At 59.5% G+C, this 54,504-nt stretch carries 67 protein-coding genes and 1 pseudogene (1 of these 68 running past the window's edge); 43 read left to right on the forward strand and 25 right to left on the reverse strand.

Going from position 1 to position 54,504, the window contains the following annotated elements:
* From HQL44_09550 to HQL44_09615, 14 genes are all read left to right on the forward strand, one after another.
* A protein-coding gene (locus HQL44_09550; GenBank protein ID MBF0268826.1) for a trypsin-like peptidase domain-containing protein crosses the window boundary here: on the forward strand, positions 1-30 show its end. Its footprint begins 2,229 nt before the window's first position; 30 of the gene's 2,259 nt are visible here — the last part of the coding sequence; the start codon falls outside the window, past its left edge; its stop codon occupies positions 28-30.
* Between the two features lie 33 nt (positions 31-63).
* Positions 64-915, forward strand: coding sequence for a hypothetical protein (locus HQL44_09555; protein ID MBF0268827.1), 852 nt, complete (start codon positions 64-66; stop codon positions 913-915).
* Between the two features lie 60 nt (positions 916-975).
* Positions 976-1,998 carry a rod shape-determining protein gene (locus tag HQL44_09560; GenBank protein MBF0268828.1) on the forward strand — a complete coding sequence of 341 codons (1,023 nt, stop codon included), beginning with the start codon at positions 976-978 and terminating at the stop codon, positions 1,996-1,998.
* Between the two features lie 66 nt (positions 1,999-2,064).
* A complete protein-coding gene (locus HQL44_09565; protein ID MBF0268829.1) occupies positions 2,065-2,334 on the forward strand; it encodes a hypothetical protein in 270 nt (89 codons plus the stop codon).
* A gap of 71 nt (positions 2,335-2,405) precedes the next feature.
* Entirely contained in the window at positions 2,406-3,353 is a 948-nt protein-coding gene (mamM, locus tag HQL44_09570; protein MBF0268830.1) for a magnetosome biogenesis CDF transporter MamM, read from the forward strand.
* Between the two features lie 6 nt (positions 3,354-3,359).
* Entirely contained in the window at positions 3,360-4,676 is a 1,317-nt protein-coding gene (locus tag HQL44_09575) for a sodium:proton antiporter (protein MBF0268831.1), read from the forward strand.
* Positions 4,677-4,746: 70 nt separating this feature from the next.
* Positions 4,747-6,690: a TSUP family transporter gene (locus tag HQL44_09580; GenBank protein MBF0268832.1), complete on the forward strand. Its 1,944-nt coding sequence runs from the start codon at positions 4,747-4,749 to the stop codon at positions 6,688-6,690.
* 49 nt (positions 6,691-6,739) lie between these two features.
* Entirely contained in the window at positions 6,740-7,621 is an 882-nt protein-coding gene (locus tag HQL44_09585; GenBank protein MBF0268833.1) for a magnetochrome domain-containing protein, read from the forward strand.
* 43 nt (positions 7,622-7,664) lie between these two features.
* Positions 7,665-8,291, forward strand: a complete 627-nt coding sequence (locus HQL44_09590) for a tetratricopeptide repeat protein (GenBank protein MBF0268834.1) — start codon at positions 7,665-7,667, stop codon at positions 8,289-8,291.
* Between the two features lie 17 nt (positions 8,292-8,308).
* Complete coding sequence (locus HQL44_09595; protein ID MBF0268835.1) at positions 8,309-9,079, forward strand: LemA family protein; 771 nt, start codon at positions 8,309-8,311, stop codon at positions 9,077-9,079.
* Entirely contained in the window at positions 9,076-9,330 is a 255-nt protein-coding gene (locus HQL44_09600; protein MBF0268836.1) for a helix-turn-helix domain-containing protein, read from the forward strand. The genes HQL44_09595 and HQL44_09600 overlap by 4 nt, the downstream gene beginning before the upstream one ends.
* Entirely contained in the window at positions 9,327-10,220 is an 894-nt protein-coding gene (gene mamB, locus HQL44_09605; GenBank protein ID MBF0268837.1) for a magnetosome biogenesis CDF transporter MamB, read from the forward strand. Before HQL44_09600 ends, mamB begins: the two co-directional genes overlap by 4 nt.
* A gap of 65 nt (positions 10,221-10,285) precedes the next feature.
* A complete protein-coding gene (locus HQL44_09610) occupies positions 10,286-10,813 on the forward strand; it encodes a hypothetical protein (GenBank protein MBF0268838.1) in 528 nt (175 codons plus the stop codon).
* A gap of 177 nt (positions 10,814-10,990) precedes the next feature.
* Complete coding sequence (locus tag HQL44_09615; GenBank protein MBF0268839.1) at positions 10,991-11,368, forward strand: magnetochrome domain-containing protein; 378 nt, start codon at positions 10,991-10,993, stop codon at positions 11,366-11,368.
* Here HQL44_09615 and HQL44_09620 read toward each other — a convergent pair whose 3' ends face one another.
* Positions 11,369-11,800 carry a transcriptional repressor gene (locus HQL44_09620; GenBank protein ID MBF0268840.1) on the reverse strand — a complete coding sequence of 144 codons (432 nt, stop codon included), beginning with the start codon at positions 11,798-11,800 and terminating at the stop codon, positions 11,369-11,371. It lies immediately after the preceding gene.
* Between the two features lie 359 nt (positions 11,801-12,159).
* On the opposite strand from HQL44_09620, the gene HQL44_09625 reads away from it, so the two are divergent.
* From HQL44_09625 to HQL44_09645, 5 genes are all read left to right on the forward strand, one after another.
* Positions 12,160-12,624, forward strand: a complete 465-nt coding sequence (locus HQL44_09625) for a cell wall protein TIR3 precursor (protein ID MBF0268841.1) — start codon at positions 12,160-12,162, stop codon at positions 12,622-12,624.
* Between the two features lie 15 nt (positions 12,625-12,639).
* On the forward strand, positions 12,640-12,975 hold the full coding sequence (locus tag HQL44_09630) for a hypothetical protein (GenBank protein MBF0268842.1): 336 nt from the start codon (positions 12,640-12,642) through the stop codon (positions 12,973-12,975).
* Between the two features lie 64 nt (positions 12,976-13,039).
* Positions 13,040-13,363, forward strand: a complete 324-nt coding sequence (locus HQL44_09635) for a hypothetical protein (GenBank protein ID MBF0268843.1) — start codon at positions 13,040-13,042, stop codon at positions 13,361-13,363.
* 84 nt (positions 13,364-13,447) lie between these two features.
* Positions 13,448-14,431, forward strand: a complete 984-nt coding sequence (locus tag HQL44_09640; GenBank protein MBF0268844.1) for a hypothetical protein — start codon at positions 13,448-13,450, stop codon at positions 14,429-14,431.
* A 31-nt stretch (positions 14,432-14,462) separates the two neighbouring features.
* The gene (locus tag HQL44_09645) at positions 14,463-14,789 is read left to right on the forward strand and encodes a hypothetical protein (GenBank protein ID MBF0268845.1); all 327 of its coding nucleotides are present in this window, start codon (positions 14,463-14,465) and stop codon (positions 14,787-14,789) included.
* Positions 14,790-14,811: 22 nt separating this feature from the next.
* On the opposite strand, the gene HQL44_09650 is transcribed toward HQL44_09645, so the two are convergent.
* Complete coding sequence (locus tag HQL44_09650) at positions 14,812-15,888, reverse strand: hemerythrin family protein (protein MBF0268846.1); 1,077 nt, start codon at positions 15,886-15,888, stop codon at positions 14,812-14,814.
* Positions 15,889-16,038: 150 nt separating this feature from the next.
* Here HQL44_09650 and HQL44_09655 point away from each other — a divergent pair, with 150 nt between their 5' ends.
* From HQL44_09655 to HQL44_09680, 6 genes are all read left to right on the forward strand, one after another.
* The gene (locus HQL44_09655) at positions 16,039-16,548 is read left to right on the forward strand and encodes a hemerythrin family protein (protein ID MBF0268847.1); all 510 of its coding nucleotides are present in this window, start codon (positions 16,039-16,041) and stop codon (positions 16,546-16,548) included.
* Between the two features lie 24 nt (positions 16,549-16,572).
* The gene (locus HQL44_09660) at positions 16,573-17,730 is read left to right on the forward strand and encodes a hypothetical protein (GenBank protein ID MBF0268848.1); all 1,158 of its coding nucleotides are present in this window, start codon (positions 16,573-16,575) and stop codon (positions 17,728-17,730) included.
* Between the two features lie 60 nt (positions 17,731-17,790).
* Positions 17,791-18,159: a hypothetical protein gene (locus HQL44_09665; protein ID MBF0268849.1), complete on the forward strand. Its 369-nt coding sequence runs from the start codon at positions 17,791-17,793 to the stop codon at positions 18,157-18,159.
* Between the two features lie 54 nt (positions 18,160-18,213).
* Positions 18,214-18,642 carry a hypothetical protein gene (locus HQL44_09670; protein MBF0268850.1) on the forward strand — a complete coding sequence of 143 codons (429 nt, stop codon included), beginning with the start codon at positions 18,214-18,216 and terminating at the stop codon, positions 18,640-18,642.
* Complete coding sequence (locus tag HQL44_09675) at positions 18,590-19,171, forward strand: hemerythrin family protein (GenBank protein ID MBF0268851.1); 582 nt, start codon at positions 18,590-18,592, stop codon at positions 19,169-19,171. Before HQL44_09670 ends, HQL44_09675 begins: the two co-directional genes overlap by 53 nt.
* A 90-nt stretch (positions 19,172-19,261) precedes the next feature.
* Positions 19,262-20,035 carry a hypothetical protein gene (locus HQL44_09680; protein MBF0268852.1) on the forward strand — a complete coding sequence of 258 codons (774 nt, stop codon included), beginning with the start codon at positions 19,262-19,264 and terminating at the stop codon, positions 20,033-20,035.
* 9 nt (positions 20,036-20,044) lie between these two features.
* On the opposite strand, the gene HQL44_09685 is transcribed toward HQL44_09680, so the two are convergent.
* Positions 20,045-20,392 (reverse strand): hypothetical protein, encoded by a 348-nt coding sequence (locus HQL44_09685; GenBank protein MBF0268853.1) that lies wholly within the window; start codon positions 20,390-20,392, stop codon positions 20,045-20,047.
* Positions 20,393-20,657: 265 nt separating this feature from the next.
* Between HQL44_09685 and HQL44_09690 the strand changes: the two genes are divergently transcribed.
* The 3 genes and pseudogenes from HQL44_09690 (at position 20,658) to HQL44_09700 (ending at position 23,725) form a co-directional block, all read left to right on the forward strand.
* On the forward strand, positions 20,658-21,284 hold the full coding sequence (locus tag HQL44_09690) for a cation transporter (GenBank protein MBF0268854.1): 627 nt from the start codon (positions 20,658-20,660) through the stop codon (positions 21,282-21,284).
* Positions 21,285-21,355: 71 nt separating this feature from the next.
* Entirely contained in the window at positions 21,356-22,459 is a 1,104-nt protein-coding gene (locus HQL44_09695) for a cytochrome b/b6 domain-containing protein (protein ID MBF0268855.1), read from the forward strand.
* 211 nt (positions 22,460-22,670) lie between these two features.
* Positions 22,671-23,725: pseudogene (locus HQL44_09700) on the forward strand (IS5 family transposase).
* Between the two features lie 197 nt (positions 23,726-23,922).
* On the opposite strand, the gene HQL44_09705 reads toward HQL44_09700, so the two are convergent.
* The gene (locus HQL44_09705; protein ID MBF0268856.1) at positions 23,923-25,722 is read right to left on the reverse strand and encodes a pentapeptide repeat-containing protein; all 1,800 of its coding nucleotides are present in this window, start codon (positions 25,720-25,722) and stop codon (positions 23,923-23,925) included.
* Between the two features lie 400 nt (positions 25,723-26,122).
* Here HQL44_09705 and HQL44_09710 point away from each other — a divergent pair, with 400 nt between their 5' ends.
* Complete coding sequence (locus tag HQL44_09710; protein ID MBF0268857.1) at positions 26,123-26,395, forward strand: hypothetical protein; 273 nt, start codon at positions 26,123-26,125, stop codon at positions 26,393-26,395.
* A 269-nt stretch (positions 26,396-26,664) separates the two neighbouring features.
* Here HQL44_09710 and HQL44_09715 read toward each other — a convergent pair whose 3' ends face one another.
* Entirely contained in the window at positions 26,665-27,363 is a 699-nt protein-coding gene (locus HQL44_09715) for an adenylate/guanylate cyclase domain-containing protein (protein ID MBF0268858.1), read from the reverse strand.
* Positions 27,364-27,404: 41 nt separating this feature from the next.
* Between HQL44_09715 and HQL44_09720 the strand changes: the two genes are divergently transcribed.
* Positions 27,405-28,573, forward strand: a protein-coding gene (locus HQL44_09720; GenBank protein ID MBF0268859.1) for an IS3 family transposase whose coding sequence is annotated in 2 segments (ribosomal slippage) — positions 27,405-27,669 and positions 27,669-28,573 — 1,170 coding nt in all. Because the reading frame shifts where the segments join, the coding sequence is not laid out codon by codon here.
* A 17-nt stretch (positions 28,574-28,590) separates the two neighbouring features.
* On the opposite strand, the gene HQL44_09725 is transcribed toward HQL44_09720, so the two are convergent.
* On the reverse strand, positions 28,591-29,046 hold the full coding sequence (locus HQL44_09725; protein ID MBF0268860.1) for a ParB N-terminal domain-containing protein: 456 nt from the start codon (positions 29,044-29,046) through the stop codon (positions 28,591-28,593).
* Positions 29,047-29,394: 348 nt separating this feature from the next.
* On the opposite strand from HQL44_09725, the gene HQL44_09730 reads away from it, so the two are divergent.
* Together HQL44_09730 and HQL44_09735 are read left to right on the forward strand one after the other, a co-directional pair.
* Complete coding sequence (locus HQL44_09730; protein MBF0268861.1) at positions 29,395-29,679, forward strand: hypothetical protein; 285 nt, start codon at positions 29,395-29,397, stop codon at positions 29,677-29,679.
* Positions 29,676-30,104, forward strand: a complete 429-nt coding sequence (locus HQL44_09735; protein ID MBF0268862.1) for a type II toxin-antitoxin system VapC family toxin — start codon at positions 29,676-29,678, stop codon at positions 30,102-30,104. The genes HQL44_09730 and HQL44_09735 overlap by 4 nt, the downstream gene beginning before the upstream one ends.
* 96 nt (positions 30,105-30,200) lie before the next feature.
* Here the strand turns inward: HQL44_09735 and HQL44_09740 are convergent, their stop codons facing one another.
* From HQL44_09740 to HQL44_09795, 12 genes are all read right to left on the reverse strand, one after another.
* Complete coding sequence (locus tag HQL44_09740) at positions 30,201-30,647, reverse strand: hypothetical protein (GenBank protein ID MBF0268863.1); 447 nt, start codon at positions 30,645-30,647, stop codon at positions 30,201-30,203.
* A complete protein-coding gene (locus tag HQL44_09745) occupies positions 30,640-30,837 on the reverse strand; it encodes a hypothetical protein (protein MBF0268864.1) in 198 nt (65 codons plus the stop codon). The genes HQL44_09740 and HQL44_09745 overlap by 8 nt, the downstream gene beginning before the upstream one ends.
* Positions 30,834-31,013, reverse strand: coding sequence for a hypothetical protein (locus HQL44_09750; protein MBF0268865.1), 180 nt, complete (start codon positions 31,011-31,013; stop codon positions 30,834-30,836). Before HQL44_09750 ends, HQL44_09745 begins: the two co-directional genes overlap by 4 nt.
* Positions 31,014-31,029: 16 nt before the next feature.
* The gene (locus HQL44_09755; protein ID MBF0268866.1) at positions 31,030-33,234 is read right to left on the reverse strand and encodes a hypothetical protein; all 2,205 of its coding nucleotides are present in this window, start codon (positions 33,232-33,234) and stop codon (positions 31,030-31,032) included.
* A gap of 152 nt (positions 33,235-33,386) precedes the next feature.
* A complete protein-coding gene (locus HQL44_09760; protein MBF0268867.1) occupies positions 33,387-34,145 on the reverse strand; it encodes a hypothetical protein in 759 nt (252 codons plus the stop codon).
* Positions 34,145-34,351, reverse strand: coding sequence for a hypothetical protein (locus tag HQL44_09765; GenBank protein ID MBF0268868.1), 207 nt, complete (start codon positions 34,349-34,351; stop codon positions 34,145-34,147). Before HQL44_09765 ends, HQL44_09760 begins: the two co-directional genes overlap by 1 nt.
* Positions 34,344-34,550 (reverse strand): hypothetical protein, encoded by a 207-nt coding sequence (locus tag HQL44_09770; protein MBF0268869.1) that lies wholly within the window; start codon positions 34,548-34,550, stop codon positions 34,344-34,346. Before HQL44_09770 ends, HQL44_09765 begins: the two co-directional genes overlap by 8 nt.
* A complete protein-coding gene (locus HQL44_09775; protein ID MBF0268870.1) occupies positions 34,550-36,229 on the reverse strand; it encodes a DEAD/DEAH box helicase in 1,680 nt (559 codons plus the stop codon). Before HQL44_09775 ends, HQL44_09770 begins: the two co-directional genes overlap by 1 nt.
* Before the next feature lie 12 nt (positions 36,230-36,241).
* Positions 36,242-36,817: a hypothetical protein gene (locus tag HQL44_09780; protein MBF0268871.1), complete on the reverse strand. Its 576-nt coding sequence runs from the start codon at positions 36,815-36,817 to the stop codon at positions 36,242-36,244.
* Between the two features lie 17 nt (positions 36,818-36,834).
* Positions 36,835-37,752 carry an ATP-binding protein gene (locus HQL44_09785; GenBank protein MBF0268872.1) on the reverse strand — a complete coding sequence of 306 codons (918 nt, stop codon included), beginning with the start codon at positions 37,750-37,752 and terminating at the stop codon, positions 36,835-36,837.
* Positions 37,749-38,075, reverse strand: a complete 327-nt coding sequence (locus HQL44_09790) for a hypothetical protein (protein ID MBF0268873.1) — start codon at positions 38,073-38,075, stop codon at positions 37,749-37,751. Before HQL44_09790 ends, HQL44_09785 begins: the two co-directional genes overlap by 4 nt.
* Before the next feature lie 313 nt (positions 38,076-38,388).
* Positions 38,389-38,601, reverse strand: a complete 213-nt coding sequence (locus HQL44_09795; protein ID MBF0268874.1) for a hypothetical protein — start codon at positions 38,599-38,601, stop codon at positions 38,389-38,391.
* A gap of 100 nt (positions 38,602-38,701) precedes the next feature.
* Here HQL44_09795 and HQL44_09800 point away from each other — a divergent pair, with 100 nt between their 5' ends.
* The 6 genes from HQL44_09800 (at position 38,702) to HQL44_09825 (ending at position 42,601) form a co-directional block, all read left to right on the forward strand.
* On the forward strand, positions 38,702-39,415 hold the full coding sequence (locus HQL44_09800) for a S24 family peptidase (GenBank protein ID MBF0268875.1): 714 nt from the start codon (positions 38,702-38,704) through the stop codon (positions 39,413-39,415).
* Positions 39,415-39,663 (forward strand): hypothetical protein, encoded by a 249-nt coding sequence (locus HQL44_09805; protein MBF0268876.1) that lies wholly within the window; start codon positions 39,415-39,417, stop codon positions 39,661-39,663. The genes HQL44_09800 and HQL44_09805 overlap by 1 nt, the downstream gene beginning before the upstream one ends.
* A gap of 105 nt (positions 39,664-39,768) precedes the next feature.
* Positions 39,769-40,026: a DUF3572 domain-containing protein gene (locus HQL44_09810; protein ID MBF0268877.1), complete on the forward strand. Its 258-nt coding sequence runs from the start codon at positions 39,769-39,771 to the stop codon at positions 40,024-40,026.
* Between the two features lie 390 nt (positions 40,027-40,416).
* Positions 40,417-40,869: a DUF2924 domain-containing protein gene (locus HQL44_09815; protein ID MBF0268878.1), complete on the forward strand. Its 453-nt coding sequence runs from the start codon at positions 40,417-40,419 to the stop codon at positions 40,867-40,869.
* Positions 40,866-42,200 (forward strand): recombinase family protein, encoded by a 1,335-nt coding sequence (locus tag HQL44_09820; protein MBF0268879.1) that lies wholly within the window; start codon positions 40,866-40,868, stop codon positions 42,198-42,200. The genes HQL44_09815 and HQL44_09820 overlap by 4 nt, the downstream gene beginning before the upstream one ends.
* The gene (locus HQL44_09825; GenBank protein ID MBF0268880.1) at positions 42,197-42,601 is read left to right on the forward strand and encodes a hypothetical protein; all 405 of its coding nucleotides are present in this window, start codon (positions 42,197-42,199) and stop codon (positions 42,599-42,601) included. The genes HQL44_09820 and HQL44_09825 overlap by 4 nt, the downstream gene beginning before the upstream one ends.
* Here the strand turns inward: HQL44_09825 and HQL44_09830 are convergent.
* Complete coding sequence (locus HQL44_09830) at positions 42,598-42,882, reverse strand: hypothetical protein (GenBank protein MBF0268881.1); 285 nt, start codon at positions 42,880-42,882, stop codon at positions 42,598-42,600. The two genes, HQL44_09825 and HQL44_09830, sit on opposite strands and share 4 nt — an antisense overlap.
* Positions 42,883-42,899: 17 nt before the next feature.
* On the opposite strand from HQL44_09830, the gene HQL44_09835 reads away from it, so the two are divergent.
* From HQL44_09835 to HQL44_09855, 5 genes are all read left to right on the forward strand, one after another.
* Positions 42,900-43,484, forward strand: coding sequence for a hypothetical protein (locus tag HQL44_09835; GenBank protein MBF0268882.1), 585 nt, complete (start codon positions 42,900-42,902; stop codon positions 43,482-43,484).
* 121 nt (positions 43,485-43,605) lie between these two features.
* Positions 43,606-46,014 (forward strand): DEAD/DEAH box helicase family protein, encoded by a 2,409-nt coding sequence (locus HQL44_09840; GenBank protein ID MBF0268883.1) that lies wholly within the window; start codon positions 43,606-43,608, stop codon positions 46,012-46,014.
* A gap of 842 nt (positions 46,015-46,856) precedes the next feature.
* Positions 46,857-47,399, forward strand: a complete 543-nt coding sequence (locus tag HQL44_09845) for a recombinase zinc beta ribbon domain-containing protein (protein ID MBF0268884.1) — start codon at positions 46,857-46,859, stop codon at positions 47,397-47,399.
* On the forward strand, positions 47,396-47,785 hold the full coding sequence (locus HQL44_09850; protein MBF0268885.1) for a hypothetical protein: 390 nt from the start codon (positions 47,396-47,398) through the stop codon (positions 47,783-47,785). Before HQL44_09845 ends, HQL44_09850 begins: the two co-directional genes overlap by 4 nt.
* The gene (locus HQL44_09855; GenBank protein MBF0268886.1) at positions 47,785-48,780 is read left to right on the forward strand and encodes a hypothetical protein; all 996 of its coding nucleotides are present in this window, start codon (positions 47,785-47,787) and stop codon (positions 48,778-48,780) included. Before HQL44_09850 ends, HQL44_09855 begins: the two co-directional genes overlap by 1 nt.
* Positions 48,781-48,823: 43 nt before the next feature.
* Here HQL44_09855 and HQL44_09860 read toward each other — a convergent pair whose 3' ends face one another.
* The 6 genes from HQL44_09860 to HQL44_09885 all read right to left on the reverse strand — a co-directional run bounded on the left by HQL44_09860 (position 48,824) and on the right by HQL44_09885 (position 54,479).
* Positions 48,824-49,177 (reverse strand): (2Fe-2S) ferredoxin domain-containing protein, encoded by a 354-nt coding sequence (locus HQL44_09860; GenBank protein MBF0268887.1) that lies wholly within the window; start codon positions 49,175-49,177, stop codon positions 48,824-48,826.
* 114 nt (positions 49,178-49,291) lie between these two features.
* The gene (locus HQL44_09865) at positions 49,292-50,323 is read right to left on the reverse strand and encodes a Fe(3+) ABC transporter substrate-binding protein (protein ID MBF0268888.1); all 1,032 of its coding nucleotides are present in this window, start codon (positions 50,321-50,323) and stop codon (positions 49,292-49,294) included.
* A gap of 78 nt (positions 50,324-50,401) precedes the next feature.
* Positions 50,402-51,499, reverse strand: a complete 1,098-nt coding sequence (locus HQL44_09870; GenBank protein ID MBF0268889.1) for an ABC transporter ATP-binding protein — start codon at positions 51,497-51,499, stop codon at positions 50,402-50,404.
* A 131-nt stretch (positions 51,500-51,630) separates the two neighbouring features.
* Positions 51,631-53,337, reverse strand: coding sequence for an iron ABC transporter permease (locus HQL44_09875; protein ID MBF0268890.1), 1,707 nt, complete (start codon positions 53,335-53,337; stop codon positions 51,631-51,633).
* A gap of 537 nt (positions 53,338-53,874) precedes the next feature.
* The gene (locus tag HQL44_09880; protein ID MBF0268891.1) at positions 53,875-54,063 is read right to left on the reverse strand and encodes a hypothetical protein; all 189 of its coding nucleotides are present in this window, start codon (positions 54,061-54,063) and stop codon (positions 53,875-53,877) included.
* Positions 54,064-54,158: 95 nt separating this feature from the next.
* On the reverse strand, positions 54,159-54,479 hold the full coding sequence (locus tag HQL44_09885; protein ID MBF0268892.1) for a hypothetical protein: 321 nt from the start codon (positions 54,477-54,479) through the stop codon (positions 54,159-54,161).
* Positions 54,480-54,504: the final 25 nt, after the last annotated feature.

Raw genomic sequence — 54,504 nt, forward strand, 5'->3', positions numbered from 1 at the left:
AACGGGCAGGAATTTTTTGTCGTACTCTGACGCCTAAGGGCAAATGCAGCAGCAGGGATGGCGATGACCAGAGATGTGAACGATGCAGCGAATTCAAGGCCGCCTTCCGCAAGCGGGATGGGGCAGGGACGTGCTGCGTCTCATCCGACGGCCGAGGACGGCGTTCCCGTCGAAGGCGTCTGGGGTGATCTGCTGCAGGCCTCTCCCTGGTCCAACCGGCCTTTGCGAGGTCTGCGCAATGCGCCGATGCTGCCTTTTGCCGAAGCTGAGATGACGAAATCGCCCCCCATCGGGTCCGAAATATGGGATCCGGGCTGGTCAGGAGATGATACCGACAAAGAAGCCGATCAGGCCCCCGCCGAGGTGGAGATTCTGGTCGATATCGGCGCGACACCCGGCACGGTCGTTGATGTCGAGGTCGAGGTCGAGATTGAGGTCGAAGTTGAGGTCGAAGTTGAGGTTGAGGTTGCCGCTGCGGCACCGACATCCGAAGCCCTGGCCGTAACGGTCGAGGTTGAAGATGTTGTGGTTCCGACAGCCGAAGCGCACGTCGTGATGGCCGAGACCGTGGCCGAGGAGATCGTGGTGGCCAAGCCTGTCGCCCCTCCGCTTTCGCCGCCCATGGCGGCGGCGGCGGTAAAGCCGGTCGCGAGGCCCTCTGCGGCTCCGGTCGGGGCAGCGCCTGCGAAGAAGATCGAGGTCAAAAAAATGGCGCCTGCGCCTCAGGTCAGGCCTGTATCCGGCAAGACGCACGACGTTCCCGTCGAGAATCTGCTGACGGGTGTGGTGACGCTGGTCGGCAGTGGCGTCGGCAGTGTCGTGGGATTGGCCGCTTATGCGGGAGCCTCGGCGGCCAGCGCATTGGGATTTGGCGCAAAGAAGCGCAAAACGCCCACCGCCAAGGCGAAGAAATAAGCGTACGGGTTCTGGTATTCAGGCCAGGGCCGGGCAACGGAAAACAGGGAAGGACGAAAAATGAGCGGAAACAAGCTGTTGTTGGGAATCGATTTAGGCACGTCGCATACGGCAATCATGTCGAACCGCGGCTCCAAGGGCTTGGTGCGCTCGGTCGTCGGCTATCCCAAGGACGTGATCGGGCTGAAGCTTTTGGGGCGTCCCTATGTCGTGGGCAACGAGGCTTATGACCTGCGCTCCTACCTTGATCTGCGCTATCCGCTCGAAGACGGCGTGCTGGCCGAGAATGGCGAGCGCGACATCGAAGTGGCGCGACATATGCTTTCGCATGTCATCAAGATGGCCGACGCTAAGCCGGATGACGAAGTCTATGCGGTGATCGGCGTTCCTGCCCGGGCGACGGGATCGAACAAGTCGCTGCTGCTCAAGATGGCTCAGGAAGTGGTTCATACGGCCATGGTGGTTTCCGAACCCTTCATGGTTGCCTATGGCCTCAACAAGTTGCTGAACGCCATCGTCGTCGATATCGGCGCGGGCACGGTCGATCTGTGCGCACTCAAGGGAACCGTTCCGGCGCCCGAGGATCAGGTAACGCTGACCAAGGCGGGAAATTATGTCGATGAGCGTCTGCAGAATGCCATTCTCGAGCGCTATCCCGACGTTCAGATGAATGTCAACGTCGCTTGCGCCATCAAGGAGGCCCATTCCTTTGTGGGTTCGCCCTCGGGGCCCGTGGTGGTCGATCTGCGCGCTGCAGGCAAGCCCGTCAGTTGCGATGTCACGGATGCTTTGAAAGTGGCGTGCGAAGCGCCCTTGCCGGACATCATCGAAAGCGTTCAGACCCTAATTCAGACATTCCAGCCGGAATATCAGGAAATGGCGCTCAAGAACATCATCGTCGCCGGTGGTGGGTCGCGCATTAAGGGACTGGCTTCGTACATCCAAAACAGCCTGCGCGCCTATGGAAACGCCGAAGTGGTGTGCGTGACCGACCCGACCTATGACGGTTGCCGTGGCGCTTTGCGCTTGGCCGAAGAGCTTCCACCTCAATATTGGGGACAACTTGGAGAGATCGCTGGCTGATGCCGGTCTTGGCGGGCGCACAGCCTGCCTTGAGACTGGGCGCTTGCAGGCGGAGTAGGAGGTAACGTGTTTTCGCTGTTGTTCTATTTGATTGCCGGTGCGGTGATCGTTTTCTTTGCGTCGGCGAACGCGCATCTCGCCGTGGTCAATCTGGGTCTGGTCATGTTGCAGACGCCCCTGTTCGTCATCATGGGCATTTGCTTCTTCTCGGGCTTCGCGGTGGCGGTGATCACGGCGCTGGCCAAGACATCGCTGGGTCGCAGGAAACGTCCGGCGGGTAAGGGCTTCATGACCAAGGGAGCCAACGGCAAGGACATCGTGCCCAGAATTCACTGAGCGTTTGACATGACCGTCCCGATCCAGCCCTGTCCGGGCAGAGCAAGCGGGCGCGTCACCAGGAGCAGGCAATGAGATATACCAATTGCGTGACTTGTTCGAAGACCATCGGCTGGGTCGGCCTTGCCGTCAACACGGTCATGCTGTTCATGAAGGCGTTCATCGGCCTTGTCGGCGGCTCGCAAGCGATGCTGGCTGACGCGCTCTATTCGCTGAAAGACATGGTCAACTCGCTGACCGTGATCATCGGCACCTCGGTTTCCAGCAAGCCCTTGGATGCCGAGCATCCCTACGGCCATGGCAAGGTGGAATTCATCCTGTCGATGGTGGTCAGCGTGGTCTTCATCGGTCTGACCGGCTATTTGCTGGTGCATGCCGTGCAGATCCTGTTCGACGAGGAACGCCACCGCACGCCGCATCTGATCGTCTTGTGGGCGGCTATCGTGGCCGTCGGCGTCAATCTGGCCATGTACTACTATTCGCGCTGTGTTGCGATCGAGACCAACAGCCCGATCGTGCGCACCATGGCCAAGCATCATCACGGGGATGCCACGGCTTCAGGCGCCGTGGCGCTGGGCATCATCGGAGCCCACTATCTCAGCATGCCCTGGATCGATACGGGCGTCGCCATCTGGGAGGCTATTGATCTTCTGATCCTAAGCCGCGGCATTTTCATGGATTCCTATCGCGGCCTGATGGACCATTCGGTGGGCGACGTGCTTTGCAATCGCATCATCGACGCAGCACGTGCGGTCGAAGGCGTCAAGGGCGTCACTCATCTGCGCGCCCGCTATGTCGGCCAGGAAATCTGGGCCGACATGATTATCGCGGTCGATCCGGAAGAGACGATCGAGCGGGCGCACGACATCTGCGAGCGGGCCAGGGACGAAGTCTGCGGCAAGGTTCGCCTGATCGCCTCGCTACACATCAGCGCCGAGGCGCGCGGGAGCGTGGACGAAGCGCCGCACATCTCCAACAGTCCTTTGGAATACGACGAAGTCATGATGACGCGGGCCTAGAGACACATGGCCGGCGTCCTATCCGTTCTGGTGTTTATCGCCGTCTTCGCCGCCATGTTCCGGGAGGTGGTGGCCGGGCATGTCGCCGTGCTGGCCGGTGCTGCCGCATTCTTGCTGATCGGAAGCCTGAGCGGTGGCTATACGCCGCAAATGGCAGTCAATTCGATCTATTTCGAGACTTTGGCGCTGATTTTCGGCATGTCGGCGATGTCGGCGCTGATCGCCAAGTCGGGCCTGTTTGTCCATTTGGCCGAGGGCATGGCCGAGCATTCGCTGGGCAACGGGTGGTGGGTTCTGGTGATGATGTCCCTGGTGACCTATGCGATCGCGCTGGTTAGCAACAATATCGCCACCATGGTGATTATCCTGCCCATCACCTTGAACATCTGCCGCCGGGTCGAGCTCAATCCCGTTCCTCTGATCATCGTGGAAATCGTTGCGGCCAATCTGGGCGGGGCCTCGACCATGATCGGCGATTTTCCCAACATGATCATTGCCTCGGCGGGTGTGTTGCACTTCAATGATTTCATCTCGGGCATGATGGTTCCCTGTCTGGTGCTTTTGGCGCTGACGCTGGTCTTTTTCGAATACCGGCTTCCAAAATGGCGCTCCAAGCCCAAGCCTATTGCCTCGCGGGCCGACGACGCAGATCACATCTTCGGGCACCCCACCGTCGACCAAAATCTGCTGCGCAAGGGGCTTTTCATTTTCGGCCTGGCTTTGGCGGGTTTCGTGCTGGCCGGAACCATCGATGTGCGACCGGGTTGGATTGCCTTCTTGGCGGGACTGGCCGCCCTTGTCTTCGGCGGCTTCAAGGAGGACGACATCTTCCATGCCTGCGGCGGGCACGATATTCTCTTCTTTGTCGGCCTGTTCGTGATGGTGGGCGGATTGACAGCAGTGGGCGTTTTGGACTGGTGCGTCTTTGCCATCGACTGGCTGGGCGGCAGCAGCACGGTCTTTCGCACGCTTGTCTTTCTCTGGCTGGTGGCTGGCCTCACGGCCTTTATCGGGGGCAGCACCTCGGCGGCGCTGTTCGCGCCCGTCGCCGCCTCGCTGGTGACGGCGACGGACCCGCAGACGGCCTGGTGGGCCTTGTCGCTGGGGATTCTTGCCGGCTCCTCGGGCGCTCTTTCCGGCGCTACGGCGGGATCGCTGGCCGTCAGCCATTACGAGCGTTTCGTTAAGCGTCATCCGGAGCTTCTGAAAATGATTCCGGCAGGACAAGGTTTGGGGCACAGGGAATATGCCAGGTGGGGAATGCCCATCATGGTGCTTTTTCTTTGCTTCTCCACCCTGTATATTGTATCTGCTTTAAACTGACGAACGCCGCGCCCGAGACCGGGTGTGGCGCCGTCGGTATTGAGTGAACTCAAACGGCAAGTGGACGATCATGATTGAGACCGGCGAAACAACGGGCGATCTTCCCAAGAACACCATCGTCTTTTGTAAAAGACCGTGGAAGCTTCCGGTTGCCGTCATGGCTGTCTTGGTGTCGCTCACCTTCGCGTGGGGCGCCTATGTCATGAACACCTATGAAGAGGATGATCTCTTCTCGGGCGACGACATGACCGTGTCGCAGTTTCTGTTCCGCTCGGTGGCGCAGCCCGATGTCCGTCGTCTTTATTACAGCGTGCCTCCGGCTGTGGTCGGTGTCAGCGGCGGCGGTGTGAACGCTGTCGTTCAGGGCTCTGGTGCGCTGGTGGGCGCCAATGGCTACGTCCTGACGACGCTGCACACGGTGGCCAATCTGCCGCAGATCGAGATTCATGTCAGCACGGGCCGCGGTGTGCAGCGTTTCCCGGCCCAGATCGTGAAGACCGAGCCGGCCCATGATCTGGCCCTGCTCAAAATGATGAGCCCCGAGCGCTTCTTGCATTTCAGGCTTGCGCCGACCCAGGGCATGGCGGTCGGCCAACCTGTCTTCGCCTTCGGCCAGGGCATGCGGGGCAATCCCGTGATTCGCCAGGGTGGTTTGATTGCCACCGATGCGCCGCTTTCCTCGGGCGGCATGACGATCTCGCATCTTCTGCGCACCGATGCCGTCTATAGCTGGGAGCAGAATGGCGGCCCCCTGGTCAACGCCCAGGGCGAACTGGTGGGCATCAATATTGCGGTCAAGGGTCCCAGCGGCGGCATCGAGGGCTTTGCCATTCCGGCGCATATCGCCCTGGCTCATTTTCAGGATGTCCTCAAGTTTAAGATGGGCGGGCGCGCCGTGGCGCCGCAGGGAGCCAATCAACAGGCGGTGGGCATGGCCCAGCAGAATACGGCCCCCCAGGCGGTGCCTGCGGCCGCGGGTGCGGCGGGCTGGTGGTCGAAGGCCAAGGCGCAAGTGGGCGGTCAAGCCCCGGCTCCCGGCTATGGGGTTAATGTCGCCCTGCCCACGGCAGGGGGCATCGGGCTGATCAATGCGCCCAATGGCGGCCAGTTGCTGTTTGATCGCGATCACAGCGGCGGCCTGCGCATCGCGGGCTATCCGCTGTCTGACGTCTTCGGGCTGGCGCTGCTGGCCCTGGCTGCGGGAATCACCGGCGGCATGATGACGATGGGCGGCGGCGTTCTTCAGGTCGCGGGCATGATGGCCTTTTTCGGCTATGGCATGTATCTGATCCGTCCCGTGGCATTTCTGACCAATGTCGCCGTTTATGGCGCCGCGTCCTTGCGCAATTCGAAAGCCGGTCTGGTCGAGTGGGACAAGGTGAAGAAACTGGCTCCCTGGGGCGTCGCCGGTGTCGTTCTCGGCTATTTCCTGGGCAATGCGATGGGTGACGGCAGCATCGCCATCCTGCTGGGTATCTTTGCAATGGCCATGGCGATGAAGGCGGTTCACGAAATCGCCTATGCGGATCGGGCATCTGGGACGAAGGCCGATGCGCTTGACGCGTTCATTGGCGACGATGCGCCCGATCAGAAAACCGGCGAGGCCGAGGCCAAACCGGCCATCGATATTCCCGAGGGCCATCTGCGTTCGGCCGTTCTTGGTCTACCGATGGGCTTGGTCAGCGGCATTCTAGGCATCAGTGGCGGCGTCATCGAAGTGCCCCTGCAGCGCTATATCGGTCGCACCAGCCTGCAGAGTGCCATCGCCAACAGCTCGGTCCTGGTTTTCTGGGCCTCGGTTGCCGGAACGCTGGTTTCCTTCACCCATGGCATCAGCCGTGGCCTGATCGACTGGCAGGCCCCGATCGTGTTGGCGCTCTTGATGATTCCAGGTGCCTATGCGGGCGGCATTCTGGGCGCCAAGTTGATGCGCGCCTTGCCGGTGGTGACTCTGAAATCGATCTATGCCGTTATTATGACGGCGATTGCCGTGAAGATGTTGTTCGCGTCATGAGGCGGCAATCCGGCCACATGCTGAACGGGGGTGGGTAGCCATGGCGATGATCCCGCCCAAGCTGCTTTTGCCCCTGGTCATCGGCCTGACTGCGGCGACCGTGGTCTTTCTGACCCGCAAGGGAAACGAGCCCAGTCCTGCCGCCACTATGGCGCAACCGGCGCAGGCCGTTCAGATGGCCCAGCCCTTTGCGCCCCCCCCTTCGGCGGCGCTGCCGGGAGATCTGGCCCAGATGGGTGCGCCGAGCGCCGAGCCGATGCCACTCGAGCCCACGGTTCCCAATTACATCCCCCGGAATCTGCGGCTGTTCGAGGGACATTGGCAAGGCATGGACGGGCGCCTGCTGACCGACGAGCTTTCCCAGAAACTGCGCTTTCCCAAGGGGTTGCAAGGCATCCTGCTGGGCGAGGTCACCTTGAATGCGGCGCGTTCCGGCCTTCTGGGCGGCGACGTCATCGTCAAGGTCGAAGGCATTCCCGTGCCGACGATCGAGGAATGGCAGCGCGTCTCGCGCGATCTGGCCAACCGCAACGAGGTGCTTTTGACCGTTCTGCGCAAGGAGGGCGGGGTCAGCCTGGATATCACCCGCGCCAAGCGCTCGACGCAGCGCATGGGCCTGCCCTACGATGGCACCGGACAAAGCGGCAATGGCATCGTCATGCGGACGCTGAATCTGGTCTTAAGGGCCGATAATACGGTAGGTTTTGTGCAGGTCGAGGCGGCTCCCATGATCCTGGCCGGCGATCCGCGCCCGCATCCCGAGCGGGGTCCGTGCACGAGTTGCCATCCCATCGGCAAGGGGCTCGAATTGACACCTGACCCAGATTTGATAAGTTTGCCCCCCCCCGTCATCTCACAGCGGCAAGTCGCGAGAACGGGCCCTCCGCACGAAAATCGCGGGCCCTGCGAAGCATGCCATGTGATACAGTAGCCGGGCATTGGAGAGTAACATGCTGAAAAAAACGACGGAATTGATGGATGACGTTGGCCTCTACGCCCATTACGGCGCCAAGGTCGTTGGGCGGCTGGCGGACAATCTGGTCTCGGCCTTCAGCAACGCCTTTACGGTCGAGGGCGACATCCGCCTGACCTATTACCGCCAAAAGGGGATCAACAGCGCCAAAAGCGGTCGCTACGAGCAGGCGATTCCCTTGCTGGAACAGGTGGCGGCGCAAAATCCCAATGACGGCGAGATTCCCCTGTATCTTGGGGTTTCCTACGTGCGCACGGGCTCGGTCGAGGATGGTATCGAACTGCTGGAGAAGGTGGTGGCGACCGACCCGGCCAATATGAAGGCCGCGACGATCCTGGGCCTGGCCTATGTCCAGGCCAAGAAATACGAGATGGCGGTGCCCTTGCTCGAGAAGGTGGCCAAGGCCAATCCGGCCAATTTCAATGTTCGTTTCCGCCTGGGTGTTGCCCTGGACAATCTGGGCCGCTTCGAAGCGGCGATCGACTGGTTCAAGGCGGCGCTGGAACTGCGGGCCGAGGATGCCAAGACGCTGCGCGCCATCGCTTATTGCTATGAGCAGATGGACATGCACGACGAGGCGTTGCCCTACCTCAAGAAAGTGAATGAAATCGATGCCGCTGCCTCATGACATAAGGCGCTGATCCCATGAAAACGGCCGCCAACGAAGAATCGAACGTCCGCTCTCTGCGCCGGGTGCGCAAGGACGAGGAGCTTCTGAGCCAGCTTTACGTGGTCGATACGCCCACGACCGAGCCGGATCGGCGCACCGTGCGCATCGCCTTGATTCTTTCCATCGTGGCCGTGCTGGGCTTGGTGGCAACCCTTTTTCTGCGCTACAACACCTTCATCACCATGCGCGAGGAAGTGATCGCCAAGCATTCCAATCTGGATGCGGCCATTCAGCGGCGCGAAAATCTGTTCGGCAACCTGGTCATGCTGACGCTCAGCCATGCATCGCTGGAACATTCGATCTTCGGCCACACCTCGGACAAGCGGGCGCAGAGCCTGGGGGCGGATGCCGACAAGGCGGGCGCCTTGGCCGGGCTGGAGAAGATGCTGGGCGGCGGCGGATTGAGGGCGATGGATAGCGGCGCCTTGTCGGGCATGCTGGGCCGCCTGATGGCGGTGGTCGAGCAGTATCCCAACATTCAGTCGGCCGAAACCTACAAGCAGATGATGAACTCGCTGGTCGATATCGAGGATCGGGTTCTGGCGACCCGCAACGACTACAATAATTCGGCGTCTCTTTACAACGCGGCGATCACGAAATGGCCGTGGGATTATTTCGCCTATCTGACGGGTTTCAAGCGCTTCGACTATTTCCAGCCGGGAAGCGAGCGCGCGGCGCCCATAATCTCGCAGGATATGATCAAGACGCTTCTTCCCTCTGACCAAAAGAATGGAGAAGGCCAATGATTTGGGAAGCCTTGTTCAAGGGCAGCATCATCATCGGGTTCACGCAGGGCGTCATGACCCTGATGGACAAGGTGATGGCCGAGGAAATCCTGCCGCACCGCATTTACAACACGGCGGATGCCGCCAGGCTGCTTTCGATGGACAGGCCCGACGTGATCAATCTGCTGCGCAGCAAGGAGATCAAGGGCCGCCTTGTTGACGGCAACTACCGCATCGCGGGCAGCTCTATTTTGGAATATATCAGCCGATGAAATTTCAGAACTGCAAAAACTGTCGCGAGGAAGTCATCTGGTGGGCGTTCTTCGTGAACATCGCCCAGACCATCTTCAAGGGCATTCTGGGACTGCTGAGCGGTAGCGCCGGTCTTTTGGCCGATTCGCTGCATTCCGGCGCCGATGTGGTGGCCAGCGCGGTGACCATGTTCAGCATCAAGATGTCATCCAAGCCAGCGGATAGCAAATATCCCTTCGGCTACGGCAATATCCAGTACATCTCGTCGGCCATCGTGGGCATGATCTTGCTCTTCGGAGCCATTTTCCTGATGTATGAATCGGTATTAAAGATCATCTCGGGAAATATCGAAGCCCCCAGCATCATCGCCGCCGTGGGTGCAGCGGTGACCATCATCACCAACGAGTTGATGTATCGCTATCAGGTCTGCGTGGGCACCGAGAACAACAGCCCGGCCATTATCGCCAACGCCTGGGACAATCGCTCCGACGCCTTGTCGTCGGCGGCGGTTCTGGCTGGCGTGGTCGCCTCTGTGATCGGCTTTCCCATCGCCGACGTTCTGGCCGCGATCGGCGTTTCGCTGCTGGTCGGCAAGATCGGCATCGAGCTGATTTCCGAATCGGTCAAGGGTCTGATGGATACCTCGGTCGATGTCGATATCCTGAAGACGGTCTGGAGCATCTGCATGGATGACGAGAACGTCCAGAACATCTATTTCCTGCGCGGACGCAATGTCGGCGAGGATATCCATCTGGACATTCGTTTGCGCGTCTCTCCCGATATGAAGGTGAAGGACAGCACGGCGGTGGCCGAAAGCCTTAAGGCTCAAATCCAGCAAGAAATCCCGCATGCGCGCGAAATCCGGCTCTTTATCAGCCCCGCTGCGATGGAAGAGGCGCTTCCTGCGTGATCAAGCACAAACAGACGTCTGAAGACGACGATCTCGGCCCGCCAGACCGGCCGAAGATTTCCGGGATGTCGCTGCTGGCCGCCATGGCGGTCTTCCTGGTCTTTCTCGTCCTGCTGGCCCTTCTTCCCGGCCAGTTCGGGCAGGTGGCGGGTGTTGTCAGGAATGAACTCGACATTCCCGCCATGGTCAATTTCGGCGCGTCTGGCGCACCGCCCGCTCCGGCCCTTGCGCCCGGAGCCGCCGTGCCGGTGGCGATGCCCGGTCTCATTCCCTTTTCGCCGACCAAGCCGCAGCCCTTTGGCGGGCGGGTGACCCAGGTGGCGAGCCTGGGCGCCGATGTCGGCTGGGGCCAAATGCATATCTGGGTCAATGACGGGTCGGCCCTGCGCGAAATATCCCTGGCTCCGCTTTGGTATCTTCAGCAGGTTGGATGCGGAAATCTGGAGAATGCGCGGGTCAATGGCGCGGGTTTTCAGTTCGATCCCTCGCGTCCCAATGCCGAGCTTTATGCGAAATACGTCATCGTGGATGGCCAGAAGTGTCTTCTGCGCGACGATGAGGGATTGGCCCTGTGGGGCAATCCAACCCGATGAGCTGGGCAAAGGACTTCCAGCGTGACCAAGTTTGAGGCATGGCGCAAACGTTTTGGCCGGGCGACGCTCGGGACCCTGCTGCTGGCAGCACTGATCGCTGCGGGGCTTTTCTGGGGCAAGTCGCCGATCCTGTTCGAGATTACGGACTTTTCCTCCTTGCGTCGGGCCGAGGGCGTGATGTTGGGGCGCATGCCGCTTCCTACTGAGCCGTCGGTCATAAGTCCGTTCGAGAATTTCCTGAAACCGGCGCCGCGCTACAAACTGATGTCGATCAAGCATATTCCGCCGATCACGCCAGGCGGCGGCATGCCGCATCCCTATGTCGGGGATTGCCTGAACTGCCATTTGATCACGGGGGGTGCCCCTGCGGGCTCGCAATTCAAGACTCCGGTGGGTGCCGTACTCGAGAATTTCTCGCGCGTCCACAAGCTGGGCCCGCCGATTCTGCCCGTCTCGCAGCAGCCGCACCCTCCCGCCGGGCGCTGCATCAAATGCCACGATATCGTGGTCAAGGTGCCGCTGGACCCCAATCCGGGTGTACGCTGGCGGCTTTAATTACTCAGTTTGGACTGCGTCTGATTCAGCTAGTGGAACGCCATAAAGCTCGAGTCTGTGGCCGATCAGGCGGAACCCCATTTTCTTGGCGATTCGCCTTTGCAGATTCTCGATTTCGTCGGAATGGAACTCGATAACCGCTCCGGTGGTATTGTCGATCAGATGATCGTGGTGCAGGGGCGTTTCCGGCTCGAAGCGCGAGCGCCCATTGCCGAAATCATGGCGCTCCAAAATATTTTTATCATGGAAGAGGCGCAGGGTCCGGTAAACGGTAGCTAAACTAATTTTAGGATCAATCGAATAAGCGCGGCGGTGCACTTCCTCGACATCGGGATGATCTTGTGCCGCCGACAGAACACGGACAATCAACCGCCGCTGTGACGTCATTTTTAAATGGTTCTTTTTACATAGTTCGTCTATCCGTGAAGACACGTACCCCCCCCCCTTAGTCCAGAGGTCGTCTTTGCAGGCTTTCTTTTTTATTTGTCTCATGAGTGTAAATGGCAGTCGAGAAAAAGTTACAGTTGATGAAAATTTCTCTCATAGCCCCCTTTTTCAAGGAGATAGGGCTAGAGGGGGATTGCACGAAGTATAAAAATCGATAAAATGCTTTTTATAGGGATTTCAGACTGCTGCTCGAACACAATTTGAGGATGGGAACTATGGTCAATCAGGCAATGAACGGGGCCGCCGCCAAGGTTGCGGCTGCGCCTGCGGCTGCCGCTGCGGAGATCGAGCGCGAGGCCGTGCAGGCGAAGGTCGTCGGCGCCAAGGCCGGGGCCACCAAGGCCGTGGCTGCCAAGCAGGTCGCTGCGGCGCCTGCCGCTGCGGGCGAAATTGAAAACGAAGTCGTTCAGGCCAAGGTTGCCGGCGCCAAGGCAGGTGCCGCCAAGGCTGGCGCTGCCAAGGCTGGTGCCGCTGCCGCTCCTGTTGCCAAGGGTACGATGGCAGCGCCTGCCGCCAAGGCGGCGGCTGTCGGTGGAAAGACCAAGGCGGCGACGGCAATCGCGGCTGCGGCCCCTGCCGCTGCCGGTGTGGCGCTTTTGCCTGCGGCCAGTTCGGTCAGCCCGATCGCGGCGGCTTCGACGGGCAGCGCCTTGCTGACCGGCAAGGGCGTCTGCCTGGGGCTGGGCCTTGGGCTTGGCGCCTGGGGGCCGTTGCTGCTTGGCGTAGCCGGTTTGGCTGGCGCCGTGTCGCTTTACGGATACATGAAGAATCGCGGCGCAGCAGCGTCTGCCGATGATATTGCAGCTTAAATCAGGGAGATCAACATGGCTGAAGAGACTCTTAACCTTGCTCAGGAATCCGGCTACAACTGCCGTTCGTCGCTGATGGCGGCGATGAGCTATCTGGGCATTCTGTGCTTTGTTCCCCTGATGATGAACAAGGACGACGAATATGTTCAGTTCCATGCCAAGCAGGGCTTGGTTCTGTGGATCTGGGCCGTGCTGGCCGCCTTCTCGCTTCAGATTCCGGGCGCGGGCAAGATGATTTTCGGCTTATCGTCGATGGCCGTGCTGATCTTCTCGGCGATTGGCCTGATCTCGGTCGTTTTCAAGCGCGCTTGGAAGATGCCCCTGATCGGCTACTTCTCGGATCGCATCTAGTTTTATCGACTTGTCACCGAGGCGGAGCGATCCGCCCCGGGGTTATTCCATAAGAGGCTCTGTCATGGCGCGTAAGAAAGACCAGACCGAAGTGACGGATGAAGCGGCAGCCCCCGAGGCTACGGCCTGCGGTTCCGGCAAGGCTTGTTCCGGCGATTGCGGACCTCGCACGGTTCCCGTCGAGGATGTCGTCGTGGGGGTAATTCGCCTGACCAAGGATATTCTGGGCAATGTCGGAGGCCTTGGCGCTGCCGTGGCACCCGGCCTGAAGACCGGCGTGGCCGATCTCTCCAATGCCGCAGGGCAGGGGCTGAAGCGCGTGATCGATCTGGTCGGTAAAGGTTTCAAGAAGCCTGTCGACACCACGCCGGACGAGCCTGCTCACTGAGCCGAAAGGCGTTTGAATTTCACGTTGGCCTGACCGCGCCCTGATGGTGGTCGGCGGCCTCATTTGACGGATGGGATAAAGACGATGGTTGCTGATGTCATTCTGACCAAGGTGGAAAGCGCTCGTCAGGCCGCCGAAGTGGGGGCGCTGGCAGGAAAGACGGTCGTCGTAACCGACGTTTCCTCGGCGACCAAGCTGGCCACGTTGACGCCGGATGGCAGCAGCGCCATTACCGTCAAGCTGGATGCGACGCGCCAGATCGCCGAACTGAAAGCCCTGGCGGGCAAGTCCGTGCTGGTCGGCAAGACCCCGGCGGCATTGGGCGGCATCGGAAGCTGGGTGTCGCTGACGCCTGTGGCCAAGGGTGCTGGCGTTGCCGCGGCATCGACCGGCGCAGGCGCTGATTCCCTGGTCATGATGAAAGTCGTTGGCGGTGAAGCGGCGGCCCAATTGCCCGCCCTGGCCGGAAAGACCTATACGGTGGTGGCTCCCCCGATGGCTTCGGCTGCGGGCAAGACCGTTCCCATGCTGTATCTGAAGCAAAGCGGCGCGGCGGCTGGAGCTGAACTGCTGAAAATTCCGGTGCAGGATACGGCGTTCGCCCAGGCCTCCGGTCTGGCTGGCAAGACCTTCACGGTGGCGAAAAGCCCGGTGGTTGGCGCCAATTTCGGACAATTCCTGGTCTTGAAGCCGACGGCGGCGGTTGGGGCCAAGGCGGCAACCGGCAGCCTGCTGGCCGCCAAGCTGGGCACCACCGTTGCGGCAACCGGAAAAACCGCCACGGCGGCGGCTGGTACGGCCACGGTTGCGGCGGGCAATGCTTTGTCGCCCGCCGTGGCGGCACTTAATCCCGTCGCCTCGGCGACAGCGGGCAGCACTGTGCTGGCCGGAAAGGGAGTCGGACTGGGTTTGGGCCTGGGTCTGGGCGCCTGGGGGCCGGTGGTTCTGGGCGTGGTCGGCCTAGCCGGGGCGCTTTCCCTGGTCGCGTATCTGCGCGATCGCAGCAAGCGCGAACCGGTCAGCCATCAGGCTCTGATGGATGAATTGGCCGCCGAAGCAAAGGCCTGATCGGATCGGCAGGACAAGTCGGGATCGTTGCATGGCTAGACGGAAAAAACTTCGACGCGAATTTGGTGTCCGCACCTTTTTGATGGCCGCTCTGGGCTATCTGGGCATCTTGTGTTTTGTGCCGCTTTTGCGCTGCAAGGACGACGAATACGTTCTTTTTCACGCCAGACAGGGCTTTATCTTGTGGATGTGGGCGGTGCTGGCCATGTTCGCCCTGCCCATTCCTCTGGCGGGAGAAATCTTCTTCAGCGTTTCGATGATGGCGATTCTGATTTATATGTCGGCGGGCTTGATCTCGGTCGCCTTTCGCCGGGCCTGGCGTCTGCCGCTGGTTGCCACGCTGGCCGATCTGATCTGACGATCAAAAAAAGCGGGCTTAATTATTTGCCCTTGGCGGTGTTATCCGTTTTTTTCGCTTTCTGAATCATGCTGAGAATATCGGCCTGTGAGGCGGCCCGCTTGGCGATGGCCTCCTTGAACAGATGGGGGTCGGTTTCGCCCGATCCAAAGCTGGGAAGCCTGTAGCTTTGGGCCTCCATGTCGCGGACGGCATCGGCATAAATGGCCGCCTTGGTCACGGTTTCCTGCTGATCGGGTGCCAGTAATTTCATTCCGCCCATGACATCGATCAGTTCCAGCACGCTATGCATGTGCATGGTAACCACATCACCGCAACCAAAGGGGGTGCCCTTGGTCTGGCGCATGAGGCGCGCGCCATAGTCAATCAGCTTTAACGCCCTGTTTTCCAATAGAATCTTAGAGGAGGAGACCAAGCCGGACATCAGGCCGTTCAGCCGTTCCCGATTTTCGCCGGGGTCTTTTTCCTGGGAAACATGGTGGCTGGCCAAGGTGACCAGATTGATCAGGCGCGTCGAGGCCTCGGCCAGTCGGTTCTTCAAATGCCTCTTTTCGGCCGGTTTGCTCACCCCCGCCAGTTGCGAGGTCAGCGCCTCGATCTCGGCGACGGTGGCATAGGCGCCGTCGATGACGACAGAGGTCTGCTCCTGCTCCTCGTCACCCTTCCAGGAAATCAGGCTATCGCCATTGAATTTGCGGATCATGATCCGGTCGACGCCGGTGATATGCTTGATCAGCCAGTCATAGGCAAACAGCATGAGGGCCTGGGCGGTTTCGGCGCTCTCCAGATGCTCGTCGTTTATCGCATTGATTCTTTTTGCGAATCCGGCATGCGCCGCCAGATGCATGGTGCGCTCGTCATAGTCGAAACTGTTCATGATCTCTTCTTCGTGAGAAAAATGAATGTCGACATAGTCTTTCAGGCCCAGCAAAACGCCGGACACAATATTGTCCGTATCCCGGTTGCTGACCGCATCGCGCAGGTCGTTCAAGTAATCGATAATTTTTTTGTGTTCCTGGTCGATATCCTGGCGGCCCGTCTCGATGGCCTTTGACCATTCAAACTTGATAAGGTCATCTCCATCCTGCTGTTCGCTCAAAATTTCCTCCGATGGACAATCTTTGGCAGTGTTAAAGGACTTGGCTGGCTTGTCAAGCCAGCCAAACATCCCTGCTCCGGCATGGACAGCCGCTTGATGGCAAGGTATGGTCGTGGATAGCGAACGCAAGCGTAGCAAGGCTAAAACGAGATGAGCGACGAAGTCCAAAAAAAAGAAAAGCCAGAGGGCAGTGATCAGCCGACTACCGGCGGCCTGATGGAATGGTCCGAGGCGATGTCCGTCGGCAACGATGTTCTGGACGACGATCACAAAACTTTTTTCGATCTGGCCAAGATCATTCTGGAAGTTGACGCCGACAACAACAACAACATCGTCTTTCAAAGCGCCCTCAACATGCTGGCCGATTACGTCAATGGTCATTTCCTGCGAGAGGAAAAGGCCTTGCGGGCCGTGAACTATCCGCATCTCGACGCGCATCTGCAAAAGCACAAGGCCTTTCGCCAGCATGTCATGAAAATCGTTCAGGAATATGGCGAGGGAAAGAACGACGACATTCGTAACCTGCCGGGTTTGGTCGTGAGTTGGCTCAAACAGCATATCCTTGCCGAAGACATGCAGTACAAATTCTGGATCAAGGAAAAATTTGTCGACAAGCGCCCGCTGGCCTTCCTGGCCATAGAGGCGGAAACTGGGGTCTGATCATATTCCTATGCCGGGCACACCATGGCTCTAACCTCTGCCTTTTCCAGCAAGAAATGCCTGGTCATCGCTGATAGCCCAGACCTGGCGCGGCTTTTTCTGCACAGCCTGCGTCAGGTGGGCTTGACGGATGGTTTCAAGGCTGACGATGTGGAAGAAGCCAAGAAACAGCTTTTCAAATTCGATTTCGATCTGGTGATTTGTGCGGAACTGGGAGTTGAAGGCTTCCTGGAAATCCTGCGCACCGTCCGTCGCGACTTGCAGGGTGTGCGGATGACGACGCCCGTCGTTTGTTTTTCCCTGAACTGGGATGGCGCTGTTCTGCCCAAGCTGCGCGATGCCGGAATCACGCTTCCGGCGGCACTGCCCTTCAGCCTGTCGAGCCTGCTGAAAACCCTGACCCGCGCCTTCGGCCCCAGAAGGTTCATCGACACGCCCGCTTATCGTGGACCCTGCCGCAGATTGCGGGCCATTCCCGATTACAACGGGCCGCGCAGGCGTACCGCTGATTCAAATGTTGCGGTCGAGAAGGAAATGAAAGCGGATTCCACGCCCAAGGCCCCTTCGCGCCCAATCCGTCAGGAATTCGATACAAGAGAGGCAAGCGACGATTACAGGGGCGGCGGCGGCGAAAAGGAAGTTTTCTACGGCGATCCAACGATGCTGCAGACCAAGATCGTCATCGACGATGCCTGTGTTACGGTCGGGCAGGTGACGAAATTGTCGGGGGACTTGCAGGCCGTGAAAACACCCGGCGAGCGCGCCGACCTGCTGCATCAGATCGCCGATACGACCGAGCGCATGGTCAATCTGTTTACCTTGGCCATTGCGCGGATTCAGGTGCATGGGTGCGACGACCACCTGCTGGGGCGCCTGGGCGAGGTCAAGGAGAATATTGTCAGCAACACCGAGGGGCTGGCCGAGGCGACCGCCCGGCACGCCATCGATTACGGCGAGAAGATTCTGGCCAAGGCGCACGGCTTTCCTCTGGGAGCGGCCGAGTTGATGACGCATCAGATCACGCGCATGGAGACGGTGATCCAGGTGGTCGGTGGTGCCGACAAGCTGAACGAGTCCACGCAAAAGTTGGTTGTCCAGGCGCGGCATATCTTGAAAAAGGTCGTGGCCAGGGAAGCGAAGATCGCCAGCATCCTGCCGGAAGTCGATGGAATGCAGGCATGAGGAAGCAAATTCAGGTAAGTGGAGGGCCAGCCCGTGGCTGATCAAAAAAAAGAAGTGGCCATGTCCATCATCAGGGACATTATCGTCAGCGCCTCGGAGGCAGCGAAGGTGGCCCGTTCCCTGGAAGCCGAGACCAGACAGCCGCCGCCTTTGGTGGTGGCGCTGGACAATCCGCAGAGTGCCGCCCCCGTTCAGGCCAGGCCCGCCCCCCCCCTGCCGCCTGCCGTGGCGAAACCGCCAGCCACTGCGGCCCCGCCGTCACCGCCGCCGAAGCCCGTAGCACCCCCTCCCGCCCCTGCGCCGGTGAAGGCTGTGCCCGAAGCGGTCAAAGAAGAAATTCCCGAACCACCCAAGGAAGTGGTCAAATCCGCCTCGCAAAGCGATGTGCTGGCCATGATCAGTCGCTCAACGCCCAAGAAGCCGAAATAGCCCAGCCATGGCAAATCCCCTGGCAATGTTCGTTGAATCCCCAAGGGGGCTGCCATGATCACGGCCCTCTTTGCGGGCCTGCTTTTGCTGGCGCTGGGAATTCTGGCCAAGGGTTTCTTTGCCCATCTGATGGTTTTGCTGGTGGCCTGGCTGGCTAAGAACGGCTTGCTATTGGGCTTGTTGAAAACGCGGGTTGGGCGGCGTATGGTTCGCAATGTCCGCCTGAAAGCCTATTCCCATGCCGGGCAGGGGGAAAAGCGCCGGAAAATCTACCGGGTTTTCAAATTGGTGGCGCATGTGGAGGATAGGGCCATGGGGGCGCTGTCAAAACTGAAGGCGGCAGGTGCGGCGATCGTTGGCGCAAGGTCGCGCCCAGCGGTTGCAGCTTCAGCACTTGGCGCCAAGCCGGGCGCAGCAAAAAAGAATCTTCGTGGAAAAGACGTTCGGTTCGGGCGTTGGAACGTTAGGAAAGAACATGACTGACCAGGCATGCCCCATTGAGTGGACGCCCGACTTATCGGTCGGGGTCGAGGTCATCGACGATGATCACAAGACGTTCTTCGTCGTGGCGGCTCTCATGCAGAGCGCCATTCGGGAGAACCCTCAGAATTTGGAGGCGATCTTAAGGTCTTCGATCACGATTCTGCTGGAATATGTCAATGGGCACTTCCTGCGTGAGGAACGCGCCATGGAGGCGGCAGGCTACCCCAAGCTTGCGGAACATCACGCCCTGCACGAAGACTTCAAGGCCACGGTCCAGCGCTTAGTCGAAGAGTTCAATAAAATCGCGGCCTTTGACGAGCATAAAAAGGCCGCCCAGAAACTTGCCGAAGTCGTCAATGACTGGGTGTGCGATCACATCGCCAAGGTCGATATGGCTTACATGGATTTTGTGAAGGCAGAGCATGTCGATTCCCGGCCTTTGGCCTTTCTCTCCCAGGAAGCCGACGAAGGCGGGGATGACGACGATTTCGATCTGATGAGCATGATTCCCGAGGACGGCCCGCACTGAAGGCTGCGCAGCTTCGGAAATCTCGGGAAAAGCGGTTTGCACGACAAGGAAGAGACAGTGTTTAACATCCTTTCTGCAGAATATTGTCTTGTGCTTGATCCAAACCCGCATTATCAGCGGTTGGTCAGGGAAATCCTGCGCTTCGGCGGCCCCAAGAATCTCGAGATCGAGTTCGCCGTCGATGCCGATCATGGCCTGCGCCTGCTTCACGAAAGGTTGATGCATTTCATCGTCATGGAGGTCAAACTGCCGCTTGAGGAGTCGATCGATTTTCTGATGAAAATTCGAAGAGGCCGGACGAAGTGGAACTTCGACATCTCGCTGCCCATCATCGGTTATGCCGACGCCTTCACGCCGCAGGAGATTTATCGTCTGCGCGATGCGGGCATCAGCGAGTTGATGATCAGGCCGCTATCTGCTGCCATCTTCTTCAAATGTCTGAAGTCCGCCTCCAACCGGAAATTCATCGAGTCCCCCGGTTATTGCGGTCCGGATCGCAGACGACGTCTGGTCATGAATTACGCCAACAAGAGACGGGCCGACGACAGGGCGGCGGAACTGGCCGAGGCGGCCAAGGCGGAAGAGGCGCGTCTCAAGGCTGAAGCAGATGCAAAGGCAGCTCTTCAGGCGGCGGCCAGGGCCGAGGAGGAAAAGGCCCGCAGGCTGGAGGAAGCCCAGGCCGAGGCGGTGCGCAAGAAGGCTGAAGCGGAAGAATTGGCCCGCAAGAAAGTCGAAGCCGAGGCCGCAGCGGAAATGGCTCGCAAGAAGGCCGAGGCCGAGGCTGAAGCGGCGGCGGCCAAGCCCGATCTTTCCGCCATGACGCAAGAAGAGCTTGCCCGGCATTTGCTGAAGCAGAAAAAATAGCAGGATGGTCTAAGTCGCTGGGGTGGCGGCGGAAAGCGCTTCCAGCATGGCCAGCCGATCCTTGAGCGACGCGCGTTCGAAGGCGACCTGGGCCGACGTCTTGGGCTGCGGCGAGACGCGCGACGGATCCTGGCTTGAGAAAATTTCCGGCGGTGGAGCGTTTTTCCTGCGCCGCTTTTTCAGCTTTCCAAACGCCTCGAACAGATGGCGCACCAGGGCCTCCTGCTCACGCAGCGAGGCGCTGATCTCCTCGGGAAGCTTCTTTTTGGAAGCCCCGCCCCCCCTTTTCGAAGGTGGTTTCTTTTCAGCCTTCGGTTTCCCGGCAGCCTCGATGCGCTTGGCCATTTCTTGGCTCAATCCGTTATCCCAGACCTTTGAATCCTACCATAGTCGGCTTAAAAATCCAGCGAATCCAATGGGAAGGCCGCCCCACAAGCCCTGGCGGGGACAAGGGGGCGACCGCCCATAGATATTGAGAATTAAGGCATTTGACCTCAACACGGCAGCGCGCAGCGCCACGAAAGCCCCTGAAAGCCAAAGGCTAGTTGCAAATGAGAATAGATGTCAATATTATCTAGCCTCAGAGCTGAGGCATGGGGCCTTGACGGGGAGTCTTTTGGGAATGGCCAGTTGCTGCGAAAACAAGAGTTGCGAGATCAGCGCTCTGAAGGCCAGACATGCGCGCGTCCTTTGGGCCGTCCTGGCCATCAACGCCACCATGTTTTTCGTAGAAGTATCGGCGGGCATCTTGGCCAGTTCAACCTCGTTGCTCGCGGATTCGCTCGATATGCTGGGCGATTCCCTGGTTTACGGATTCAGCCTGTTCGTGCTGTCCCGCTCGGAACATTGGCAGGCCGTCGCCGCCCTTGGCAAAGGCATCTTCATGCTTCTGTTCGGGCTCGGCGTCCTGGGGGAGGCTATCTACAAGATTCTCAATCCGGTGATGCCGGGTGTCGAGACGATGGGGATTGTGGGTGGTCTGGCCCTGGCCGCCAACCTGATTTGCTTTTATCTTCTCTACAGCCATCGGGAAGACAATCTGAATATGAGTTCGACTTGGCTTTGTTCCAGAAACGACTTGATCGCCAATTCCGCCGTTTTGCTGGCGGCCTTTGGCGGTTATGCTCTCAGCTCGCGCTGGCCCGACATCATCGTCGGCGGATTGATCGCCTGTCTCTTTCTAAACTCGTCGTTTGGCGTGCTCGGCCGCTCTGTTCAAGCGGTGCGCCAGCAGGCAAGACCCGCATAAAGACCTTGCTCAGCCCGCGTTCAGATTGGACGCTATAGTTTAGCGTCAATAAGGCGGGACAGAGCAGGGGCATGAGCGGCGACGACATCAAGATTCAGGTTTGGGATCCGTTCATCCGCATCTTTCATTGGCTGAGCGTTCTTGGCGTGCTCCTTGCCTCGGGGACGGGGTTCCTGCTCTCCGACCCTTGGCTGGGCCTTCATGTCGCGGTGGGATGCGCCCTTGCCGTTTTGCTGGCGACCCGCTTTTTCTGGGGTTATGTCGGTTCGCAGTATGGTCTGTTTTCCAGCTTTCCCCTGCGCCGACAGGAAATCTTGCATCACTTGCTGGATCTGACGCTGCTTCGTCCAAGACATTATTTGGGCCACACCCCGCTGGGATTGGTGATGGTCGTAACCTTGATGACGGTCATGGCCGTCGTGGTTGTGACCGGCATCCTCGTCTTGAGCGGAGAGGAAAGGCAGGGCCCTCTGGCCGGCGCCGTTCCCTACGTGATCGGGCATCACGCCAAGGTGTTGCACGGCCTTTCCACGCTTGCCTTGCTGGCGCTGGCCGCCCTTCATGTGGTTGGGGTTCTGGCGGAGAGCCTTCTGACAAAACAGAATCTGCCCAAGGCCATGATCGACGGCAAAAAGGAAGCGGCCTTTCATATTCCTTATGCCGCGCGGCGATCCTGGGGCCAAGCCGCCAAGCGCCTGGGACAGGCCGCTCTTCTGGGACTCGCCCTTGCGTTGCTGGCGCTGCTGTTTCCGCCGCCACCCACGATCACGCTAACCTCAAACTATGTGCGCCATTGCGGAAGTTGCCACGATCCTTTTCATCCAAGCCTGCTGTCCAGCCCGGCCTGGCAGGCCATTGTCGGCAATCTTCCCCTTCATTTTGGAAAGCATGTGGCGCCTGTCTCTGACGAGCTGTCCGAGATTATGGGGTGGCTGTTGGCCCATGCCGCCGAGACGGCCAGTACCGAGCCCGCCTTTGCCATCGGCAGCGCTTCGACGTTGGAAGCGCCCAGAATCACGGCGACTCCCTTCTGGAGAATGAAGCACCAAGCCATCGAGGAGGCAAAATTCTTTGCTGCCGGGGGGGCGTTGCGCTGCTCAGGCTGCCATGCCGACGCATCAAGCGGCACCTTCGCGGATCAGGCCATCGACAGCAAGCCGCCAAACCCTCGCTGATGTCAGCGGTCTTTCACAGCGAGAAGGCGCGCCAGGATTTATCGCGGGGCACATCCAGTGTCCCGATCCGGAAGTTCGTGAGATTTGAAACGAGCGATTTTCGAGCTTCCGGATCGATAAGGACACTCTAGCAGGCTGCTGAAAAACCCCTGGCATTGATCCTTTGGCCGTGATTCACTTTTTGTGACGGCCAAGGGGGGAACGAGATGGCGGATCGGACGGGCAGACGGGCAGCCTTTTCAGTTACGTCCATCTTGAAGAGCGGGTTCCGAAGAAGCACCACCTGCGCCTTATCCGCGATCTGGTGAACGAGACGCTGGCCGGGCTGGATGCTGAGTTTGACCGGCTTTACGCCGACGAGGGACGTCCTTCGATTGCGCCGGAGCGCCTACTGCGTGCCAGCCTGTTGCAGATGCTGTATACGATTCGCTCGGAACGCCAGTTGATGGACCGTATCGAGTTCGACATGCTTTTCCGCTGGTTCGCAGGGCTGGGGATCGACGATCCGGTGTGGGACCCCAGCACCTTTTTCAAGAACCGCGACCGGCTTCTGACGGCGGATGTGGCGCAAGGATTTCTCTCTGGCCTGTTGTCGAACTCGCGGGTGAAGCGGCATTTGTCGCATGAGCATTTCTTGGTGGACGGCACATTGCTGGACGCCTGGGCGTCGATGAAGAGCTTCCAGCCCAAGGACAGCCCTGTCGATCCGTCTGGGCCGGGGTGCAATGCCGAGCGCGATTTCAAGGGCGAGAAGCGTTTGAACGAGACGCACGCCAGCACCACCGATCCCGACGCCCGCCTGTATCGTAAGGGCAGTGGGCAGGCCAGCCGCCTGTGCTATATGGGCCATGCGCTGATGGAGAACCGCAATGGCCTGGCCGTGGGCGGCGAGGTCACGCATGCCACCGGCACGACGGAACGCGATGCGGCGCTTTCGATGCTCGACGCCGCCGGATGCCCCAAGCGCCGGATCACATTGGGCGGCGACAAGGGCTATGACGCAAGCGAGTTCATCGGCGATCTGCGCGACAGGAACGTAACGCCGCACATCGCCATCAACGGGTATGAAACGAAAGCCGGAAAGAAGCGCAAGACCGCCATAGATGGCGCATGACGCGTCATCCGGGCTACGCCATCAGCCAGGTCATCCGCAAGCGGATCGAGGAAATCTTCGGCTGGAGCAAGACCACCGGCGGGCTGGTCAAGGTGAAGGTACGCGGGCTGGCGAAAGTGCAGGCCGTCTTCACCATGGCGCTCGTCGCCTAGAATCTGGTCCGCATCCCGAAACTGGTGTCCAACACAGGATAATTGCGTCCGAACCGGGGCGATTGAACCGGAAATAACCCCAGAAGCCGCAAAATGCGGCGCCAAAAAGGCCGAAATCCCCGGCCAATGGCACAGAAGGGGGGAAGGCGGCGCCAAACAGAAGGGCTTTTCAGCAGCCTGCTAGAAAACATTTGACCCTAGGCCGTTCCCGAGACCTCGCGGTTGCGCACGCGATAGCACAGCACGTCGACGCTGGGACCTGACTGATCCGAAGACAGCGTCCACTTGCGGGTTACCGGCTCGAACACGAAGAGTTCCTTGTCGGTGGCGGCGTTCGAGAAGAGCTCTTCCAGAATGAGAACCTCGCCCGAGGTGGCGATGGGGCGCAGGCGGGCCGCCGGGCTGATCGAATTCAGAAGAAGGTCGCTGTGGCCGGTTTCATCCATGTCGGTGCGTATCGTGGCAAAGCCCCAATTCACACAGACGCTTGAATCTACCTTCATGTCGCGCAAGATGTTGATGTAAAGACCGGCGCAGCGTAACGCGTCCGTCGGATTCTCGAATCCGGCGATGATGCTGCTATCCTTGGTGGCCATGGATATCTGCGTCTTAACGCCAAAAAAGATTTTGTTGTACTGCATGAGCAGATCCACCAGCAGACGTCTTTCCTCTTTCGTCTTGCGGCTGAAGGGCTCGGAATACAGCATCAAGATGGCCAAATCCTTGCGCTCGTAGGTGTAGAAGCCCTCATCCGCCTCTTCCTCTGGTGCCGGGGCTGGTGCCGGGGCAAGCTGTGGATGAACCACCGGGGCTTGCTGCGCAGTTGCAGGCTCTGGCGCGGGCGATGTCTCTGCAGGGATGGCAGCGTTGGCCGGGGCCATCTCCAGGAGCGCTTCGGCAAGAACGGGCGGGGCCTCGGGCTCTGCTGGAACGACGATCTCGGCAGGAGTGGGGGCGTGCTCGGCAGCCAGGGAAGCGACGGTTTTAACCGGCTCGGGCTCCTTGGGAAGCGAGGGCTGCCGGGCCTCTTCAACGGGAGGCGACGGGGGCTCGGCAACGGGGACTTGCCGGGCGATTTCCTCAGCGGACTCGGGTGCTGTTATCGGCGGCGAAGGCTGTCTGGCCTCGAGGGGGGCGGATTCAAGTTGGGGCGCTTCGGCTGTCGGAGCCTCCAGCGTTTCCATAAGTGAGGCGGATTCTGGCTCGGATGCGGCTATCTTTGTATCTGTCGGCGCAATTTCGGGCGCTACGGATTCGTTTGTCTCGACCCTGGAAGATGTTGGGGCCTGCGCCTCTCCTTCCTGCTTAAGCGATTTTTCTTCTTTGCCCTTGCCGGGTTGACCGGCATCGAAATCAAGCTCGCCGGTTTCGTCGTCGCCGCCATCCGCGTCATCGTCCGAATACGGGCGCCGCCGGCCGCCAACGCGATAGTCGCGGATGATGGCGCCACTCATATTGGCGCCATCGAACTTGGCGCCGCTGGTATCGGCATCCGTCAGCATAGCGCCGCCCAGGTCGGCCTCGCGTAGATCTGTTCCGGCCAAAATCGCCCGGGTCAGATTGGCGCCGGTCAGCTTGGCTCCGACAAGCCGCGCCCCCGCCAGATTCGCCCCCGTCAGATCGGCACCGGAAAGATTGATCTTTCCCACCAGGCTGGCGCCGGCCAAATTCACCCTGCGCAGACAAGCCCCTGAAAGATTGGCCCGCAAAAGATAGGCGCCTGCGATGGTTGCTCCTTCGAGATAGGCCCCAGAGAGATTGACTTCATCCATATTCGCGCCAGCCAGATTGGCCAGCCGCAAATTCGCCCCAGAAAGGTCAGCCTTGCGCAGATTGGCCAAAGACAGGACGGCGCCCGTGAGGTCCATTCCGGCAAGATCGGCGCCTTTCAGATCGGCACCGGCCAGATCGGGCAGAACATCGGGCTCCTGCTGGCGCCACGCATTCCAGCGGCCAGCCCCCTGTCCTACAACATGTAGATGATGAACGTTCGTCATGCCCCCGTCCGGAATAGCCCTTCGTCGCTAAGGTAAACTGATATTCCGAAGCTTTATGGATTAGCCCTTCTTGGATTGAACCACAATATCTCGTTAGGGTCCAGCGTTGAGAACAACAATTTGATGTGTTGATTGCTTCTCGAAGCCCCGCGTTTCAGATGCGGGCGCTTGGCTCCGAAAGGCCTGGGAAGCTTCTTTGCGCCATCCCAGCGCTTGTGGTGCGACGATCGACGATGAGGCCGCTACCCCCCGGCAGGGATCAAGGGCGGACCGGAGTCGGGGCGGGAGCCGGGGGCAGGGGGGCCTGAGCCCGTGTCGGAGCAGGGATATTGACAGCTCCCGCCGCCAACGTTATTCTATTTGCAAATAAATCGCACTCGCATATCTGGGGGCTAAGGTCATGAAGACGCAAGCAGCTATCTCGGGCCGTCAAGCGAACCGCCAGAGATTTAGTGCAGCAACGGAGTCGGCCGCGGGAATTGGCGTCGGCGCCGCAGGTGCTGCGGTCGTGAAGGCCAAGGGATTGCTTCTCCTTGGCAAGGGGGCCGTTGTTGCTCTCGGCGCCGCAGCCGCTGGGCCGCTTGGTGTCGGGCTCGCCGTCGGAACCCTGGCGGCGCTTCTTTATGGCGCCAACGCCATGCGCTCAAGCGATCCGTTCAGGCAACTGGCTTAGGGCCGGATTTTTCCAGGCCAGCCTGGTCCAAGGTTGGGGGCAAGCTCAGATGCCATTGGGACTCTACCTGGGGCAGGATGAAACTTGGGTCTCTGGTCAAATGAGCTGGCGTGGATCAGCGCGGTGCTGGGAGTTCGCTCCTGCTTCAGCCGGAAAAGGCTGGAAGGCTCACGGAGCTTAATGAACGCTCCCGCCCGCAATGCGCTGGTGACAGATTTCGAAGATCTGATCGGGATTTTGTTGCTGCCCGATCCGAACAACCGCTCTGGTTATTCTCCTTTGTATCTGTGACGCAGAGAATACATGCGAAACGATCCGTAGCCTTTTGCGCTGTCCAGGCATCCGACATAGTCACAATTAAACCTCTCGCTTGCCTCCAGATACAGCTGAGCTGCGAATTCTTCCGTTACGTAGACATAACCAGGGGGGGTAATTGGTTCGATACGTGCCGCACGGACGATATCACCTCCAAAGAATTTCTGATAACCCGTCACGGGATCGCGCATGGAATAGACCGCGCCGACATGGGCGGAAACCCTAAGCGCCAAAGGAGGAAGGCCGTGAAAATCGATCCGCTGCATGCTCTTGATCAATTCCAGTCCACATTCTGCTGCTGCAGCAATATCCGTAAAGGCAATATAGAGACCATCTCCCGCCGTTTCTCGGTAAGCGACTTTGTCCTCGAAGGGGGCAATGCTCTTGGCAAAGCCGCCCAGGACGCGATCGACGAATATGGGGATCGCATCCTCCTCGATTTTCGAAGAACCCTTTACGTCGGCAAACAAAAGCGACTTTAGGACCATAGGCGTGCCGACCATCTCCTCGGGTTTCGGTCTGCGACGACAACGCGTGGAGATAACGGTCTGCCGACGACCGATCCGTCCCCACTTCAGGACATCGAAATCCGTTTCAGTGAGTTGGCTGGCAGGCTGCCCATCCCAGTCGTCGCCCTGTCGAAAGTGGTCCATCCTTAGAGTTAGGATTGGCCCATTGATACAGGAGAAAAAGCATGTCCCGTCAGAGATATACGCCGGAACAGATCATCGGGAAGCTGCGTGAGGCCGAGATCGCGACCGCCAAGGGCGGCACGGTATCGGACGCTTGCCGTCAGATCGGTGTAACCGAACAGACCTTCTGCCGCTGGCGCAAGGAGTACGGCGGCCTGAAGGTCGATCAGGCCCGCCGGTTGAAGGAACTTGAGCAGGAGAACCTGCGGCTGAAGAAGCTGGTGGCCGACCTTTCCTTGGACAAACAGATTCTGGCCGAGGCGTCGAAGGTCAATTTTTAAGTCCCTCCCGCCGCCGGATTTGCATTGAGCAGGTGCGCCAAGAGCTCGGGGTTTCCGAGCGGCGCGCCTGCCAGGTTATCGGCCAGCATCGTTCGACACAACGCAAGCCGCCCAAGAACGACGAACAGGAAAAGCGTCTGACGGCGGACATCGTCGAACTGGCCCGGCAATACGGACGTTACGGCTACCGGCGCGTTCACGCCCTGCTTTTACAGGCGGGTTGGGATGTCAGCCTTTCGGTGGTCGAGCGCATCTGGCGGCGGGAGGGTCTCAAGGTTCCGGCAAGACAGCCGAAGCGCAAGCGCCTGTGGCTGAACGATGGCTCGTGCATCAGGCTCCGGCCCGAGTTCGCCGGCCATGTCTGGAGCTATGACTTCGTGGAAGACCGCACTCACAATGGCAGGAAGTTTCGCATGCTGAACATCGTCGACGAATATTCCAAGGAATGCCTGGCTATCGTGCCGCAGCGCCGCTTTCCGTCCGAGGACGTGCTGGCGGTGCTGGCCGATCATTTCATCGAGCGCGGCCCGCCCTTCCATATACGGTCCGACAACGGGCCTGAGTTCATTGCAAGGGCTTTGCGCAAATGGCTGGGCAAGATCGGTGTCAGAACGCTGTACATCGAACCCGGCAGTCCGTGGGAGAACGGCTATATCGAAAGCTTTAACGCCAGGCTGCGTGACGAACTGCTGAACGGCGAAATCTTCTACACGCTGGGAGAGGCGCGCATCATCACCGCCATATGGCGCGAACATTACAATAAGGTGCGTCCGCACAGTACGCTGGGCTATCGTCCGCCTGCGCCGGAAGCGATCCTGCCAAGCTGGACGTCCGGCTCCGCTACGCTCCGCCGAACGCCCAGCTTGGCATCAGGGGGCGTCTTGAACTAACATAGCACCCGGACCACTCATCGCAGGCAGTCCAGATTTGATCTGTTTCCGCTGTCCAGTCCATCGAGCAAGCGATCGACCTCGTCCTGGTCGAAGCCGAGCAGCGACAGGTCGATTTCCTCGTCGGCAAGAGCCTGAAGCTCGGCGGCCAGCAACTCCTCGTCCCAACCCGCGTTCAAGGCCAGCTTGTTGTCGGCGATGATGTAGGCCCGGCGCTGCGCTTCGGTCAGATGGTCGAGGACGACCACCGGCACGGTGTCCAGCCCCAGCTGGCTTGCAGCGGCAAGCCGACCGTGACCGGCGATGACGTTGCCCTGGCCGTCGGCGAGGATGGGCACGGTCCATCCGAATTCGATCATGCTGGCGGCGATCTGCGCCACCTGGCCGTCCGAATGGGTCCGCGCGTTGCGCTCATAAAGGCGCAGCCGGTCGATCGGCCAGTGCTCGACCGCGTCGGGAAAATGCAGGGACATGGGGTGGTAACCTCAACTGGTAACCTGGGGGTGGTAACCGGTAACCTGACGGGCCGGTTACCGGGCTGGTTACCACCCTTGGTTACCACCTCACGAAACGGAAAAAGGCGCGCATATCAAAGACTTGCGCGCCCTCAGGGTGGTAACTGGTAACCGGGTGGTAACCCAAATTTTCGGGCTGTCGGTAGCGATCTTTTGCGCTGTTGCCGCCAGCATACCCTATCGGCCAGGGAGGATCCGTGCATTATCAAAGGCTTGCGAGGTGTTTGACGCCTCTCACGATTTCCGGTAACATTTCCGGTAACAGTGTTTCCGGAAATATATCCGGAGTTTTTGAAGGAGCCCGCCATGACCGCCGTGCGCAAGGATGCTGTGTCCACGTACCGAAAGCGCCTGAAGAAGCAGGGGGTGGTCCGCCTTGAGGTGCAGGTGAAGAAGGACGACGCGCACCTGGTAAAGGGCGTGGTGCAGGCGCTCCTGGATCCTGGACGCGAGAGCGAGGCGCGCGCTTTGCTGCGCGAACGCTTCGGGACTGGAAAGGCCAGGGGACTGAAGGCGCTCCTGGCATCCGCTCCGCTCGAAGGGATCGAGCTTGAACGCGACCGCGACTTCGGACGGGACGTCGATCTATGAACTACCTGATCGACACCAACATCATCTCCGAGGTCCGCAAGGGTGAAAGATGCGACGCCAACGTGGCGGCGTGGTATGAGCGGATCGACGACGCCGATCTCTATCTCAGCGTGCTGGTGCTGGGCGAGATCAGGAAGGGCATCGAGCGCGCCCGCCCCAAAGAACCGGCCCGCGCCAAGGCGCTGGAGAAATGGCTGGCTGAGGTGCGTGAGGCGTTCCAAGGCCGCATCCTGCCGGTTGACGACGCGGTTGCCGAGGAATGGGGCCGCATGGCGGGTGGGCGTTCCATTCCGACCATTGACGGCCTTCTTGCCGCTACGGCCAAGGTGCATCGCATGACCCTGGCCACCCGCAATCTGGCCGACGTGGACGGCCTGGGGGCCAAATTGGTCAATCCGTTCGAAGCAGTGAAGGCTCATCGCTAATCCTTGCTGTCGCGCCTCTCGCGATCATGGCGAAAGCATACCGCTGCCCAGGCGCATCTGTCTCACATACCGATGTCTCACCGAAAAATGTCTCACTTATCCATTCATGCTTGACAGATGATTGGCGCGCGCCACCACGAAGGACTGCGAGCGCTTACCCGGAACCCTGCGTCCATTCAGCTTGAGTGCGATCACGCTAAGGCCATATTGCCAGCGCCGATTCGCCGTCGCCCGGCTGACGCCGAACCGCCAGCAGATTTCTTTCCATTGAGCGCCTTCGGCCCGCGCCCAGACCAGCTTGCCGTCCTCGCCCGCCAGGAAACGCATCCAGGCCAGCGTTTCCTCCATGCGCGAGATTGCCGCGGCCAAAGGTGGAGGGCGGCGCATGGGCTGCGGTTCCCGGCCGACCATGTCGGAGAAATCGTGAACGACCTCAGGCCAGACGCCGAAATATCCCCGCACCCTTTCCTCAGGCAGACGCTTCAGCACATCCGCGGCTTCGGCCAATCGTTCCTCGATCTGTTCGGGCGTCCAGTCAGTCATGGCGGGCCTCCGATTTCGGGCGCGGGCCGTAGAGCCTCTGGCCCAGTTGCTTGACCAGTTCGCGCTCCGGCCAGTTCAGGCGCTGATCGTCTTCGGCGATCACCAATACGCCCTGCCGCTTCCAGCCCTCGCGCTTGACCTGCTCAGGATCGCGCCGCTCGCCACCATAACCTTTGGGGAAATATCTCATCGCACACCCCTCCTGATTTTCCTGGCCCTGATTATTCTGGCCCTGGTTTCCCTGGTGGTGACGGATGTGACGGGTTCTCCCTTATAACCCGTATAGGCGCGCACACGCGCATGCGTGACGCCTATATAGAGGGAATCCGTCACATCCGTCACCGCATTGATATTGCTGCGTTTCATTTTCGACCTCATGGGTTCAGAATTCCATTTCACCGGCAGTTCTCGATTGCTCGCACAACCGAAGCCCGCGGAAGTGACGAGCGTTCTTGCTGCGCCACTGCTCGAATCCCCGGTTGGTCAGGTTCTCGGCAAACCGCTTGATCGAGCCTGTGAACTCGCCATTGGCCTCGGCCCAGCTCTTCCAGTCGGCGTAAAGGGCCGCCGACATCTCGGTGTGATTGACGGAGCAAACGCAGCGCTCGTCGAGCCAGCGGCCAAGGGCGTCCTCGGATTCAAAATATTCGTCGGTGGCGGCCATCACCGCTGTCGGAGGCCTGAGCCCCGTCCGCTGCCATTCCAGGCAGCCTTCGACCGCCCAGGCGAGAATGCCGTCGCGTTCGGCCAACAGCCGGTCGGGAAGCTGTTTGTCGCGCTTAGCCGGGGGGATGGTGACGGTGAAGGGCACCATGTGGAGACGGCGGCGCATCGCCTCATCGACATTGCGAATGGCCGGCTTGTGATTGCCGGCGACCAGCAGCTTGAATTGCGGGACGAACTCGAAAAAATCCTGGCGCATGAAGCGGGCGGTGATCTTGTCGCCGCCGGTCAGGGCCTTGAGCTTGCTTTCCGCCCAGCGGCGCCCCTGCTCGGTTTCGATGGAGGTGACGACGCGGGCACCGCGCAAGCCAGCCATATCGGTGGGATGTCGCTCGGATGTGGTGGCCATGAACATGTCCATCGCCGCCACGGTGGCGTAATCGCCCAGGATGACGGTCAGGGTGTTGGCGAACACGGATTTGCCGTTGGCGCCGGTGCCATAGAGAAAGAACAGCGCATGCTCGCTGGTGACACCGGTGAGGCAGTAACCTGCCACGCGCTGAAGGTAGGCTTGAAGCTCACGATCGCCGCCGGTGACCGTAACCAGGAACTGCCGCCAGGTTGGGCAATCGCCCTCTGGTGTCGCCAGGGTGATCTTGGTCATGGCGAGTGCTCGATCATGCGGCATGATGTTGCCGGTATGCAGGTCGACCACACCCTGCGGGGTATTCAGCAGCCAGGGATCGCGGTCCCATATTTCTGCAGTGGCGGCATGGGAGCGGTCGGCCCGGGCCAAGCGTTCGACCGCCGCCACGGTTGCTGCCGATGACAGTTTGGCTCTCAGCTTGGCCGTGCGGCAGGCCGAGGCCGCTTCCCGGCAGATCAGGCGGGCCAGATCATAGGCCAGAAGGGTGCTTTCCTTCTCCCAACGCTTGGCGGTCCAGCACAGCCATTGCCCCCAGGCGGCCACATAGCGCCAATCCTCGGCATGGATTTGCGTGAAGGAGGCGGCCAGAGCGTCCTCGGTGAAGGCGACCGGAACGGGGTCCTGGTCGTCATCGGCAAGGGGATCATCACCTTCCTGATTATCATTTTCCTGTACGCTGACATGCTGTTGATCGCGTTGCCACAAACGCTCGGCCTCTTGCTTGAGGCGATCCAGCGCCCAGGGCGGATCGATCCTGGCCTCGTTGTAGGCGACGATCTCGTCCCAGGACTGGGCCGGGGTGACGTGCCCCTCGCGGCAACGGCGGATCCAATAGCCGATCACCCTTGAGAGTGCTTCGAAGCGGGTGGCGCCATCGATGCCACCCTCCCGAACCTGCTGGCCAAACAATTCCGTAACCGTGCCTTTGCCCGTCCCCGCATCGTTGAAATCCAGCCAGGAGGCCCCTTCGCCTTCAAGCGGCGGCATGGCCATGACCGCCTCGGCCAATTCACCGAGATCGTATTCGGAGGTGCTTGTGCTAAGAATCTCGACCAGTCTGCGGTCCCTCTTGGCGTGGATCGAGCCTGCGACGCGGATCGGCTGATGTGCTGAGCGGAACGAGGTGTCGCCACCGACCTTGGTGGCGATGATGTGACGCAGCCTGCAAACGGTGGCGATGTCACCGCCCTCGGCGGGTTCCGTCAGCCGCCAATAAAGATGCAGATTGCGCTGCCCCTCGTCCGTGATTCCCCCGGAGGCAACTTCGAGCGTGGCTGGGCCGAGATGGCGGATCAGATGGTCACGCTTGGCCGCGATGTCGCCATGGTCGAGATCGACCAGAACCACCTGGGTTTGCGCGACATCCTCGGCCTTCGCCTTTCCAGGTGCTGCTACCGTACCGGGGACCACGAAAAGGGCCATGCCGCCATTGGCCGCCCAGGCCGCCTGGCGGGACAGTTTGGATGCCAGATCGGCGTCGGCTTCAATAAAGGGCATATGGGACGGCTGCGATTCCTCCGCTCCCTTTTCGGGCAAGGCCCGCACCGGAACCCAGCCGTCGCAATAGCCGAACACCGCCTCGACATAGATGGCGATCATTTTGGGATCGGGAGCCGGTCCATCCGTCATGGGTAGGGGATTCTGTACTGTCATGCCCAGCACCTCGTCTTCCAGGGACAGAAACGGCATTCAAAGAATTCGGGATCCAAGGTCATGCGGGGCAGAAGTTCGCCCGCATCGGTGGCCTCAAGGATGCGCACCGCCCGGTCGCTGGTCCGCTGCGCAAGCTCGCCGTCGAACGGCACCAGTTCGTGATAAAGCTCGGCCGTGTCCTTGTTGATGGCGGTGAACAGGGCCGAATTGGACGAGATGCCCGGCACCAGACCTTCCATGTAGGCCTGATAAAGAGCTATCTGGGCGGCATAGACCGGCTTGGAAACAGCAACGCCCTTGGCGACGGTCTCACGCCAGTTCTTGGCGTTCATGGTCTTGCATTCCCAAAGTGCTGGAACGCCAAGAGCTATCTCAGGCGGCGCTGTCCCGATGATGCCGTCGACATGACCCCGGATGCGCCCGCCAGCGACCGAGAAGCCGAACTGCTCGCCATCAGGACGATTGCCCTTGCGGGTGAAGAGATCAAGGCCGGCGCCCCGCAGCCAGCGGACGGCCAAGTCTTCCAGTACATGGCCGATGGCGAAGATGCGCAGCGTCTGGCCATTGAAATCGGCGCCATCGTCCTTGGAGGCACCTGCGAATTCGAATTGGAGCGCGCGCTCGCAAGCGTGGCCAAGACGCGAGGCACCCAGATAGGTCCGGGGCGGCACATTCGCCCGTTCGGCGACCAGGCCCTTGTCAATGGCAACGTTGACGGTTTCGGTGAAACTAGGGCGATGATTGAAATCCAGCATCAGAAGGGGATCTCCTGTTCAACGGTCTTTGCCATGTCGCGCATGGCTTCCTGAAAGCCGCCGACGGCAGCTTCGATCAAGGTCCGCACCTGGGCTTCGGAAAGATCGATCAGGCGGGTCTGCCAGCCGATCTCTTCCATGATTTCTGCTAGGGGCTTCATGGCGGCGCGGATGGCGTCACGTTCCTGCTGGGTCAGGTCAACCATGCCAGGACGCTCCCGCGCCAATCGCGTCCAGAAGCCTTGGCAACTCATGGAGCAGAACCAGACCGATGGCCGGGGCCGATTCGAGTGAGCCGGATCGAACCAGCCAAAACCACGAGTTGGCCGCCAGCAGACGGCGCAGAGCGTTCCACGCGGATGCCACATGCAAAGACGAAAGCTGGAGGGCATGAATGATTTCCATTAAGCGGCCCTCCTTGCCTCGTCCCCGTTGGCCCCAAACACCAGGGAGCGGATCGCCTGGCGATTGAACCTGAAGGCCAACAAAGCTGAGGCCTGATAGCGGGTCAGGCCGAGGTCATTGCTATATTCTGTCGGAAGCAGGGCAAGCTGCCTGTCGGAGGGAGGCTGGCTCAGCCAGCGTTTCGTCTTGTGAGCGCTTTCGTCCGTCTCGTTCTGGTTCAGCCAGTCGTCGGCGGCGGCCAGACAGACCGTGCGCTCGCCGATGGCCAGAAGATACGGATTCTGCCGGTTGAGACCGCCAACGCCGTACCAGCGGCCATTCAGGAAGAAGATGCCGCTCCAGGCGTTGAACCCGCTGGCCACCAATGCCGCGTCGTCGCCGAAAAGATCGCACCAGCGAAAACTGGAGCGTTTCAACAAATCGATTTCGGTCATGACGAAATCGCCAATCGGCGTTCCTGCGACAGCGGCGGATCGTTCCCAGACATGGCCGCAGAGGGGGCATTCGGTCACGCCCAGTGGAACGATGGCCCCGCATTCCGGGCATTCCTTGGTTGGCGCGTCTCCTGTGCCGTCGCTTCCTGCCAGATAGATGTCCTGCTCAAGCGAGCCATGCAGAAGGCTCGACGTGCCGAAATCCAGCACGATGCAATCCGTCTTGATGATCCCGGGATGCTCTTCGGGGCTTACGGTGCGCAAGCCGCGGCCAACCATCTGGATCATGGTGCTCTTGAAGGAACTGGGGCGCAGCAGCACCACGCAGCTGGTGGGGGGATGGTCCCAGCCCTCGGTCAGCACGGCGACATTGACGACCACCCTGGCTTTGCCGCAGGCATAGTCGGCAAGGGCAGAGCGCCTCTCACCTTCGCTCGTCTCGCCGGTCACCATTACGGTGTTCACACCCGCATCCCGGAAAGCGGCTGTGACGCTGCGGGCGTGTTCGACGGTGGAGCAAAACACCACGGTCTGACGGTTGGCGGCCTTTTCCAGCCAGTGCCGGGTGACCGCCCCATTGACCGGTACGGTATTCATCACCTTTGAAACCTCGGCCATGTCGAAGTCGTCGCCCGAGCACTTGACCTTGGCCAAATCCTCCTGGACGCCGACATCGATGACGAATGTCCGAGGCGGCACCAGATGCCCCGAAGCGACCAGTTCGCCGATCCGGATCTGGTCGGCAACGTTGGAGAAGACCGGTCGCAATCCCCTCCGGTCCCCCCGGTTGGGGGTTGCCGTCACCCCAAAGATGGCGCACATGGGGTTGAGATGCAGAGCCCGGTCAATGATCCGCCGGTAACTGTCGGCGGCGGCATGGTGCGCTTCGTCGATCACCAGCAGATCAAGGACCGGCATGGCGGCAAGATTGGATTGCCGCGCCAAGGTCGGCACCATGGCGAAGGTGACCTGCCCCTGCCAGGATTTTTCCCCTGCATCCACCACCGAGGTGGTGAGCGCCGGATTGACCTTGAGAAACTTGCTGCGGTTCTGCTCGGTCAGTTCGTCGCGATGGGCGAGCACGCAGGCCTTGGCGCGGGTGTCGCCGATCATGTCGCCGGTGACGGCAGACAGCATGATTGTCTTGCCGGCCCCGGTCGGGGCGACGCCCAGAGTGTTCCGGTGTTCGTCAAGCGCTTGGATGCTGCGCTCGACGAACAGACGCTGGCGGGGGCGCAAGATCATCGCCGTCTCCGATCACTGCGCCCAAGAGGGACGGGCGGCGCTGCCGGCGGGCGGCGGACGATATGCTGTTGCTGACGACGGAGCCGAAACCGTCCCCATCAGCGCCGCATAGTCCTTGTGGTCAGGCGTGATGGCTGCGCGAATCTCGTTCTTGTCCTCGCCGTTGGCATCTTTGCCGATGTCGATCCTGGCCGCGAACTCAATCCCGTCGAGGTCGGCAAGGCCGCTGATCCGTCGCGCCGTCTGGGCCTGGGGCGACGTGTCCTTGTCGGACAGGCCCTTCGCGGAATTGAGCATGCCGCGCACGAAGGCCCGGCCCATGTTGCCCCAGTCCGGCCCCTTGGGGCTGTAAAGGCCGATCAGGGTGAAAATCTTGCGCCGGGCGAATGGGCCTTCCAGCACCGTGAATTCACCGCTGATATAGACGGCGCCGGTGTTGCCGCGCGTGGCGTAGCCGCCCGTCCATCCCTGGGTCGGGTCGTCATAGCCGCCAGGACGGATGGTGAGTCTGACCTTGGCGAGGGTGTTCTTGGGAATCAAATTGGCGACCTGCTTGGCGTCGTTGAAATCGTTCCATGAAGCTGACATGTCTTCTGCTCCTTGCATCAGGATTGGGATTGATCGGGATTGGCGGGGGACTGAGCCTCCTGCCCGGGCGAGGACGGCCGGCCAAACTCCAGCCTTTCGGTGGCGGGCCGGACCGGGCCGCGGATTTTTTCCATCAGGCGGCCGAGATGAGGTTCCTCGATCAAATCGAGGCGACCGCTGCGGTCCTTTGCCGGATAGCCCCATTGGTTCAGGGTCTGGCAGACGAAGGCCCGATGAAGTTTGCCTTCTTCATCCTTGATCTCGGTCATGGTGATGACCTGATCGACGATGCCGGGCAGCTCCAAGCCGGTCTTGGCGCCGTCGATTTGCGGCACGAAGATCTTGCGGTTGAAGTCGTCGAGCTTCTCGTCAAGCACGCCAACGAAGATGACGTTCTTGCCGCGCGTATGCTGAAGATGGGTCAGCCAGGCGATCATCTCGCGGCCCAGAAGCCCATAGGCACCTCGAATATCCGGTTTGCCGGTTTTCTCGGAGAATGCGTCCGGCTGCCCACGACACCATTGGAAGCAAAGCCGCGCGGCGACGGTGATCGAATCGACGAAGATCGTGTCGTAGCGGTCAAGAGCCGTTGGATCGCCGAAACGCGCGCAGACATCGTCATGATGGGCCTGGCTGTAAGGCTGTTCGTCGCGGAGCGCCGGATTGGGGCCGCCGATGAACACGGCGAAGTCACGGCATTCCTGCCAGGTCCGGGGCCGGATGGTGTCGCCCGGCCAACCCTCGATGGCGAGATCGCCCGCCTCAAGATCCATAAACAACGTCGAAGTCGGCGACTTGCTGTCGGCCAGCGCGGTGCTCGACATCAGCGTCCACAGCAGACTTGTCTTGCCGATCCCTGGCTTTCCGAAAATGCAGGCTTTGACGCCGCGGGGTTCCGCCAGACGTTGATCGGCGGTGATGATGCGAAGGCTCATTTCCGGATTTCCTTTTCTTGCATCAGAATGGAGAAGGGGATCGGGTGTTTGTGACGATGGGGCCTTGCGATGGCGACATAGCTGAAGCGACCCTCATCCAGTTTGTTCTGGATCAGATGGACGAGACCTCGCTCGGCCAGATCGAATGCTCTTGCGGCTGTGCGCCATATGACGCTGTTCGGAGCGGTCCGGGCGGCGATGCCCCGATCGATGCAGAGAAAGCCGCGGTAGTATTCGAGGGCGTCTCCCGGCGCGGCTGTGGAGAGCCACGAGCAGAATTCGGTTTCGGTGATCTGTCGGAAAGTTGTGTCGGTGCGTTTCATATCCATTGAACTACCCGATGCGGATGGAATCTCAAATTCGCGGGATTTCGCTCGGTTTCGCCCGCGAACCGGAGGGAAAACAAAATGAGCGGAGCGTGTTCGAGCGAAATGCTGCGGGGTCATAGCGAAGTCTCGTGAAGCTTCGCGGCCTCGAAGGCTTCGACGTCTTCGAGGCGGTAGACGATCCGCCCCCCGACCTTGAGATATGGCGGCCCCACCTTTTGCCAGCGCCAACATTCCAGCGTGCGCGGGCTAAGGCTCCATCGGCGGGACAAGTCGACTTGGTTGAGATGTTTGATAGGACATTTATCCATTATTCCCTCCTATCTGTCCGGTGGCGGGCTTTTCGCTCGACCTCATTCATGAAGGCGATCACGCGATCTGCTGTATCCAGACGTGGGCACCGGCCACGGCGAAGATTGAGAACAAACGATGCATCGCCAATGGATTGCCGACCGAACTCGCTGGGCTTGAACCCTGTCGCTTCAAGGAAGGTCTCGACCCTCTGGCGGAAATGTTCTACGATTGTTTCCATGATAGGAATATTCAAATCAACAAACTCCCATTGCGTCAATTGGAAAAGTTTGTCAATTTCCTATTGTGCCGATTCAAGGAGATAGACCCCCATGGACCTCGATCCCGTCCGCATCCGACTGCTTCAGCTCATTCAGGATGGGGGCACCGACCTCAAGCATGCCTCCCTCGCCGTTGGGAGAAATGCGGCTTACCTGCACCAGTTCATCTTCCGGGGAACCCCCAAGGTGCTGCCGGAAGACCTGCGAAGCGCGCTGGCCGCGTTTCTGGGAGTGGACGAGAACGAGCTGCGCCACGCCGTCATTCCACCCAGAAAGGCGCGTTCGGCAGATTCATCATCAGGCCGTGCGAATGAGGCGCCTGCTCGCTCACGAAAGACCCCGGATGGCTTTTCACCGGTCTCAGAGGTCGATGTCCGTGCTTCTGCCGGTCATGGGGTGATCAATGACGGCCTCGAAGAAACAAAGGAAACCTGGCTGTTTCCCGATCCGGTGATCCGTCACGAGTTCAGGGCCAAGGCCTCTGATCTTCGAATGATCACCATTGATGGCGATTCCATGGAGCCTCTTCTCGCCAGCGGGGATCGCATTCTCATCGATACCAGTCAGAAGGTGCCGGTGCCCCCCGGTATCTTTGTCATTTGGGATGGCATGGGACTTGTGGCCAAGCGCGTCGAACACATTCCCCACTCGGATCCACCGCAGGTCATCATCCGCTCGGTCAACCCGGAATATCAGACCTATGAGCGCACTGCCGAAGAGGTCAATATCGTGGGCCGGGTCATTTGGACGGCGAGGCGGCTGTGATGCGGCGCAAGAATAACATTCACTTGCTCAGTGCAGCCAAATGGATTGGAACAGCAGCCGGTATTCTGGGTGCAATTCTCGTTGCGGCCAATGTCGGCGTTGTCGGCTGGGGATTCATCGCATGGGCGATTTCATCATCGCTCTGGACTTATGCCGGATGGGCCATGCGCGAGCCCAGCCTCATTTTGCTGCAGGCCGTTTTTCTGATCATTGATCTCGTGGGAATCTGGCGATGGTTTTTCGTATGACAGGTTTGGCGCTGTTGCCGCGTTGCCGAAACATTTGGATGGATTGGAGGACAAGTGGATCCGTTTAAGCCGTACCAACCTCGTCAGAAAGATAGAATTGCCAATATCACCGTGGAGGATGCCGAGACGATCGCACTCAAAGCCATGGCCTATATCGCTGCTGACGAAGAACTGATGCCCCGTTTCATCAACCTGACTGGCTGCAGCAGCATCGAAGACATACGGGATCGTTTGGCGGACCGTTCCTTTTTAGGCTCGGTGCTCGACTTTATTCTAGGTAATGAACCGACCACGATTGCATTTTCCGAGAGCCAGTCGATGGCGCCAGAAATACCAATGTTGGCTCGTGCAAAACTGCCTTGATCCGAGCATATCAATTGTGTGGTCGATGTTACGAGAATTTCTGGGGACCAATGAGCAATAAGATGCTGAGATTTTCTCGGATGTTCTTTTGTTTTCGATGGGTTTCTATAGCGAATTGATATCGCTTGTTTAGTTTATGTTCGCGGAGCACCTTGCCTGCCGGTAAGCAAACAAAACGCCGGTACGCAACGATGACCAACGCCCTTTCTCCCCATCGCATGACTGCCGCCGAGCGGCTGGATGAAGTTGCCGAGATTCTAGCCGTTGGCGTCATGCGTCTGGCGGCCCTGAAGTCCAGCGCTTTATCTGCGCAGGGCAGAGAAAGTTCCCTCGACTTACCGCCCGGCCAGAGCGGTCATGCGAACACCCAAATGAGAGCGGGAGAAACGCATGACCGATAATGCCGTGCTGGCCAGGCTGGCTGCCCTTAAACAAACGCCGACGCCGGGCCTCAAGAATCTCTGGCGGGAACTTCATGGCAAGGAGCCGCCGCCCTATAACCGCCGTTTCCTCGAAAGCCGCCTGGCCTATCGCATCCAGGAACTGGCCTATGGCGGCTTGAAGCCCGAGACCATCCGCCGGTTGGAGGAAATGGCCGATGACCTGGATAGCGGCAATGTGCTGAAACGCAAGCCGCTGGCCAACAACCGGCCCATCTCCGGAACGAGGTTGGTCCGCGAATGGCAGGGCGTCGACCATCAGGTCACCGTCCTGGATGAAGGCTTCGAATATCAGGGCCGCCCCTACAAATCGCTTTCTGCCATTGCCAGGGCCATCACAGGTACCCGCTGGAATGGCTTGATCTTCTTTGGGCTCAAAAATCATCGGAAGCACAGCGCATGAAAACCGCCCCCTTCCGCAAGCTGCGCTGCGCCATCTACACCCGGAAGTCCTCGGAAGAGGGCCTCGACATGGAATTCAATTCGCTCGACGCCCAGCGGGAATCCTGCGAAGCCTATATCGCCAGCCAGAAACAGGAAGGCTGGCTGCCGGTGGCTGATCGCTACGACGACGGCGGCTTCTCGGGCGGCAATCTGGAACGCCCTGGCTTGAAGCGCCTGCTGGCTGACATCGAGGCAGGCAAGGTCAATGTGGTCGTGGTCTACAAGATCGACCGATTGAGCCGGTCCTTGATGGATTTCTCTAAGCTGGTCGAGGTCTTCGACCGCCACGGCGTCACCTTCGTCTCTGTGACACAATCTTTCAACACCACGACCAGCATGGGGCGCCTGACGCTCAACATCCTGCTCAGCTTCGCGCAGTTCGAGCGCGAAGTGATCGGCGAGCGCATCCGCGACAAATTCGCGGCCAGTCGCAAGAAGGGGATGTGGATGGGCGGCAATCCACCCCTTGGCTACGACGTCGTCAACCGCAAGCTGGTGGTCAACCAGGAAGAGGCCAAGCTGGTCCGCCACATCTTCGCCCGGTTCCTGAAAATCGGCTCGGCCACCCTGCTGGTCAAGGAATTGTCAGCGGACGGATATCGCACCAAGAGCTGGACCACCCAGGGTGGGCGCCAGCGCGAGGGCCGCCCGCTTAACAAGAACAACATCTACAAGATGCTGAACAACCGGCTTTACCTGAGCGAGGCGGTTCACAAGGGAACAAGCTGGCCCGGCGAGCACGAAGCGATCATTGATGCTGCAACGTGGGACAAGGTACGCGCCGTGCTGGCCGACAAATCGCCCAACGTGCGCGCTGGCGATTCCCGCTCGGCAACACCTGCGCCGCTGAAAGGCCTGATCCATTGCGGCCATTGCGGGCGGGCCATGGCCCCCACCTATACCCGCAAGCAGGGGCGGCTATACCGCTATTATACCTGCATGAAGGCAATCCGGTCCGGACACGGCGAATGCCCGGTGCGCTCGGTGGCAGCGGGCGAGATCGAAGCCGCCGTCATCGGACAGGTTCGCGCCCTGCTGAAGGCCCCAGAAATCCAGGCCCGGGTCGAACGGCTGGCTGCGGGCATTCCGCCCGACAGCGTGCACAGCGCACTTACGGACTTCGACCGCCTGTGGGACGAACTGTTCCCCGCCGAGCAGGCCCGCATCCTGGAGCTTTTGGTCGAGAAGGTGGCCGTCCATCCCGGCGACGTCGAACTCAAACTTAGGATCGACGGGCTGGCCAGCGTGGTGGCCGACATGAATTCGCAGAGGAAAAGGAAAGCGGCATGAACGCGCAAAACACCCTAACCCTCCGCATTCCGATGACCATTCGCCGCATCGGCGGGAGAAAGCAGATCATCGTGCCCGAGGGAGAGGGCATTCCGAAACGACATTCTGCCAAGCCGGACGAGGCGTTGTTGAAGGCGCTCGCCCGCGCTTTCAAGTGGAAGCGCATGATCGAGGACGGTCAGGTCCGTTCGTTGAACGAATTGGCCGAGGCCGAGAAGCTGAACGGCTCCTATGTCAGTCGCATCTTCCGCCTCACCCTGCTGGCCCCCGACATCGTCGAGGCAATTCTGGAAGGCCGCCAGCCCCGCACCCTGCAACTGGCCGACCTGCTGGAAGACGTACCAGTGGAATGGGCGGAGCAGAGGGAGGGGTTTGATCGTAGGCCTGTGCAGACAGATTAACTTTCCCTCAGATGGCATTTTGCCAGCCTGACCAACTGCTTCTCCTCGAGCCGCTTGCCATCAACAAGATGATGACTGATCCCGGCCCGGTAAACCGTATGACCCGCAAGACGAAGGGAGCGAACAGCCTGCCAGAATTCCGCGGGTTCTGGTGCAGCCTTGCGGGGCTGGGTTGGATGGGAGAAGAGAGGAAGTTGATCTGTCGGTTTCATTGTTCCCATCGGCAAAAAATTTTGGAACGCAAGATTATCCAGGCTCAACGGTCCTTGCAACAGATTCATGCCTCCATTTTTATGGTATGCTGCGCTTGGAAATGGGCCATATTTTTCTTCTTGTTTTTTTGCTGACGTCGCACAGGCAGGTTTTAATGAAAGTCTCGGAACAAGATGCATCTGATTTTATCCAGGGATATACGCTGATTCTAACTCAGATCGGCGGCTTTTCCGTTAATAAGCGAACCAAAAACTTTCTGGATAAGTTCGCTTCTGCGCGCTCAAAACTATGCTCAGATCGTTCCCTTCTTAATTCTGCCGTAGACAAGCTTATGGCCAGATCGATTGATCTTCCGCCAGAAGTGGTAAAAGGCATGGAGAGCATTGAGGTGAAGCAGTGGGTCTATCTCAAGGACACCAGAACCCATTCCGTGTTCATAGATCCGTCAAATCAGGCAGCCTATGGCGTGCTTGGATTAACGGAGCGCATAAGAAACATAATCGGTGGATCGGGCGCATTCGTGGAAACGGGATTGTTGCAATACAAGGGGCGCTTCATCACGGATGGGATTATCAGCAGCCTTGTTTGGTTGGGAAGGGGGATAAAGCAGGATTACGCCGAAATCCTGTCTGAAATTAAATCGCAGGGGACGTATTACTCATCATGTTGATACGGGCTCAGATTATGGGGCCTCTCGTCTGGTCTCACCGTCAGGCGTAGCATCGAAGAACCAGACTGATCTGCGAAAGGCCGTGATCGTGGCACCTGCTTTTCCCTCTGATGATGAAAAAATTCTCGATATCAGGAATCGCCTTTCTGCGCTGGAAGCGGAACGGATTGCTCTGGAGGAAAGGCTTGCCGATCTTCTGTCGCCCCAGAAAGAACTCCATGTACCCGCCTCTGTTCTCTCTGCCGTTGGATTGGTAACGGGAAATTCCTCACCCGCAGACAAGGTCTCTCTGTTTCGCTCGCTGTTTCGGGGACGGGAGGATGTCTTTCCAAAGCGCTGGACCAATCTGAAAAGCGGAAAGTCTGGCTATTCGCCGGCCTGCGCCAACGAATGGGTAACGCGCTTGTGCGGCAAGCCCAAGGTTAAGTGCACAGACTGCCCCAACCGCCGCTTTCTACCTGTGACCGATGCCGTCGTCGCGCAGCATCTGCGTGGCGAAGGGCTGGACGGGAGGGACTTCACTATTGGCGTCTATCCTCTGTTGGCAGATGAAACCTGCTGGTTTCTCGCCGCCGACTTCGACAAGACGTCCTGGAGAGACGATATCTCAGCCTTTCTGGAAACATGCCGGATCAAGGGCATCCCGGCAGCCGTGGAGCGCTCCCGGTCCGGCAACGGCGGACACGTTTGGATTTTCTTCGCCGATCCTGTCCCCGCTGGCCTAGCTCGTCGATTGGGGGCGCATATCCTGACCGAGACAATGGAACGCGCCCCTGACCTCGGCTTTGGATCCTACGACCGCTTTTTCCCCAACCAGGACACCATGCCGTCTGGCGGGTTCGGTAACTTAATTGCTCTGCCTTTGCAGCACCGCCCCCGTGAGGCCGGAAACAGCGTCTTTCTTGATGCCAAATTCGAGCAGTATCCCGATCAGTGGCGCTACCTGTCAGAGATCCGAAAAATGACTTTGGCTGAAGTGTCCGCCCTGACCGAGGAGGCTGGCCGCCAGGGACGCATCTTGGGCGTACGCCTACCGATGGACGAGGATGACGAGGAACCCTGGCTGGCGCCGCCATCCCGGCGCAAGCCGGAGATTCCGGTTGGCGGCCCCTTGCCTGAAGCAATCGACATGGTACTGGGCAATCAAATCTACATTGACCGCACGCCCCTTCCGCCTGCTCTGGTAAATCGGCTCGTTCGTCTAGCCGCGTTCCAGAACCCCGAATTTTACAGCGCTCAGGCTATGCGCCTGCCCACCTTCGGCACTCCTCGTATCATTGGTTGTGCAGAATTATTGTCTCATCATGTGGCGTTGCCCCGTGGCTGCCGCGATCAGGCGGAAGCATTGCTTGCCTCGCTGGGGATCGGCATCCGCTGCCGTGACGAACGCCATGTCGGCCATCCCGTCGAGACGGCTTTCGTCGGCAGCCTGACGCTGGAGCAGCAGGCCGCTGCCGATGCTCTGCTGCGGCACGATACCGGGGTGCTGGCGGCAACTACGGCTTTCGGCAAGACGGTTGTCGCCGCCTATGCCATTGCTGCCCGCAAGACCAATACGCTGGTTCTGGTCCATCGCCGACAACTCCTCGATCAATGGATCGCCCGGCTTTCCACTTTTCTCGATCTTCCGCCCAAGTCCATCGGCCAAATCGGCGGCGGCAAACGCAAGCCTGGCGGCATCGTTGATGTCGCCATCATTCAGAGCTTGGTGCGCAAGGGCGAAGTCGATGACCTTGTCGGCAACTACGGCCATCTGGTGGTTGATGAATGCCACCACCTTTCGGCAGTCAGTTTCGAGGCGGTAGCGCGCCGCTGCAAGGCTAAATATGTTCTTGGTCTATCGGCAACAGTCACCCGCAAGGATGGGCATCACCCAATCATCTTCATGCAGTGTGGCCCAGTACGGTTCCGGGTCGATGCCAAACGTCAGGCGGCCCAGCGCCCGTTTGGACACCGGGTAATTCTTCGCCATACCGGGTTTACACTGCCGCCGGAGATGACCTCCGACCGTCCGGCGATCCAGGATGTATACAGTGCCCTGGCCAAGGATGATGCACGTAACGCGCTGATCTTCGACGACGTCCTGACATCGCTGGAGGCGAGACGCTCTCCGGTGATCCTAACCGAGCGCAAGGAACATGCATTGCTGCTGGCGGAACAGCTATCGCGCTTTGCTCGCAACGTCATCGTGTTGCATGGAGGTATGGGGATAAAGTCGCGGCGCGCTGTGACAGAACACTTGGAGGCGATCGCGGAGAACGAGGAGCGGGTGCTGATCGCCACTGGCCGCTACATCGGCGAAGGCTTTGACGATGCCCGACTCGACACGCTGTTCTTAACTATGCCTATCTCCTGGCGCGGCACACTGGCCCAATATGCCGGTCGTCTGCATCGCCTCCATCCTGGGAAGCGCGAGGTGATCGTTTATGACTACGTGGATGATACTGTCCCGGTTCTGGCGCGCATGAGCAGCAAGCGGATCAGGGGATATGACAGCCTGGGATATTCGGTTTCGGCAGTCTGTAGCTGAGAACTGAGAACCTTTGTGGGCGACCCACCGCCGCCCCCTGGTGAAAGTCATAATCTGAGCCACGCTGTTGATCTTTGATTCGCCCTCAGACCCTTTTCGCGCCCGCCCAAAGTGGCGAAAAGGTCAACAGCTTTGCGTCCCATAACCCTCTGAATTTCCACGAAATCAAAATCTCGTACCTTTCCGGCAAGGTCAACAGCCTTCTGAGAAAAGGGGCCGGAGAGAAGGGGTTTTGGGAGAAATCGGGGCCAAACAGTGCCGCCAAGGTCAACGGCCACAGCTAAAAAACTGCGCCAAACCTGGGCTTTTCAGGCCCTTGCCAGCACGCCAGAGAATGTCTGGAAAAAGATATTGGCGGGGCGCAGGCGCTTCCAGATGAACCTTCTCCGCCTTGCCGCAATAGGTTGCAATGCCACTGCATGTAGATAATTCGCATGTATATAAGACCACATATTTATATATAGGAATTTATATTGACACGCTTCGCTCATTGCGATTTCATATGTTCATAGTTAACAACCACAGGAAGTTTGTGTCATGTCCAGTACTACACGTCCCCAGATCAGGGAGGCCCTGCGGACGCTCGTCGCCGACAAGCGTTACCGGGACCACAGCCACCCCGAACACGATGCCTACGTCGCCCATGTAACCGGCGAGTTCAAACGGGTCTATCCCGGCATCTATGTGCCGGGCAGTTCGCACATGTATGCCAATGACCCGGAAGGCGGACCGGAAGCCATCGTCGAAGTTCGCGCCTATTCCCAAAGCCGGGACGGCAGTACTGTTCAGGTTTCCGAGCACACGCGTTCAAGGGAACGAGCTGGCCCGGCGAGCACGAGGCGATCATCGATTTGGCGACATGGGACAAGGTTCGCGCCGTGCTGGCCGAAAAATCGCCCCGGGTGCGGGCAGGCGCTTCCCGAGCGGCAACGCCAGCGCCCCTCAAGGGCCTGATCCATTGCGGCCATTGCGGAAGGGCCATGGCCCCCACCTATACCCGCAAGCAGGGGCGTCTTTACCGGTATTATACATGCATGAAGGCGATCAGGTCCGGGCACGGCGAATGCCCGGTGCGCTCGGTGGCGGCAGGCGAGATCGAGGCCGCTGTCATCGGTCAGGTTCGCGCCTTGCTAAAGGCCCCTGAAATCCAGGCTCGGGTCGAACGGCTGGCCGCAGACATTCCGCCCGCCGACGTGCGCAGCGCTTTGGCGGAATTTGACCGCCTGTGGGATGAACTATTCCCCGCCGAGCAGGCCCGCATACTGGAACTGCTGGTCGAGAAGGTGGCCGTCCATCCCGGCGACGTCGAGTTGAAGCTTAGGATCGATGGGCTGGCCAGCGTGGTTGCCGATATGAACTCGCAGCGCAAAAGGAAGGCCGCATGATTTCCCAGGACACCCTGACCATCCGCATTCCGATGACCATTCGCCGTATCGGCGGGCGCAAGCAGATCATCGTGCCCGAGGGCGAGGGTATTCCGGAGCGCCGTTGCTCCAAGCCTGACGAGGCGCTGCTGAAGGCGCTCGCACGCGCCTTCAAATGGAAGCGAATGATTGAGGAGGGGCAGGTCCTCTCGCTCAACGAGCTGGCCGAGGCCGAGAAGCTGAACGGCTCCTATGTCAGCCGCATTCTCCGCCTTACCCTGCTGGCCCCCAATATCGTCGAGGCTAACTGCATAGATATTGACGGTTCGCTTTCTCCCCTCAGCTTAATTGGTGTATACTCGCTTTTGTTTTGGCAGATCATTGCAGCTGTGGAGATTTTGCTCTAATGGATCAGCATGATCCAACGCCAGAGGCCGCCTTGGATGGCGGCACCAAGAGATGGGAAGACCTTTCCAGTGCTGAGAGAGAGACTTTTTTGCTTGCCGCCTTTTGCGGTAACGAGGCGTGGCAAAGCGTCGCCAATCATCTCGGCCTCGATCCTGTCTTGGCCCTAAGGCTGGCGACTTCCTTGTGCCACTTGGCATCTCCGCCACAGTCCGAAGATGAACGCCTGAAGCGCGAACACGCCGCGCTACTATTTCACGGGCGCCGCCCCCTCGGCCTTGCTCTTATCGCGGCCATTTCACTTCGAGATGGCATTCCGCTCCCGCGTGAACTGGACACTGGCACGGGTTCAATCTCACGGCGGGTTCCGGACGATGTTCTTCATCTGGATGATGACGTGGAGCCGCCAATCCCCCCCCCCTGTTTGCCTCAAGAAAGGCTTCCCGCCTTATCCAGCCATCCCGGAAGGAACCTGGCCCGCCTGAGATACTTGGCAAAGCTGTCCATGGGCGCGGCGCGGGCCGGACTTGGCTGGGCAGGGTGGAGGATTGGACATGGCGCCATTTCGCTTGTTCGTGCTTCAAAGGCCGCTGTTCTCGGCTTCAGACAACATAAAGCTGTGTTGCTCCATCAGCTTGTGGCTTGGAGAGCATCTGCTCTCTTAAGATTGAAGGCGAGAGAACGCCAGTGTCTTCGCATCGCCGCGAAGGATCTGCTCTCGCCTGCCAGCGAGACGGCTGCGGGCAAGTGGCAGGACATGGGCGAATCGACGAAAAACATGCTCATCGCCTCGGCACTGCGCGGTTATCCTCCCGCCCTCGCCTTTATCAAGAGCGTCGCGCCCTTTATTCGTTCTCTTCCGAACCAGGATGAAAGGAAAGATCCGCATCTTGCATACGAACCGGAACTGCGTTGCCGCCGGATTCAAAAGGCTCTCAACCGGCAGAATTCCAGGTTCTTCCGGTTGCTGTGGAGATTTTTTCCGCCTCTTGGCTAGCGCCAACCTGCTATGGAGGGCTGACTGCAAAGGCAATGCAGCCCTAGACCTGCGGAGCTTCCACCGACGTCAGCAGCCGCTCAACAAGTTTGCCTTCACGCAAATGCAAGGACAGGATCTCTTCGATGTCGGCGCTCGTTTTCACTGAATACCAGACGCCTTCAGGATAGATCACCAGCACCGGCCCCTGGCCGCACCGGCCAAGACACCCCGCGTAGTTGAATCGGGTCTTTTCGAGATTCATCTCCTTGAAAATCTTGCGGGCGGCCTCCGCCATGTCCTGCGCACCCCTTTCAGCGCACGAACTTGTCGGATGCCCATCTGGCCGCCGGTTGGTACACATGAAGAGGTGCGCCCGGAAGTGTTCCGCAAGCTTGTTCGAGACGTTGCTGTTCATGAAAACCGGCTCCTGTGATGTAGTCTTCGACTCCGGCAGATGGGGCCCGGAGAATGTCATGGCCGCAGCCCCGCCATCCCCTAATCCAGAAGATGGCGGAGGCCGCTTGCCCGCTTATCGCCAGCTGACCCGGTCGAAGACCCGGATGGCTTGGGCGTTATTCTCGCCCAGCATGGCGACATTCATAGTCTCTTCCTTGAACTCGCCCCAGGCTGAGACAAGTTGCGAACGCTTGGCGCCCGGCAGCACAGGAAACTCATTATTCACTTCGGCGTAGAATTGCTGCGCCTCGGCCCCCGAGAGGAATTCCATCAGCTTGACCGCTTCGGCCTTGTTCTTGGCGGATTTGGTGATGCCGGCGCCAGAGATGTTCATGTGCGCGCCGCGCCCTTGCTGGCCGGGCCAGAACAGCGCAACCTTGGCAGCAGCATCGCGCTCTTCGGCCTTGTCGCTGGTGATCATGCCCGCGAAATAATAGGTGTTGGCAATGGCGATGTCGCACTGGCCTGCCGCGACGGCGGAAATCTGATCGCGGTCGCCGCCCTGCGGCTTTCTTGCCATGCTCGCGACGATGGCCTTAGACCAAGCTTCGGCCTTTTCCAGACCATCAACGGCAATCATGCCCGCCAGCAAGGACTGATTATAGGCGGAAGACGAGCTGCGAACGCAAATGCGCCCTTTCCACTTCGGATCGGCAAGATCTTCGAAAGTTGACAGTTCTCCCGGCTTAACGCGGTCCTTGCTGTAGAAGATCACGCGCGCCCTGGCCGATTGGCCAAACCAGTACCCTTGCGGATCGCGGTACTTGGCGGGCACATTCTTCTCCAGAACTGAAGATGTGATGGGCTGAAGCAAGCCCTCGACGCGGGCGCGGTTCAGTCGCGCCACATCGGTCGTCTGGAAGATGTCGGCGGGGCTATTGACGCCTTCGCTTTTAAGCCGCTCGATCAGCTGGTCCTCGCCTGCCGAAAGCAGGTTCACCTTGATGCCGGTCTGTTGCGTGAATTTGTCCAAGATCGGCTTGATCAGATGATCCTTGCGCGCCGTGTAGACATTGACCTCGGCGGCGGAGGCGGCGTTGAGTGAAGCGCCAACCAGAAGCGCTGCGCCGATTAGGCTGAAGGCGTAAGAGCGATTGCGGGGCATTCTCATTGTTTGGTCCTTTCTTTGGATACGTGGTGGATTGGTTGCCGTTCAGGCGGGTTGGCGGATTCCCCGAGCCTCTCAGCAGAAACTGCCGAGGCTGGGCGGAGGCGCTTGAACCTCTTCCGGCATCGGCTCCGGGTCGGACTGATCTTCGGCTGGAAAGACATAGGCCTGCGAACGGTCGAGCTTGATGGAAACGCGCGCACCTTCGATATGGGGCAGCGGTCCTGTCGTCCGGGCGTGGAGATGGATGGGAGCGCCCTGTTCCGAATCGACACGCATATGGATCAGGTTTGAGCGTCCCAGCATGTGTGAGACCAGCACAGTGGCGATGCCGTGATCCCCAAGTTCCAAAGAAAGCGCCTCGGGCCTGACCACCAGATCGACTTGGTCGCCATCTTTGAAACCAGGAGCAGGAAAGGCGCCGAAAGGAGAATTCACCGCCCCTCCCTTGACCTTGGCGGGAATGCGGTTGACCTCGCCGAAAAACGACGCGACGAACGAGGCGGCTGGACGCCTGTAGAGTTCCTCTGGCTCGCCTATTTGAACGATGCGCCCGCCTCGCATGATGGCGATGCGATCAGCCATGAACATGGCCTCTTCGGGGTCGTGCGTCACCATCAGCACGCAAACGCCCGAGGATTTCAGCACATGCAGGGTTTCGTCGCGGATCTGGTCCCTGAGCCTCTTATCCAGGCCCGAGAATGGTTCATCAAGCAGCATCAGCATGGGTTTGGGAGCCAGCGCGCGAGCCAGGGCGACGCGCTGCATCTGCCCGCCCGACAATTGGTGCGGCCAAGCCTCTGCGTAGTTCTCCATGCCGACCTGCTTCAGCATCTCCATCGCCCGCTCGCGGCGTTCCGCCTGGGTCTTGTCGAGGATGCCAAAGGCGACATTAGCCAGCACGTTGATGTGCGGAAAAAGCGCATAATCCTGGAAGAGAAATCCAACGCTGCGCTTCTCTGGCGGCACATGAACGCCCCCGCCGCCGACCACCTGGCCGTTAAGGATGATGCGTCCCTCGACGGGGTTTTCCAAGCCAGCGGCCATGCGCAGCGTCGTCGTCTTGCCACAGCCGGAAGGCCCTAGCAGACACAGCAGCTCGCCCGGGCGCACGGCGAAGGAGACGTTGTCCACCACGCGAGTCTCGCCATAGGCGCACGAGACTTGATCCATGATAAGGCATGATGATCCGGGTGGGCAGGGTGCCATGCGCAACGGATCTGCCGCGCAGCCGCCATTGGGATTGAGGGCGCAATGCGGGCCAGGGCCGCAAAGAGCGGGCTGGGGCTTTGAAAACATCTTGTTCATGATTTGCCTCCTGGGCGTGACCTGGCGACCGCGTAACTCAACATCATGACAGGCAATAGCCCTACCAGAACTATGACTAGCGCTGGTGCCGCCGCATCCATCAGCCTCTCGTCCGACGCAAGGGTGAAGGTGCGCACGGCCAGCGTGTCGAAATTCAAGGGGCGCATGATAAGCGTGGCCGGAAGCTCCTTCATCACATCCACGAAGACAAGAAGCCCTGCCGTCAGCAGCGAGCCGCGGATCAGCGGAATATGAACGCGGCGCAAGGTTCCGAACGTCCCTTGGCCCAAGGTTCTGGAAGCGGCCTCCATGGAATTCGTGACTTTGGCCAAGCTGGCCTCGATGCCGTTGAAGGAAACGGCGAGAAAGCGGACCAGATAGGCGTAGACAAGGGCGGCGATGCTACCGGTCAGCAGTAATCCTGTCGTCACGCCAAAGTGCTCGAAGATGAAACTGGCCAGCGCATTGTCGATCATTCCCAGTGGAACCAGAGTGCCGACGGCGATCACCGAACCGGGGATCGCATAACCAAGGCTGGCAAGGCGCACGGCAGCGCGGGTGGCGGGCATTGGGCTCAATCTCTGCGCATAGGCCATCACGACGCCAACGGCAACCGCCGCCAGAGCAGCCACCAGCGCCAGCAGGAAACTGTTGCGCGCCATGGGAAGGAAATCGAGATTGACCACACTGTGTCGCAGCGACCACCAGGCCAGCACGCTCGCCGGCAGAACAAAACCCAGGAAGACGCCGGTGAAGCTGAAGGTCTGGGCGGCCAAGCTGCGCCAGCCTCTCAACTGGTAGCCTGGCAAATGCCGGTAGCGCGTGGTCGTGTGGTGAAACTTGGCGACCCCGCGCGAGACGCGCTCGATCATCACCAAAGCCAGAACGAACAGCAGCAGTACGGCGCCCAATTGCGCCGCCACGGTCGGCTCGCCAAGACCCAGCCATGTGCGATAGATGCCTGTTGTGAAAGTATCCACCGCGAAATAGTGAACCGTGCCAAAATCGTTCAGCGTCTCCATCAGCGCCAGAGCGGTTCCGGCAGCTATCGAAGGCCTGGCCAACGGCAGCGCAACTTTGAAAAACCCCTTCCATGGCCCGCGGCCCAAGGTCCGGCTGGCCTCAAGTACGCAGATCGACTGCTCCAGAAAGGCCGAACGGGCCAGCAGATAAACATAGGGATAGAGCACCAGCGACATGACGATGATGGCGCCGCCCAGCGAGCGGATTTCAGGAAACCAGTAGTTCCTAGTCGAGCTCCATCCGAAGACCTCTCGAATCGCGCTTTGGACGGGACCGGCGAAGTCAAGAAGCCCGGTGTAGGTATAGGCGACCACGTAGGCAGGCATGGACATCGGCAGCAGCAGCGCCCATTCGAGAATACCGCGCCCCGGAAAGCGGCACATGGTGACCAGCCACGCCGTTCCAACGCCGCCGACCATGACGCCCACCCCCACACCCAGCATGAGAAGGACGGAGTTGACGACATAGAGCGGCAGCACCGTTTGCGCCAAATGTTCCCAAACATCGCCGGACGACACGAAGACATGGGCAAGAATAAAGGCAACCGGCGCACCCACCAGCAGCGCGATGAACACGGTCGAGGCGACCCAACCCGAGCCAGCGCCAAACGGACGCGCGCCCTTAAGGACAGTTAGCAGCTTGCTACCCCTCACGGCAGAGGCGGCGGCGGTTTCAGTCATTCCAGGAACTCCGAATAAGCTTATTTTTAACGTGGTTTTGGTGACGCTATCGCAAATGCAAATAGCTGTCAATATCATCTACGCGATAGATGGGAAGCGGCGCGACGGATTGCCACTGGCTACAACATACTAACTGTGTTGGTATTTTCGAGCGCTTGCCAAGGCGGCCGGACCCGGACTCCTCCCGCTATGGGCCTTGGGTCGCGCTCCTTCATCGCCGACAACGCCCCGGCCAGCGCCCGGTCCCGCCACTCCGCCAGCTTGGCCACCGTGACGTTCAAATCTCGGGCTAGCCGGACGCCCCAGGCACAATGAAATAACTCATGAAATAGAAACTTTATGTAATTATCATCTGCGATGTTGAATATAGCTTTCGGCATTTCTCAGTAATTGCTCTCAGTCCAATAAACAAGCAGCAAATAGGTGTTTCTTGATTAAGTAATCTGTAAATAGGCTCGTTGTGATACTCAATTCGATCTTTGAAGTAACAGTTGCGCACAACCTAATCGATGATCTTCAAGCATTCGTCTTTGCGATCTACCAATTCAATTTCATCAATAATTTGTTATCTCCTGCCAAAATTGGAGATGGAAGGGTTTTAGAAGGGTCAAACGCTGTGCTGGCGGCCAGCCCGTGGCATGCCTGGCCCGAGCGCACCAGGCGTTCGGCCAGCTTCTTGAGCAGATCGGCGGCCTCTTGGTCCGGGACTTCCAATTCGATTTTCAAAACCGCCTCCCGAGGCCAGGTCTGATGATCGATTTTGCGGCTGCCGCCGCCGCGCCCCCAGCCGCCCGCTTTTCCACCTGAGCCACCAGGACGAATCAGAGCGGGTTAGCCGTTTCGTTTTCAGGGATTACCGGTTTTCGCGGGCGTCCGCGTCCACGCTTTCCACCCGTCGAGCGGCGTTTTGCAGGGATGGCCAATCGATGCGACTTGATCGCGGCGATTATTTCAGCCCGCTCGTAGTATATTTTTCCGATATGATATTTGGTACGCCGATCTTCGGGCAGGTGATTGAGAAAACTTGCGCTGAATCCGAATTCCTCGACCACTTGAGAAATCGACATGAAGCCCGACGAAGGCTTCGGCAGCAATCGCTGACGGGAAACACGATTTTCTTTTGATGCCTTGGCTTTGGGCATAGCAATGGCTTCACAACACAGGTGT

The sequence above is a fragment of the Alphaproteobacteria bacterium genome (assembly GCA_015231795.1).
Lineage (GTDB): Bacteria > Pseudomonadota > Alphaproteobacteria > Rhodospirillales > WMHbin7 > WMHbin7.

Bases quoted from the DNA above. Each gene is read 5' to 3' on its own strand.
- HQL44_09555 (MBF0268827.1), top strand. From the start codon at position 64: ATGACCAGAGATGTGAACGATGCAGCGAATTCAAGGCCGCCTTCCGCA.
- HQL44_09560 (MBF0268828.1), top strand. From the start codon at position 976: ATGAGCGGAAACAAGCTGTTGTTGGGAATCGATTTAGGCACGTCGCAT.
- mamM (MBF0268830.1), top strand. From the start codon at position 2,406: ATGAGATATACCAATTGCGTGACTTGTTCGAAGACCATCGGCTGGGTC.
- HQL44_09575 (MBF0268831.1), top strand. From the start codon at position 3,360: ATGGCCGGCGTCCTATCCGTTCTGGTGTTTATCGCCGTCTTCGCCGCC.
- HQL44_09580 (MBF0268832.1), top strand. From the start codon at position 4,747: ATGATTGAGACCGGCGAAACAACGGGCGATCTTCCCAAGAACACCATC.
- HQL44_09590 (MBF0268834.1), top strand. From the start codon at position 7,665: ATGGATGACGTTGGCCTCTACGCCCATTACGGCGCCAAGGTCGTTGGG.
- HQL44_09595 (MBF0268835.1), top strand. From the start codon at position 8,309: ATGAAAACGGCCGCCAACGAAGAATCGAACGTCCGCTCTCTGCGCCGG.
- HQL44_09600 (MBF0268836.1), top strand. From the start codon at position 9,076: ATGATTTGGGAAGCCTTGTTCAAGGGCAGCATCATCATCGGGTTCACG.
- mamB (MBF0268837.1), top strand. From the start codon at position 9,327: ATGAAATTTCAGAACTGCAAAAACTGTCGCGAGGAAGTCATCTGGTGG.
- HQL44_09610 (MBF0268838.1), top strand. From the start codon at position 10,286: ATGTCGCTGCTGGCCGCCATGGCGGTCTTCCTGGTCTTTCTCGTCCTG.
- HQL44_09615 (MBF0268839.1), top strand. From the start codon at position 10,991: ATGTTGGGGCGCATGCCGCTTCCTACTGAGCCGTCGGTCATAAGTCCG.
- HQL44_09630 (MBF0268842.1), top strand. From the start codon at position 12,640: ATGGCTGAAGAGACTCTTAACCTTGCTCAGGAATCCGGCTACAACTGC.
- HQL44_09635 (MBF0268843.1), top strand. From the start codon at position 13,040: ATGGCGCGTAAGAAAGACCAGACCGAAGTGACGGATGAAGCGGCAGCC.
- HQL44_09640 (MBF0268844.1), top strand. From the start codon at position 13,448: ATGGTTGCTGATGTCATTCTGACCAAGGTGGAAAGCGCTCGTCAGGCC.
- HQL44_09645 (MBF0268845.1), top strand. From the start codon at position 14,463: ATGGCTAGACGGAAAAAACTTCGACGCGAATTTGGTGTCCGCACCTTT.
- HQL44_09655 (MBF0268847.1), top strand. From the start codon at position 16,039: ATGAGCGACGAAGTCCAAAAAAAAGAAAAGCCAGAGGGCAGTGATCAG.
- HQL44_09660 (MBF0268848.1), top strand. From the start codon at position 16,573: ATGGCTCTAACCTCTGCCTTTTCCAGCAAGAAATGCCTGGTCATCGCT.
- HQL44_09665 (MBF0268849.1), top strand. From the start codon at position 17,791: ATGTCCATCATCAGGGACATTATCGTCAGCGCCTCGGAGGCAGCGAAG.
- HQL44_09670 (MBF0268850.1), top strand. From the start codon at position 18,214: ATGATCACGGCCCTCTTTGCGGGCCTGCTTTTGCTGGCGCTGGGAATT.
- HQL44_09690 (MBF0268854.1), top strand. From the start codon at position 20,658: ATGGCCAGTTGCTGCGAAAACAAGAGTTGCGAGATCAGCGCTCTGAAG.
- HQL44_09695 (MBF0268855.1), top strand. From the start codon at position 21,356: ATGAGCGGCGACGACATCAAGATTCAGGTTTGGGATCCGTTCATCCGC.
- HQL44_09705 (MBF0268856.1), bottom strand. From the start codon at position 25,722: ATGACGAACGTTCATCATCTACATGTTGTAGGACAGGGGGCTGGCCGC.
- HQL44_09710 (MBF0268857.1), top strand. From the start codon at position 26,123: ATGAAGACGCAAGCAGCTATCTCGGGCCGTCAAGCGAACCGCCAGAGA.
- HQL44_09715 (MBF0268858.1), bottom strand. From the start codon at position 27,363: ATGGACCACTTTCGACAGGGCGACGACTGGGATGGGCAGCCTGCCAGC.
- HQL44_09725 (MBF0268860.1), bottom strand. From the start codon at position 29,046: ATGTCCCTGCATTTTCCCGACGCGGTCGAGCACTGGCCGATCGACCGG.
- HQL44_09730 (MBF0268861.1), top strand. From the start codon at position 29,395: ATGACCGCCGTGCGCAAGGATGCTGTGTCCACGTACCGAAAGCGCCTG.
- HQL44_09735 (MBF0268862.1), top strand. From the start codon at position 29,676: ATGAACTACCTGATCGACACCAACATCATCTCCGAGGTCCGCAAGGGT.
- HQL44_09740 (MBF0268863.1), bottom strand. From the start codon at position 30,647: ATGACTGACTGGACGCCCGAACAGATCGAGGAACGATTGGCCGAAGCC.
- HQL44_09745 (MBF0268864.1), bottom strand. From the start codon at position 30,837: ATGAGATATTTCCCCAAAGGTTATGGTGGCGAGCGGCGCGATCCTGAG.
- HQL44_09750 (MBF0268865.1), bottom strand. From the start codon at position 31,013: ATGAAACGCAGCAATATCAATGCGGTGACGGATGTGACGGATTCCCTC.
- HQL44_09755 (MBF0268866.1), bottom strand. From the start codon at position 33,234: ATGCCCTTTATTGAAGCCGACGCCGATCTGGCATCCAAACTGTCCCGC.
- HQL44_09760 (MBF0268867.1), bottom strand. From the start codon at position 34,145: ATGCTGGATTTCAATCATCGCCCTAGTTTCACCGAAACCGTCAACGTT.
- HQL44_09765 (MBF0268868.1), bottom strand. From the start codon at position 34,351: ATGGTTGACCTGACCCAGCAGGAACGTGACGCCATCCGCGCCGCCATG.
- HQL44_09770 (MBF0268869.1), bottom strand. From the start codon at position 34,550: ATGGAAATCATTCATGCCCTCCAGCTTTCGTCTTTGCATGTGGCATCC.
- HQL44_09775 (MBF0268870.1), bottom strand. From the start codon at position 36,229: ATGATCTTGCGCCCCCGCCAGCGTCTGTTCGTCGAGCGCAGCATCCAA.
- HQL44_09780 (MBF0268871.1), bottom strand. From the start codon at position 36,817: ATGTCAGCTTCATGGAACGATTTCAACGACGCCAAGCAGGTCGCCAAT.
- HQL44_09785 (MBF0268872.1), bottom strand. From the start codon at position 37,752: ATGAGCCTTCGCATCATCACCGCCGATCAACGTCTGGCGGAACCCCGC.
- HQL44_09790 (MBF0268873.1), bottom strand. From the start codon at position 38,075: ATGAAACGCACCGACACAACTTTCCGACAGATCACCGAAACCGAATTC.
- HQL44_09800 (MBF0268875.1), top strand. From the start codon at position 38,702: ATGGACCTCGATCCCGTCCGCATCCGACTGCTTCAGCTCATTCAGGAT.
- HQL44_09805 (MBF0268876.1), top strand. From the start codon at position 39,415: ATGCGGCGCAAGAATAACATTCACTTGCTCAGTGCAGCCAAATGGATT.
- HQL44_09815 (MBF0268878.1), top strand. From the start codon at position 40,417: ATGACCGATAATGCCGTGCTGGCCAGGCTGGCTGCCCTTAAACAAACG.
- HQL44_09820 (MBF0268879.1), top strand. From the start codon at position 40,866: ATGAAAACCGCCCCCTTCCGCAAGCTGCGCTGCGCCATCTACACCCGG.
- HQL44_09825 (MBF0268880.1), top strand. From the start codon at position 42,197: ATGAACGCGCAAAACACCCTAACCCTCCGCATTCCGATGACCATTCGC.
- HQL44_09830 (MBF0268881.1), bottom strand. From the start codon at position 42,882: ATGAATCTGTTGCAAGGACCGTTGAGCCTGGATAATCTTGCGTTCCAA.
- HQL44_09835 (MBF0268882.1), top strand. From the start codon at position 42,900: ATGCTGCGCTTGGAAATGGGCCATATTTTTCTTCTTGTTTTTTTGCTG.
- HQL44_09850 (MBF0268885.1), top strand. From the start codon at position 47,396: ATGATTTCCCAGGACACCCTGACCATCCGCATTCCGATGACCATTCGC.
- HQL44_09855 (MBF0268886.1), top strand. From the start codon at position 47,785: ATGGATCAGCATGATCCAACGCCAGAGGCCGCCTTGGATGGCGGCACC.
- HQL44_09860 (MBF0268887.1), bottom strand. From the start codon at position 49,177: ATGAACAGCAACGTCTCGAACAAGCTTGCGGAACACTTCCGGGCGCAC.
- HQL44_09865 (MBF0268888.1), bottom strand. From the start codon at position 50,323: ATGCCCCGCAATCGCTCTTACGCCTTCAGCCTAATCGGCGCAGCGCTT.
- HQL44_09870 (MBF0268889.1), bottom strand. From the start codon at position 51,499: ATGGATCAAGTCTCGTGCGCCTATGGCGAGACTCGCGTGGTGGACAAC.
- HQL44_09875 (MBF0268890.1), bottom strand. From the start codon at position 53,337: ATGACTGAAACCGCCGCCGCCTCTGCCGTGAGGGGTAGCAAGCTGCTA.
- HQL44_09885 (MBF0268892.1), bottom strand. From the start codon at position 54,479: ATGCCCAAAGCCAAGGCATCAAAAGAAAATCGTGTTTCCCGTCAGCGA.